A 54,653-nucleotide genomic window follows, 5' to 3' on the forward strand; every position below is an offset into this window, starting at 1 on the left:
GCCAGTCTGCACGAAGTCCTTCATTTGCTCTTCCGGCACCAATGCATTCTTTGAACATGGTGTTTAATTTCCCAGCCGATTTGTTGTAATCAACTTTTATAATTCGGTTTTGACCAATTAAGTGGACTGAACTAATTAAAACTACTGCTATTAAAAGTTTTTTCATCTGAAAATGGTTTGTTTTTTTGCCACAGATTAAAAGGATTTTTTCTTTTCTCTCGCAGATTTAGCAGATCATGCAGATTTAAATCTTTTTAACTGTGTATATATTTTTTACTCAGAAAAAATCTCTATGATCTGCTAAATCTGCGAGAGCATAAAAAAATCTTTTTAATCATTTTAATCTGTGGCTAAATATTTTATTCTCTATAGGATACCTACAATTTTTTGAATCTTACTGCACCACCTCCGGCACCGCCTAATTTCAATTGCAATTTATCTGAAGCTTTTACAATTTTCTTAGAAATCGCCACTGCTTCCGGATTGTGTTTTTGATCTGTTCCTTCGGCATCTACATAAATTTGTGCTTCGTAACTAAATTTTGGATCTAAGAATGATAGTGAAACTTCTACATTTCTTGGATTTTCATTTGTTAAAGTTCCCAAATACCAATCGGCGCTGTTTCTGTCTTTTCTTGCTGTTGTAATGTATTCTCCTATTTTTCCTTCTAAGATTTTAGTGTCTTCCCAATCTGTTGGAACATCTTTTAAGAATTGTAAAGCTGGTTTTCCTTCATAATTTTCCGGAAGATCTGCCATCATTTGGATTGGTGCATAAATCGTTACATATAAGGCCAACTGTTGTCCTACTGTTCCCTGAATTCTTTTTCCCGGATATCCTTGTTTTACCTCAACATCAAAAATTCCAGGTGTAAAATCCATTGGTCCGGAAAGTAATCTTGTAAACGGAATAATCGTTAAGTGATTTGGCGGATTTCCTTCGCTCCAAGCGTTATATTCTTGTCCGCGCGCTGCTTCTCTCGAAATCATATTTGGAAAAGTTCTTCTTTCTCCTGTATCTTTTATTGATTCGTGGTATAAAACGGCTAAATCATACTGTGCTGCTTTTTCTAAAATGTATCTGAAATAATTTACTCCAAATTGACCGAAGTGCATTTGTTTCATGTTTAATTTTGAACCTACGTGACCGATTTTTACGGTATGAATTCCTAACTTTTTGTATAAAGCAAATCCTTCATCAACTTCTTTTAAGTAATTGATTAAGTTCGAACCCGTTTCGTGATATCCTATTAATTCAACATTTTTACTTTTTCCGTAAGCAACTACTTTATCTAAATCAAAATTATCTGCGCTTTTTGTGAAGCTAAACATGTGCATACGATTTTCGTACCAGCCTGGTGTCCAGCCTTTGTTCCAGCCTTCAATTAATAAATGATGAAATCCTTCTTTAGCAGTAAAATCAATATATTCTTCCGCATGTTTGGTTGTTGCACCTTGTTTGTCGCTTTCCCAAAACGTATATTTCCCGATGTGCATTCCCCACCAGATTCCGAAGTATTTATAAGGTTTGAAATAATTCGCGGTGTTTTTTAATTGGTTTGGCTCATTCAAATTCAAAATCAAATATGAAGTAATTAATTCTCCCGGATTTTCGCCAATTTGAATGGTTCTCCAAGAAGAAGTAAAAGTATCTTTTACGCGAACTTTTACGCCATCCGCCCACGGCACCAAATCTGATTTTAATTGAGTTCCAGTTGTGTTCACCAAAGTCATACTGGCGAAATCATTCAAATTTGCTTCGTGAAAACTTAATGCTAATCCGTTTTTGCTTTCTATTGTTAATGGAGTTAAAACGGTATCAAGCGTACTTACGGGCGCATCTTTAAAAAGATATTCGTCGCGGTTTTCTCTGTTTGCCGGAATCCACCACGCTTTTCCGTCTTCTTTTAAGTTGAAAGTCGTTTTTTCATCCATAATAAAAATGCTGTCTTTTACATTTTGTTTTGGATAAACGTATCTAAAAGCAACTCCGTCATCAAAAGCTCTGAACTGAATTTGAAGTTTGCGTTTGTTTCCTGTTTTTTGCTGTAAATCGACTACCAACTGATTGTAGTGATTTCTGATATTTTTCTTTTCTCCCCAAACCTGTTCCCAAGCTTCATCAAAAGAAGTGTTTTTTACATTTTTGATTTCAAAATTGGTGCTTAAATCTTCATTTCCTTTTAATAAAAACCCCATATCCGATGGTGTAATCACTTCTGATTTTCCGTGTGATACTGCATACTTTGGAGCGTTTTTTACCAATTCGAATTTTATTTTATTCTGGCCGTTCGGCGAAGCCAGTTCGTATGTATTTTTCTGGCTGTATCCAATCGTAATTGAAAGTAATAAGGCAGGGAGAATTAGACTTTTTTTCATGATATTTTCTTTATTCATAATAATAAATCGGACGAGGCGTGAGCTTTCGCCCGATTTAAAAACTCAACAAAAACTTATTTTTTATCCTTTTTGGGATGTTTTTTTTGCCACTAATTGCACTAATTTTCACTAATTAAAATTCGTGTAATATTTTTTTAACACATAGAATCATAGTTCATTGGAATCTTTAAAAAAGGCATTTCATTTGTTTAAATTCACATAGCTATGTGTTAGAAACTAGTTTCTTTTTATTTCCTTTTATTCACAAACAAAAACCTATGTTTCTATGTGTTTATTTTTTTAGCCACGAATTACACTAATCTCCACTAATTAAATTCGTGCAATTAGTGTAATTCGTGGCAAACCTTTTTTTATTTAACCCACTCCGTTTTAAAAGTGGTTTTTCCATTTAATGGGTTTGCAGTTACTTCAAAATTGTTTCCTTTTTTGGTTACTGTAATGTCTTGAACTTTATCGCCATCTGGTAAATAGACTTTGGCTTTCGCCGAAGTTGTTGCATCGCTGGCATATACTTTTAAAGTTAATTTACTCCAATCCATATCTTTTGTAGATTGTGCTAAACCAATGTGAGGCAATGCAGTTCCGTCTTTTACTAAAACTACGATTGGCACATCGCCGGCTTTGATTTTATGCCATCCGGCTTGATATACTTTTTTAGTTTGATAATCAATCCAGGTTCCTTCCGGAAGGTAAACATCTCTTTCTGTAACTTCTTCAAAAAGCGGTGCAACCAAAATACTTGATCCGAATAAATATTCGTTGTCTACTAACCAAGCTCCCGGATCGTTTGGAAATTCTACAAATAAGGCACGCATCATTGGTAATCCTTTTTGAGAACTTTCTTTGGCTTGCGCGTAGATATATGGCATTAATTCGTAACGCATATTGTCTGCTTTTCTAAATCCTTCCAAGAAATCTTTGCTGTACAACCAAGGTTCGCGCGGAGGTTCGCCGTGGCTTCTTACGTGTGAAGTAAACATCCCGAATGGCGCCCATCTTCTGTATAAATTCTCTGGTGATTTTGTTGCAAAACCTCCAACATCATGACTCCAGAAACTGAAACCGCTTAATCCTAACGAAAGTCCGCCTCTTAATTCTGAAGACATAGCTCCGTTTGAAGTTTCGGCGTCACCGCCCCAATGTAATGGGTAACGCTGGCTTCCTGCCCACGTACTTCTTGCCCAGATTAAGGTGTATCCTTTTTCTTTTTGAGTAATTTCTGCAACGGCTTTGTTGTAACGAAGCGGGTATAAATTATGCTCATAGAAACCTGTACGTCCAGACTTATAAATTCCATCCGGTGGTGCAGCTTCTCCAAAATCTACTTTGAAAACCGAAACGCCCTGATCGAATAGCTTTTTCAATTTTCCTTGATACCACGTTACAGTTTCTGGGTTTGAAAAATCTAAAACGGCATCTTCGTAAGGAAGATTTCCTTTGCGGTCTTTTACAGCCAAATCTTTTTCCATAATTTCTGGAAATAACGTGTTCTTTGGTGTGAAATACGGCAATTGCCAAAGACAAATATGAAATCCATCTTCTTTTAGATCTGACATCATTTTTTGTGCGTCTGGGAAACGAGATTTTGCAAACTCGTAATTGTTTCTCCAATCTACATCAAACCACCCTGTATCGTAATGAATTACATCTGTTGGGATTTTATATTTACGAAGGTCTTTTGCTACTTCTCTTCCTTCTTTTTCTGTGAAATAGGTAATACGGCTCATCCAGAAACCGAATGACCAAAGTGGCGGCATTGCAGCTTTTCCGGTTAGATCTGTATAAGCGTCTAGAATTTCTTTTGGTTCTCCGATAAAGAAAAATAAATCGGCTTCGTCATCGCCAATGTACATTTCGTTGGCGCTTCCAAAGTATTTTCCGAAATCTACTGTAATTGGTGTTGAATGATGCATGAAAACGCCATATCCACGGCTGCTCATATAAAACGGAACGGGTTTGTACATCGTTTCATTCTGAATTCCATTGGCATCATCTGCCCATAAAACTACTTTTTGTCCGCGTTTGTTGAATTGTGTGAAGGATTCTCCACAACCAAATATTTTTTCGTCTGGTTCTAAACTAAACGCTGCGCCCATACTTCTCGAATAATCACTGTTTCTGCGAACATACGAAAACGGAAGTGTTGGCGTATAACTGTTTTTAAAATCGGTATCGTGAAGTGTGCTTGTTAGCAATTTTCCTTTTTCATCGTAGATTTTTACATGCCAAGGTTTTGTCAAAATTTCTACAGAACCGTGTGCACTTGTATATTTATGACCGCCTTCGATTTTAGAATATTTCCATAATTCAGGATGATTTGGCGCAACGCCGTCAATCAACATCAAAGACTCTTTTTGTGGATGAAATTGTGGTCCTGAAGTGGTTTTTATTCTGATGGTTCTGTCTGAAACAAATTGAATTTGAAACGGCAAAACCGGAGATTCTTCGTATTCTGTTGTTGGAAATTCGTTTGCTTTTTCAACATCTGGTTTCATCATCATGTTGTTGAAAGCCTGACGTGTTTTATAGTTGTATCGCAAATATTTTATGGTTCCTTTTCCTGTTGCCGCATCAAAAGATGCCAGTTCGTCTGCAAAATAAAATGTGTTCAGGTAATTCTGAAAATCTTTGCTGATATCTATAGGAGCGTTTAAAACGTCTGCATTTTGGATTTGTGCTGTCGCTTTTGGCGTTGCAAAAAATCCTAAAATAACAATCGAAAACAATGCTTTTAGCTGTGTGTTTTTCATTGGTTGTTTTATTTATTTTTTCCAACCTGCAAGGTTTCCAAAACCTTGTAGGTTTAATTTTTTTACTTATTCCAGACTTATTTATACCTACAAGGTTTTGGAAACCTTGCAGGAGTTGGAATCATTATTCTGCTGTAATTACAATTGCAGCTTCTTTTAATCCATTCGCTTTAGCGGTCAATTCTAATCTTCCTGTTTTATTACTGGATTGTATTATCACCAAACATTTTCCGTTTAATGCGGTGTGTTTTGTGCCTTTGTACGATTCGTGACTTACCGGATCACCGCTGCAAACGCCGACAATTTTTCCATTTCCTTTTAATGAAAATTGAATTTCGTTATTGGCATTTGGAGCTAAAGTTCCTTTATCGTCTAAAATATCAACGGTGACAAAAGACAAGTCGTTTGCATCTGCTTTTATCGTACTTCTGTCTGCTGTTAGTTTTAAGTTTGAAGGATTTCCAGCTGTTTTGATTTCGGTTTCTAAAACTGTTTTTCCGTTTTTACGAGAAACTGCTTTTAGTGTTCCGGGTTGAAAAGGAACTTTCCACATTACATGTAAATCATCTCCTTTTTTACTTCTAATTCCAACTGATTTTCCGTTTAAGAAAAGTTCAACCTCATCTGCATTATTATAATATGCCCAAACGTCAACGGTTTGTCCGGTTTTCCAGTTCCAATGTGGGAAAATGTGCAGCACGGTTTTGTCTGTCCATTCGCTTTGGTACATATAATACACATCTTTCGGAAAACCGGCTAAATCTACAATTCCGAAATAAGAACTTACAGACGGCCATTCGTACGGAGTTGGTTCACCGATATAATCAAAACCTGTCCAAATGTACATTCCAGAAAGGAAATCGTATTTTTTGATTACTTTCCAAGTTGCTTCGTGCGTAGAACCCCACGGTGCCTGAACCTGATCGTAAGCCGAAACAGTGTTTCCTGGATTTCCTTCTGTAAATTTAAGATCCCATCTTACCGGCCATTTTTTTATAGTATCTGAAACAGCGTCATAATAACCTCGTGTTTCTAAACCTGAAGTTGTTTCGGTTGCAATAAACGGAACTCCCGGGAAGTTTTTTTGATGATATTGATAAGTTTGATGTGCATAATTGTATCCGATAAGATCTAACGCACCTGATTTTGCAATGGGATTAAATTGAACATTTTTTTGCTCAAATTGTAAAGTTACCGCATCAATATTCATATTTACCGGCGGATTCATCGCTGCGGTAACTGGTCTAGTTTTATCGTATTGACGTGTTATTACAGCCAATTCTTTTGCAATTGTTACACCGCTTTCGTCCCATTGCTGCGGAATTTCATTTCCGATACTCCACATAAAAACACTTGGATGATTTCGGTCTCTCAATAATTGATCAACTAAATCTTTTTTGTGCCATTTGTCCCAATCGTTTCCGTAATCGTATTTGGTTTTGCTTTGTTTCCACATGTCAAAAGCTTCATCCATGACAATGAAACCCATTTTATCACAAAGTTCTAAAAGTTCAGGAGCGGGAGGATTGTGTGAAGTTCTGATTCCGTTTACGCCCATTCCTTTTAGGATTTCCAATTGACGTTCGATGGCTCGCGTGTTAATTGCAGAACCTAACGGTCCTAAATCATGATGCATGCAAACTCCTTTTATTTTGACTTGTTTTCCATTCAAAATAAAACCTTTGTTTACATCAAACTTAAAATCTCTGATTCCGAAATTAGTTTTGTATTGATCTATAATTTTATCGTCAAGCGAAATTTCTGTAACTGCTGTATACAATTCTGGTTTTTCAACTGACCATAAAACAGGATTTTCAACTTCGCTTAATTGCTTTATTGTCTGATTTGCATTTGCACCAATTATAATATTTTGGGTAACGGATGTTACTTTGGTATCTTCTTTAAAAATAGTGGTGGTAATTGTTGCTTTTTTTGATTCTGAATTTTGATTTTGAATTGTAGTTTCAAAATTTACCGAAGCTTTTTCAGCCGTAACTTTTGGAGTTGTAATGTAAGTTCCCCATTGCGCTACGTGCAGTTTATCGGTAGTTTCTATCCAGACATTTCTAAAAATTCCAGAACCAGAATACCAACGTGAATTGGGTTGTTTTGAGTTATCAACCTTCACAATTATTTCGTTGTTTTTGTCTCCGTAATTTAGGTATTTGGAAATTTCATATTGAAAACCAATGTAACCGTTTGGACGTTTTCCTAAATAATGTCCGTTGATCCAGACTTCGCTGTTTTTGTAAACGCCGTCAAAAGTTATTGAAGTTACTTTTGTGCTGTCTTCGGCATTTACTTTAAATGTTTTTTTGTACCAGCCTAAGCCTCCATTCAGCGATCCACCTCCGTAACCTGCCGGACTTTTTTCATCAAATTTTCCTTCGATGCTCCAATCGTGCGGTACATTTAGCGTACGCCATTTTGTTGTGGCACCAATGGTATCTTTATCTGCAATACTATCGTTTAGGTGAAAGCTCCAATCTGAATTAAAAGAAACTTTTCGATCGACAAAAACATCTTCTTTTTTGCTGCAAGAACTTAATAAAATACCCGCAGTTAACATTAACAATGATACTGTTTTACTTATTTTTTTTCTTTTATTCGTCATGTTGTTGGTGCTTTTTATTTTTAATATTATTATAAACATACCGATAAATGACTAAAAATCAATTATCGGCAGTTTAAAATTAATAATAACCTATTAACATTTCGTTGTTATTTCAGCTTATTGGTTATCGTTTTGGTTTGTAATGGAAAACGATTAAACAAACTCCTTCGCCGGTTCTACTTTGATTACGAATTACGGCTAAGCGTAATGAATTATCGGTAAGTTCAACCAATTTTACGCTGTTCCAAATAGCGCAGTCTCCATAGTAATCTCCTCCGTAAAGCATTTCTACACCTCCGTTAAAAACCAATTTATTGTTGGCGATATCAAGACCGTATGTTCCTGTTTTGTTTGTCTGAGCAGCGGTTGTAAGTGCCGTTTGTTTTACTGTAGTGTTGTAACCTCCATTTAAATCAAAATACATTTCGCCCCAATCTTTGCTTGGCATAATCCATGAATTACTTGCATAATCTGGAAACCAGTTCCAGTTGTCTCCAGTTTTTCCAGGATAATCTAAACCAGCCCAGCCAACCGGATCTATAAAATCTAAAACCCAGGTTTTTCCGGTTACACCGTTTGTTAGCATTTTCCATTTTGGGTCGCTGAAATACGTTTCGTCATTTTGTGCAATATCCAATGTTACCGGTGGTGCATCTACAGAACCTCCTCTTGTGTAAGCTGTAAAATAAATCGTGTACTTTCCTGCAAAGGGAAGCGTAACCTGATCGTCGCTTTTATTAGAATGCCCTAATTCATTTCCTCTTGCATCTACATATCTCCAATACGGCACTACGGCAGGATCTTCATTTTTTAGAATAACAATGTTTTTATTCGTGGTATTTTGTGTCACCGAAAACTTAACGGTTGAAGGTGTTAATGTTACTTCTGGCAGGCTCTCACGATCTTCTACTGCCTCGCATGAGAATAATAGCGAACTTATGGTTATTGCTGCTATTAAAATATATAATATACGTTTCATAATCATTTGTTTTTAGTTAATTACCAACCTGGATTTTGTGAAATAGTTCCGTTTGAAAGTACTATTTGAGATTGCGGTAATGGGAACCAGCCTTGTGTTTCTGTTCTAAAAGTTACATTAAACTGAGCATCGGCATTTGTATTGTCAATTGCAGCTTTAGTAACATCCATTCCTTGTCTGATTAAGTCAAAATAACGTAATCCCTCTAGTGCTAATTCTAACTGACGCTCTTTCATGATTGCCGGAACAGTAAAATTAGCCGTTGTTAATCTGTGGTTTGTATCTTTAAAAGCTCTGTCACGAACTCTGTTGATATCTGCTAATGCAAGTCCTGGATTTCCTTCAAAATTCAATTCAGCAGCCATTAACAATACATCAGAAAAACGAATAATTGCATAATCCTGATAGTTATCAATTTGAAAGTTTCCACCGTTTGCCTCTACGATACTTGTTCCTGCATCATTGTTTATCGGACAGTATTTTTTCCAAGAATATCCTGTGTACTGACGTTGTTCTCTTGCCACGGCATCAAAGTTTAAAGGATTTCCTTTGTAGGTCTCATTTTTATAATCAATAATTGTTGCATCTCTACGTGTATCTCCCGGCTCGTAAGCATTGTATAATTTTGGCGTTACGGTTGCTCCTCCCCATCCTGTTGCATAAGGTCCGATCGCGCCGCCACGAGGTGCAATATCTACCTGAAAACGGTTTCCTTCGTTTAAGTTCCAATCTCCTTTTCCTGAACCGTTAAAACGAACAGCCCAAACCATTTCTGTATTGTCTTCTCCAGCAAATTTATCGAAAGACGCTGCAAGCCAAAGATTAGCAAAATCCGAAACCAGATTGTGTCCGCTGTTGCTTACTGCATCATTGATATAAGTTACAGCTTGTGCTTTGGTTACAACTCCAGCCAAATCTACTTTTTTGTAATATCCTGTGTAGAACAAAAAGGTTCTTGCTAAATACGCTTCTGCAGCCCATTTTGTAATACGTCCGTAATTGGCATTTCCTGTTTGAGAATAATTGTCTGTGCTTAAATTATCTGCAGCAAATTTTAAATCGTTACCAATTAATGCATACGTTACTTCTGCAGATTGTCTTGGTAGTAAAAATTCGCTTGCTGCAATTGTATGATCTAAAGGCACGATATCGCCAAACATTTTTGCTGCCATAAAATGGAAATGCGCTCTTAAAAAACGAGCTTCTGCTTCGTATCTGGTTTTTAGTGCTGTATCTGTTCCCCAGTTTACTTTACTTAGATTTTCAAGTAAAATGTTGGCTCTGTAAATTCCTAAATAAGCATATTTCCAAACATCGGCATTCATTTCTTTATTCGAAACAAATAAAAATCGATCCCATTCTATATCAGACTGAGCATCGGCAATACCATATCCTCCAAAACAATCATCAGATGCCTGCTCGCTAATTAATAAAGGTCCTCCGTAAGCTTCACGCTGCAATACATCATAAATTGCAACTAATCCCTGATAAGCGTCTGCCGGTGTTTTATAAAAATTCTCTTCAACTTTGGTTGTAGAAGGTTCTGTGTCTAAAAAATCACCAGAACAAGCTCCTAAAACGAATAAGCTTGAGATAGCAAATAATTTTATATATGTTTTCATCGTTTTCAAAATTTAAAAGTTAACATTAAGACCCATCATGTATGTTCTTGGCTGTGGATAATATCCTACGTCGATTCCTTTTGCCCACGGTTGTGTTAAGTTACCGTTGCTGTCTCTGGCCGTGTTTCCAAAACCAATTTCAGGATCCATACCTTTGTATTTTGTAAAGGTGTAAAGGTTATTAGCCGCAACATACAATCTGAATTTGCTGAAGAAACTCAATTTGCTGGTCAGCTTTGTTAAGTCACAGCCCAAAGTTGCATTCTTGATTCTGAAGAAATCTGCATTTTGAACATACAAATCAGAAAACTTAGTGTAATTTCCATTAGAATCTGTTCCGTAAGTTACTCTTGGAACTCTGTTAGAACTTCCTTCTGTAGTCCATCTGTTTAAGATATCAGTAGTATAATTGGTGTAACCACGAGTTGGATCGTGAATTCCGAAAACATTTTGGCTTCCAGAAACGCCATACGTATTAATGCTAAAATCAAATGCTTTGTACGACAAGTCAAAATTTAAACCATAAGTAAAATCAGGATTTGGATCTCCAACTTTCGTTTTATCATTAGCATCGATTTTTCCATCTCCGTTTAAATCTACAAAACGAACGTCTCCCGGCTGTGCTGCAGGTTGTGCACTTGCTGCAACTTCGGCAGCATTTTGGAAAATTCCAGCTGTTTTTAATCCGTAGAAATAACCAATTGGCTGTCCAACCTCAACACGATTTAACTCATCTGTTCCCTGAAACAATAAGTTTGGATCTCCGTGAATGATTCCTTCACTGTTGGCAACTCTGATTACTTTGTTTTCATTATGAGAAATATTCGCATTTACAGCAAAATTCCAGTTTTCTCCAATTTTTGTGTGATATCCTAATGCAAGCTCAACACCTTTATTTTGAATATCTCCCCCGTTGATATAAGGAGCTGTTGCACCTGCATAAACCGGAATAGAAGCCAGAACTAGCCAGTCTTTTGTTTTCTTATCGTAATAATCAAACGTTAGATTAAAATTATGGAACAATGTTGCATCAAAACCAAAATCTAACTGCTCTGAAGTTTCCCATTTTAAGTCAGGATTTGAAAGCTGATCTGGGCTTGCTCCTGTTTGCAATGTTTCTGTTCCTGTACCAAAGTGGTAGTTTTTATTGTATGAACTAATGGTTGACATATAAGAAAAAGCAGGAATTTGGTCGTTACCATTTTGTCCCCAGCTTGCTCTTAGTTTTAAGGTGTTTAAAACTTTATTTTCTTTGAAGAAACTTTCTTTGTCAACATTCCAACCTGCAGAAACAGAAGGGAAATATCCGTATCGGTTTGAAGAAGCAAAGTTTGACGAACCGTCTCTTCTTAAAGTTGCGGTAAATAAATATTTGTTGTTGTAATCATACAATAAACGTCCGAAATAAGATTGAATTCCGTAATCTGCACGATTTCCTTTTACTGTATTTGATGTCTGATCTGTAGCATTGCTTAAATAGGCATGTGCAAAATCATCAAAAGTTAGGTTTTTACCTGTTCCTTCCATAAAATCAGAAGTATTTTTTTTGGCAGAAGTACCCAATAAAACATCAAAATTATGAACTCCGTTTAAAGTTGCTTTGTATTGTAAAGTGTTTTCAAAAATCCAACCTAAAGATTTAGTTGCATTTTGAGTTACGCTGGAAACGGTGTTATTATCGTTTGAAGAAAGAGAATAAACCGGCTTGAATGAACGGTAATTACTGTCTGACATATCTACACCAAAACTCGTTCTATAGGTAAAATTCTTTAAGAACTTTAATTCTGCAAAAATGTTCCCTACGTAACGGTTTGATTTTGTTTCATTAAAGTTATTGTAGTATAATGATCCTAAAGGATTACTGATGTCTGCTGAGATTGAAGAATGAGCAAAACCTCCATTGGCATCATAAGCCGCATCAATTGGCGCAGCGTTTAAAAAGCTTCTGATCGCATTACTGTAAATTCCCTGATCTGCTACACCAGAACTTTTGATATTAGCAAAAGAGAAGTTTTCTCCAATTTTTAAATGATCTTCAATTACTTCTGAAGTTGAATTTACACTAAAAGTAACACGGTCATATTGAGACTGATTTGTTGCAGCACCAATCATTCCTTCTTGTCCGTAATACGAAATTCCGGTTGCAATTGTAGATTTTTTATCGCCTCCGCTAATGGTAAGTGAGTGATTTTGTTTTAATGCACCATCTTTAAACAAATCGTCCTGCCAGTCATGATTTGGAAGTCCGGCAATTTGGGCTTGTGTGTATAATGGTGTAAGACCAGAATTTACACGAGCCTCATTCATAATGGTTGTGTACTCTTGTGTGTTTAATAAATCCAGTTTTTTAGCTACTTGCTGAAAACCGGTGTAACTATTAAATGCCACATTAATTTTTCCTTCTTTTCCTTTTTTAGTCGTTACCAAAATAACACCGTTTGCCGCTCTAGCTCCGTAGATAGAACCTGCAGAGGCGTCTTTAAGAACGTCGATTCTTTCTATAGAAGACGGATCAAGATACCCGATTCCGTTATCAACAACAACACCATCAACCACATAAAGTGGTGTGTTGTTTCCTGCTGTTCCTACTCCACGAATGTTTACTGCCATTCCTGCTCCCGGCTGTCCAGACGTTGAGGTAACATTTACACCTGCTGCCTGACCTTGTAAAGCATTTACAACATCCAGAGTTGCAACTTGCTGAATGTCTTTACCAGAAACTAAAGATGTTGCTGCAGTATTTACCTTTTTCTTTTGTGTACCGTAACCGATAACCACAATTTCTTTAAGCTCTGCTGTTTCTGTCTGTAGTACAACATTGATTACTTTTTGAGTTCCAACAGTAACTTTCTGTGTTTTGTAACCCATAAAACTGATTACTAATACGTCACCCGTTTTTGCTTCCAATTTATAAAGTCCGTCAAAATCGGTTGCAGTACTTGTTTTTGTTCCCTGTATGGCAACACTAGCTCCCGGTACTCCCATACCGTCATCTGCCGATGTTACATTTCCGCTTATAGCTCTAGACTGCTCCTGGGCAAAACTAGACTGCATCATAAATACGCTAAGCAACAGCGCCATACAAAATGGAAGCATTGTTGTTTTAATACAATATTTGCTTTTCATAATAAATAAGAGTTGGTTAAATTTAAGTTAGTTATTTTTCAATCGATTGAGTTGAGATATAAATACGTTATCTCAATCTTCCCGCCTGTAGTTGTAAATGAGAGTCACTATTTACAAGGCGTATTTTTGTGTAGTTTGTATTTTCTGATTGGTAATTTGTTGAGAGATTTTTTTCAGATTTTGATCTTGCAGTCTGCATTTCAAAATCAGTTAACATAACAGCATTTTTTGCAATTCTTTTTACAGAATTAAAAGCTGTTAATTCCATCCAAGAGCGTCCTAAATCAATTCCTAAAAAAAACATTTGCAGTATTTTAAGTTAGTCGTAATTTTGTCCTCTTTAAACTTATAGTCAAATTGAACTTATCTTATGGTTAATTTGACTACAAGTGTAAAACATTTTTTCTATATTAGCAAAATATTAAGGTAATTTTTTTTCTATTCTAATATTTGAACCTGCATTATTGTTAATACGATAAAGCATTTATTGAAATTGAAATAAAAAACTTAAAAAAAATAATGAATTAGCAGTTTGAAAATCAGTAGCTTAAGAAAGAGAATTCTTAAATTGAATTTTTAGACTAAAACACAAGCCATTGATTATCAAAAAATTGGTTTGTTAAAAAAATTATGCAGCGCTTATAAAGGCAACTATTGATTTTATTTATTTAATTTGTCAAAATTTATATCCGATATGGTCGAAAATCTACATGACGAGTCTGCTTCTAAAAGTGAACAAACTGCAATGAATGCAATCACGATTGACTGCGTAATTTTTGGTTTCGACAAAGGAAGTCTGGAAGTACTTTTGGTACAGCACGGCGAAGGTATCAGCAAAGGAAAATGGGGTCTTCCGGGAGGATGGATTTATAAAAAAGAAAGTACAGATGATGCTGCACATCGTTTGTTAAATGAACTTACGGGGCTTGATAATATTTATCTGGAACAGCTAAAAGCTTTTGGAGATCCGGATCGTTTCCCGCTTCGACGCGTTATTACGATTGGTTATTATGCGTTGGTTAAGCGTGAAGATTATAATATTAAAGCAGGTTTTACTGCATCTGACGCTCAGTGGTATAAAATAAACAGTATTCCGGATTTGATATACGATCATAATGAGATTTTGGCTTATAGTTTAAAACATCTTCAAAACAGAGTTCGTCAGGCGCCATTAGGATTTAATCTTTTGCCGGAAAAATTTACTCTATTGCAATTGATGCATTTGTATGAAGAAATTTTAGGTGTTGAAATGGATAAATCTAATTTTAGGCGAAAAATTCTGCACATGAAATTATTAGCTGCTTTAGATGAAAAACAACAGGATGTTTCGCACAGGGCAGCAAAGTTGTACAAGTTTGATCCAGAAATTTACCAGAAGCTAACAGAAAAAGGATTTAATTTTGAATTTTAAAAAACCACATAACATTTACATACTAGTAATACCTCTATAAAAATTGACATTAAAAACCACAGATATTGACAAACCAGCCATTGACGGAATTACTATTGACTGCGTTATTTTTAGTTTTAACAAAGAAAGTCTTGAAGTGCTTTTGGTACAACATGCACAAGGAGAAAGTGTCGGGCAATGGGGACTTCTTGGCGGATGGCTGAAAAAAGAAGAAAGTGCCGATGATGCCGCACAACGTATTTTGCATGAACTTACTGGCCTTGAAAATATTTATCTGGAACAGCTAAAAGCTTTTACAGACCCAAAACGTGTTATCGAAAGAAGAGTCGTAACGATTGGTTATTATACTTTGGTAAACCGGGAAGATTATAATATTGAAGCCAGTTTATCGGTAAGAGAAGCAAAATGGTATAAGATTAATGAAATCCCAAATTTAATTTTTGACCATAACGAAATCCTTGATTTTAGTTTATTGCAGCTTCGAAACAGGGTTCGTCAGGCGCCAATTGGTTTTAATTTACTGCCGGAAAAATTTACTTTATTGCAATTAATGCATCTTTATGAAGAAATTCTCGGAATTGAATTGGATAAATCTAATTTCCGAAGAAAGATTTTGCACATGAAACTGCTCGTAGCATTAGACGAAAAACAACAAGATGTTTCGCATAGAGCGGCAAAATTGTATAAGTTTGATGATGAAATCTACAAGAAACTGACTGAAAAAGGATTTAATTTTGAGTTTTAAAGAGTATTTTAAATTTCAAATCCCAACAATCGAACAACTACATTCCAGAATCCAAAACTTTGCGCTATCTTTGCCCCTTAATAACACGCTCTAAAGTATTTACAGCAGCGCAAATTCATACCCAAAAATTACTAAAAAACTCGTTTAGAGAATTGAATATATAAAATGAAGAAGATACGTAACTTTTGCATTATTGCACACATTGACCACGGTAAAAGTACATTGGCAGACCGTTTATTGGGCGCTACACAAACCGTTACAGCTCGTGAAGAAAAAGCACAATTGCTTGACAACATGGACCTGGAACGTGAGCGTGGAATTACCATTAAAAGTCATGCCATACAAATGGAATATACTTATAAAGGGGAAGAATATATTCTGAACCTTATTGACACTCCTGGTCACGTTGACTTTTCATACGAAGTTTCACGATCTATTGCGGCCTGCGAAGGCGCGCTTTTGATTGTAGATGCTGCGCAGAGTATTCAGGCACAAACGATCTCAAACTTATATTTGGCTTTAGAAAATGACCTGGAAATTATTCCGGTTTTGAACAAAGTTGATTTACCAAGCGCTAATCCAGAAGAAGTTAGCGATGATATTATTGATTTACTGGGTTGTAAATTAGAAGATATTATTCATGCTTCTGGTAAAACTGGTTTTGGTGTAGAAAATATTTTAGCTGCCATTATCGAAAAAATTCCTGCTCCAAAAGGAAATCCTGATGAACCATTACAGGCTTTGATCTTTGACTCGGTTTATAATCCGTTTCGTGGAATCGAAGTTATCTTTAGAGTTGTAAATGGTGAAATTAGAAAAGGGCAGAAAATTAAATTCATGGCTACTGGCAATGAATATTTTGCTGACGAGATTGGAACTTTAAAACTAAATCAGGTTCCTAAAAATGTAATTTCAAGTGGTGATGTTGGTTATTTAATTTCTGGAATTAAAGAAGCCAAAGAAGTAAAAGTTGGTGATACTCTAACAGATGCTAAAACGCCGACAACCAATATGATTACAGGTTTTGAGGATGTAAAACCAATGGTTTTCGCCGGAATTTATCCTGTTGATACTGAAGATTATGAAGATTTGCGTTCTTCTATGGAAAAACTGCAATTGAATGATGCTTCGCTTGTTTTTACACCTGAAAGTTCTGCAGCGTTAGGATTTGGTTTCCGTTGTGGTTTCTTAGGAATGCTTCACATGGAAATTATTCAGGAACGTTTAGAGCGTGAGTTTGATATGACTGTAATTACTACAGTTCCTAACGTTTCGTATCTGGCGTACACTAAAAAAGATCCAGAAACTGCATTTGTTGTAAACAATCCTTCTGACTTACCTGAACCTTCTCGTTTAGATAGAGTTGAAGAACCATATATTAAAGCTACGATTATTACAAAAGCTGATTTCGTTGGAAACGTTATGAGTTTATGTATTGAAAAACGTGGTCAAATTACTAATCAGACGTATTTAACAACTGAGCGTGTTGAATTAAATTTTGATATGCCATTGGCTGAAATTGTATTCGATTTTTATGATCGTCTAAAAACAGTTTCTAAAGGTTATGCTTCTTTTGATTACTCTCCAATCGGAATGAGAACTTCGAAATTGGTAAAACTGGATGTTCTTTTGAATGCACAAACTGTTGATGCCCTTTCTGCATTGATTCACGAAGACAACGCTTATAATATTGGTAAAAAAATGACCGAGAAATTACGCGAATTAATTCCAAGACAGCAATTTGACATTCCGATTCAGGCAGCAATTGGAGCAAAAATTATTGCTCGTGAAACGATTAAAGCACTTCGTAAAGACGTTACCGCAAAATGTTACGGTGGAGATATTTCGCGTAAGCGTAAACTTCTTGAGAAACAGAAAAAAGGTAAAAAACGTATGAGACAAGTAGGAAACGTTGAGATTCCTCAAGAAGCTTTTATGGCTGTTTTGAAATTGAATGATTAAGTTTTATTTTAGAATAAAGAAAATAGAGAATAGAATATAGAGAAAACCTGACAGCGAAAGTTGTCAGGTTTTTTTGTTTGTTTTATTTTGAGATACAATATGAATTTACGTTGCGTGAAGATGTACTTTTTTTCAAAAAAACTTAATCTCTGTTATAAACAAAAAAGCTGTTTCAAAAAATGAAACAGCTTTTTTGTTATGCTGTAGGCTGTGTAAAAGACCAGCCCGCAATAACGAGTTCCCGAACTACTTCATTGGTTTCTGCGCCATCATGTTGCGTATAAATATCTTGGTTCGCTATAAATGTATCTGTAAGTTTCTTTGCTCCAAAAACAGCTCCAAAAATAGTGGCAAAAAAACCGCCTATAGTTATTAAAGGATGAAAGTTTGTAAAGTTATAAATCAAAAAAACAATGGAAAGTATAGCACAACCTACAGCTATCCATATCCCTTTAGTAGAAGCTTTTTCATGAATATCTTTACAAGATGCGCATCTCGGAATCCCGATTAAAATTTTAGAATATTTTACAGATCTGTAAACCACAATATTGGTTCGGTCATTGGTTACAAAAAGAGGTACGAAATAACAATCATTCATACTTCTCATATGAGCTTCTCCGCAATAGGTACATTTATTATCGTGTGGTTCGAATCTCTTATACGTTTCGTTAAAAGTGTAATTGTCGATCATGTTTATTTTTGAATTTAGGGTTAGTCTTCGTCAGAATACAACATTCTTGATAAAACATATTTTATCAGGAAACCTGGGCCAAAAGAAATAAATATCGGGATTAGTAATTCGACATTTATGAAGCTTTCCCGACCTCTAAGATAATAAGCGCAGGCAAAAGGTAGTACTATAGCACCAAAAGCAAAACCTACCACGGCGGCAATTGGTTTATTTGGATATCCGTAATAACCGGCGCCACAAGCAACAGCTATAGAGATTAAAATTAGCAAACCGTTATTGCCTCCCAGCAAAGCAACCATTATTGAAGTCATAATTGTAACACCAAAAGCGATGCTCCCTCGATCTTCTAACTCCTTTTTTTCTTTGGTTTCATTATAAAGATCATCTTTATAACTCTTAATTACTTTTGCTAAAAGTTCTTTTGCTGTAATTGGATCAAAATCCAATCGGATTAATTGTATAAGCTCTAAATTAGCATCAAAAGTTCCGGCTCTTAACTTTTTTTTTAATTCTTCTGTTTGTTGATATGTTAATTCTGTAGGCATTTTTTAAAATTTTAGGATTTGCTAAAAGTAGTATTTTTTTCAAATTAACAATAAAAACACTGTCAAAAAACAATATATTTTTTATGTAAACCTATGATTAACCGATAGTAAAATTGTAGAATCGCACGGCAGTCATCTTACGCAATGTTTGCCCTTGATTTATTTTATGACTGTAAATTTAGATCTTTTGGAAACCCCAAAACGAGATTGTTTTTTGTTGGAATACATCAATCTGGACAAAATATATTTTACCAATAAACCAAAACCATAAGAAATCGCTAATTCAATTAAAAGCAAAATATTTGAATAGTGTTCTTCCTTTTTTATAGGATAGGAATTAAAAATCACCATCAAAAAAGTTCCTGTAACAAATCCTGCAATTGCTGGTATTCGTTTTTCAGGAAATCCAAAATAACCAGCCAGAATTGCTATTACTAAAGAAAGCAAAATACAAACAAGACCGTTGTTTCCAAGGTTAGTAATAAAAACACTCGATGCCAGAACAATGATCCATGTAAATTCTCTTCTGCCGTGCACTTTTTTTGCTTCTTCTATTTCTTCTGCAAGTTCGTCTTTAAATCCAAGTACTACATTTGTTATTAACATAGCTGCGATATCCGGATGATATCCCAATCTTATTAAAGTTTTTATTTCGTACTCTTTATCAAAAGTATCATTTCGCATTCTGTTTCTTAACTCTACGACTTGATTATAGCTTAACTTGCCTTCCATAGATCAATTTATTTTGGTGCGTTAAAAGTATAAAAAAAATTAAGTTCCCTAAAAGCTGTCCCAATTTGGAACAGCATTTTATTTCTATAAATAGCTAAGCTTTGTATCTTTGAATCTCTGTATCTTTAAACCTCAAAAGAAAAAAAATGCTCGACGAAACCCCAAAACGATTTGACCGAATTGTTGCCATCCTAATTCAATTACAATCCAAAAAAATTGTAAAAGCGCAGGAATTGGCAGATCGTTTTGATTGTAGTCTTCGAACTATTTACAGAGATATTCGAACTTTGGAAGCTTCGGGAGTTCCTATTTACAGCGAAGCCGGAGTTGGTTATGCTTTAATGGACGGTTACAGATTACCACCGGTTATGTTTACCCGCGAAGAAGTAAGTAGCTTTATTGCGGCAGAAAAACTGATGCAGAAATTTACAGATCCGGTTCTTGGAAATCATTATGCAGCCGCGATGTACAAATTAAAATCGGTTTTGAGAAGTACCGATAAAGACTGGCTCTCTAATATTGAATCCCGAATTGTAATGCAGACCGCCGAACCCATGTTTCATGATAATTCGCCCAATACGCTGGCGATTCTTTTTGAAAGTATTGCGGAGAAAAAACAGATTCTCCTTCATTATAAAACCTACGAAAGAGACGAAGCAACGCAAAGAAATCTAGAACCTGTTGGCGTTTTTCATGATCACAATAATTGGTATTTTTTATGTTATTGCCATTTAAGAAAAGATTACAGGCAATTTAGAACCGACCGAATTCAAAGCATCAAAAAAACGGATCTTGATTTTACTATTGAACATGATGCGCTCGAAACTTATTTAAACAAAAATGAAACGATCCCTACAACAAAAGTTCGGATCTTGATTGAAAAGAAAATTGCACGATATCTGGAAACAGAACGAAAATATCATGGTTTTGTTTCTGAAAAAGAAATCGACGGGCAAATAGAAATGACTTTTATGTGCCGTGATATTGATAGTGGTTTTCCACGCTGGTTTTTAATGTTTGGTGATTATGCCAAAATTCTGGAACCAGAGAAACTTAAAACCAGAGCTTTAGAATTACTTGAAATCAACCGGGCAAGACTTTTATAAAAAAACTCCTCAATTGAATTATCAATGAGGAGTTTTTTAATTTTTATTGGTTTTTTACCACATTATAAAAATTATAATCTGTATTTGAGGCATCTGTAATTCCGATATTTCGGCCAATTGTTACAATTTGTCCTCTGTGATACGTACCGTGATTGACAACCTGCAATAAATATTCACTTAAAGGAAGTTCGCACTGAAACCACGGATTTTCGATTTTAATTTCTTTAAATAATTGTTCTTCTGATAATGACTTAATACGTTCAGCCAATTTTGTTGAACTTTGTAATAACCCTTCAAATATTTCTTTCGTACTCAAATTAACATTTTCATTTCTTTCAAAAGTCGTTTCTGCAATTACCGAATACCAATATTCTTCGGTTTCCCAGATATGTAACAACGTTTTAGCAATGCTGGAATAACTTGAAGGCACTTCCTGATTTAGCAATTCATCAGATTTTGCAGAAAGCCAGTTTACAAATTGCTGGTTTACCCAAACATTATAATTGGCATAATTGGTCATTAATTTTTGTAAGCTCATAATGTTGATTTTAATTTTGAATGAAATATTTTAAAGAATTAAAAACAGCTTTTTATCTTTCTCTTTCCCAGAAAAATGGCGGCTCAATATTTAAGGCTCTTAAATATACATAACCTTGTCCGCGGTGATGAACTTCATTATCAATAAAATATAAAATATTCTGAATAACCGGAAACTCGTATTGTCCAAATAAATTAAAGGTTTCGTTAAAATCTTCAATGGATAGTTTTTCCCAATATGTATTGATTTCAGCTGTTGCTTCGTCCCATTTTTCAAGATACTGTGCTTTAAAAATCAACTTTTCAGCTCCTTCTGTGTAAGGCTGAGCATCTCTATTTACAATTCCTTTAAGCGCAGGAACAGCAATTGCCAAAAGTTCGTCTGCTAATTTTGCGAAAGGTCTCATTCCGCCAATATAAAATTCGAAAAAATCTTTTTCAGGAAAAAGCTCAATTACACGTCTTGTAAGGGCGCGGTGACCTTGCCAGTGTTTCAATAAATCTTCGGGAGTAATTACTTGTGCAGCTAATGTTTTCATGATTTTAAGGTTTTAAATTTTTAATACTTCAAAAGTAAAATGGGCTGGTGACAACAGTTTGTCAGCAGGAAAAAATATATTCAATTTATTTTTTTATGTAAGTACCAAAAGTTTTAAAATCATGAAGTTATCCTTGTTGCTTCTAAAATTAAAATTGTGGTAAATTTTGTAACCTTCAATTCTTACAGCGTTAAAAAAACATAATAAAATTCTGATTATCACTAATTTAAGAAAAATCCTTCGTATCTTTAATATCCCCATTAATAAAATTCAGGATTATGAGAGCGACTCTATTTCTATTTTTATTATTTTATTCTACTATATCTTTATCGCAGGGAATCATAGTGGACACTACAACTTTGAGCATACCTCAGCTGGTTCGGGAAGAGTTAATGCAAAATGCCTGTGCTAATGAAAGTAACTTTAGGTTCTCATCACATCTAGGTATTGGCAAATTCACGAATACAAATCCAAATTTTCCGATTACAGAAGGTATCATTATTAGAAATGGAATTGCCAAATATACGGAAGGGGCATATTCAGCAATTAATGAAAGCAGCGAACTTAACAACAATAATGACAGCGATTTACAGGAAATCAGCGATAGCAATGGACAGATGGTTGCAATTACAGATGTCAGCTATCTTCAGTTTGACTTTACTCCTCTTTCTTCTAATTTTAGTTTTGATTTTCTTTTTGCGTCAAATGAATATGGCGAATTTCAATGCGGTTTTAGTGATGTTTTTGCTTTTATATTAACAGATTTAACTACAGGATTATCCACAAATCTTGCAGTCGTTCCGGGTACATCGATGCCCGTTTCGATCAAGAATATTAGAGACCAACAGTACAATTCTTCGTGTTTATCTGCGAATGCGAATTTATTTGATCATTATAACGTGACCAATCCGACACAGTCTGCCCTAAATATGAGGGGTGAAACGAAAGTGCTAACGGCTTCTTCAACTGTAATTCCAAACAGGACTTACAGTATAAAGCTGGCAATTGGCGATTACAACGACAGCAGTTATGATTCGGCCGTTTTCATAAAAGGAGGAAGTTTTATGACGGCAATGGATTTAGGGCCCGACAGAATGATTTGTCAAGACGAAAAAATTATTCTTAGGTCTGGGTTAGTTGGAAATTACGCGTATGTCTGGACTTTGGATGGAACTGTAATTGACGGACAAACAAGCAATTCATTAACTGTAGATAGAGCGGGAACATACGGCGTTACTGCTACTCTTTCTGGCTGTATTATAAAAGATGAAGTAAAAATTACTGATTTGGTTGTAAAACCTGCCAAGAATATAATTGCCTGTTACAACACAAATGGTATTTATAATTATGATTTAACTCAAAATAACCTGAATACTTTAGGTCTTAACCCAGCAGAATATTCTTTGTTGTATTTTAGTTCTTTGGCAGAAGCCAATGCAAACGGGCCATCGATACCACAAAATCAATTAAATTCCTTTACAAGTGTCGGTAATCAAACCATATATATAAAAGCGGTTCCTATAAATAACGCTGGTACTATTTGCAATAATTTGATTTCATTTGATTTGCTGGTAACTGCTCCAATTACTATTATAAAACCTGCGGATTTAAGTTTTTGCGATTCTAATTCTGGAACTGTTAAGGTTGATTTAACGGTTCAGGAAAGCACCATTCTAAATGGTTTGAATCCTTCTGGGTACCATGTAAGTTATCACACAAGTCAGACAGCCGCAGATACAGATACAAATCCCATTTCAGATCCCACGGTTTTTAGTACTTCTTTACCACAATCACCTCAAACAATCTGGGTAAGGGTCGAAAGTGTTCAGAATTCTTTTTGCTACAATGTTGTAGATTTTAATATTAATATTTATGCACTGCCGCCAGTAAATGATATTCCAGATGTTGTTGCCTGTAACAGCTATACATTGCCTCCTATAACTTCTGGCAATTATTACACTGGGTCAAATGGCACAGGAACAAAGCTAAATGCAGGAGACGTTATTACTAAAACCGGAACCTATTATATTTACAATGGCCCAACCCCAAACAATTGTACCAATGAAAATACTTTTCACTTAACCTTTGTTTATGAAATTGGATTTGCCAAAGAAGCCTGCGGTCAGTACATAGTTCCCAATGTACCTGTCGGTGGATTTTTTACAGAATCAGGAGGAAAAGGAGATTCTATTCCGATAGGAACAGCTTTTACAACCAGTCAAACCATATATTATTACGCCATTGTTGATGGAACGGTCTGCAGGGATATTGCCGTACCTTTTATTGTTAATCCTTTACCACTAGTAGATAAACCTGCTAATGTGGTAACCTGCGATTCTTATACATTACCACCTTTAATTAACGGAAATTATTTCTCAAAATCGGCAGGTTCGGGCACGCCTTTACATGCGGGCGATAAAATAACAGCGAGTCAAACCCTTTATGTTTTTGCTAATGATGGAAAATGTACCAATGAGAACTCCTTCAAAATAGATATTATTAATTCGATGCGTTTTATTCCGATAACACAATGTGGCAGTTACACACTGCCAACAATTGCCATCGGAGGTTATTACGACAGTCCTGGTGGTCAAGGCACAAATATTCCTGCCGGAACCGTGATTACAAATTCTCAGACCGTATATTATTATGCCGTTACTACTACTTCTCCCAATTGTACTGAGAATCTAAAATACCAGATTACTATAAAACCTTTACCTTTAGTAGATACACCAGCCAATAGACTCGAATGCGAAAGTTATGTATTGCCTCCATTGACCAATGGTAATTATTTTACCGCTGCGAATGGCGGCGGAACTCCATTAGCAGCCGGAACTCGTATTACTGCTACACAAACAATTTATACTTTTTCTAAAGGAGCAGAATGTAATAATGAACATCGTTTTGTTATTACAATCAAGCCGTTGCCACTTGTTGATAGTTTTACGGATGTTGTGACTTGCAGCGATTTTAAACTTCCGAAATTAAAAAACGGACAATATTATACCGAAACCGGAGGTCCTTATGGTTCTGGAAATCGCATTAATGAAGGAACCGTAATAAATACCACCCAAACCATTTATATCTACAACGAATGGCCCGATCTTGCAAGGTGCAGTAACGAAACTTTCTTTAAAATTAATATCAATGGTATCGATGTTGGCAATTTTGATACTATAAATAGTTGCGACAGCTACACATTACCTCCATTAAAATTAGGTAATTATTATTCAGTATCCGGAGGAAAAGGCAATGTAATTCCGGCGGGAACGGTATTAACAGCCTCTCAAACTATTTATGTTTATGCCATTACTGGAAACAGGCTCACTTGTACAAGCGAAAAAAATTTTAAGGTCAATATTTCTTCAACGCCTACATTAGTCAGCATGCCAGATGTTACTATTTGCAAGAGTTATACATTGCCTGCTTTGTCTGTCGGATCGTATTACAGCGGACCAAATGCAACCGGAACTCATTATAATGCGGGAGAGCAGATAACCAAAAGTCAACAAATGTATATTTATGCTGCTGCCCCGGGAAATTCAAATTGTGTATCTCAAGATGATTTTAATATTACCGTTTATCCATTAAAAGATTTTACAATAAAAAATGGCGTTATCTGTGTTGATTACCAAACTGGAACATTGCTTTTTCCTGCCCAACTGAATTCTGGACTCAATGCAAGCGAGTACATCATTGACTGGTTTTTGAACGGCAATAAAATAAGTACGGGCTCCTCTTATACTGCTGTTCAGGAAGGAGTCTATACTGTTGTCCCCACAAAAATTTCTCCTGGAACTGGTGCCGATTGTGGTTACAATTCTACCACCGTTACGGTAGAAAAGTCCAGTCCTGCAATTGCAACTTTAACAATCACAGATGCTTTTGAAGATGATATTGACATTATCGCAAATGTAATTAATGGATTTGGAATATATGAATATCAGTTAGACGATGGCAGTTTTCAAACCAACAATGTTTTTTCTGATGTTGATTCAGGCGAACACGCGATCACTATAAAGGACATAAAAGGAAATTGCGGAAATCTAATTTTATTTGCTAATGTGCTTAAATATCCCAAATTTTTCACTCCAAACAATGATGGTTTCAACGACACTTGGAACATTAAAGATCTTGCCGAACAGCCCAATGCTGTTATCAAAATTTTTGATCGTTATGGTAAATTTCTAACACAGATTCGTCCTTCGGGCGCAGGCTGGGACGGTAATTATAATGGAGCTTCCCTTCCTTCCTCCGATTATTGGTTTCAGGTTTTTTATACACAAGATCAGCTCGATCAAGTGTTCAAAGCCCATTTTACTTTAAAAAGATAAAGAATTGGCAATGCCACAATAAAAAACGCTAGGCTTAAAACACCCGTTATGCAATAATAAAACATCAAAATCTGCTTTATCCGTTTTATTATAGCTATTCAACTATCAACTTTGTACCTTTGCACCTCATAAACTTTGCACCTTAAAAAAAATGATCGAAGATAAAAATCCGCAACGTACCAGTATAGCTCAATTAGGCGAATTTGGCTTAATTGAACACTTAACCAAAAATTTTGATGTTAAACAAGAATCTACTTTAAAAAGTATTGGTGATGATGCCGCAGTTTTAGATTTCAAAGATAAAAAAGTAGTAGTTTCTACTGATTTATTAATTGAAGGCGTGCATTTTGATTTGGCTTATATGCCGTTGAAGCATTTAGGATATAAATCTGTTGTTGTAAATGTATCAGACATTTGCGCAATGAATGCGAAACCAACACAAATTACAGTTTCTGTAGCGGTTTCTAATCGTTTTCCTCTGGAAGCTTTAGAAGAGTTGTTTGAAGGAATTACTCATGCTGCTCAAGAATACAAAGTGGATGTTATTGGCGGAGATACAACCTCATCTCAAAAAGGATTAATTATTAGCATTACTGCAATTGGTGAAGCTAATGAAGAGGAAATCGTATATAGAAATGGTGCAAAACAAACCGATTTACTTGTTGTAACCGGAGATATTGGCGCTGCTTATATGGGATTACAAGTCTTAGAAAGAGAGAAACAAGTTTTTCAGGTTAACCCAAACAATCAGCCGGATCTTGATGCTTATACGTATTTAATCGAACGTCAGTTGAAACCCGAAGCACGAAAAGATGTACGTACTTTATTGCATGCTCTTGAAATAAAACCAACTTCTATGATTGATATTTCAGACGGACTTTCTTCTGAGATTATTCATTTATGTAAGCAATCTAAAGTGGGTTGTAATTTATACGAAGATAAACTGCCTCTAGATCCTCAGTTTATTTCTACTTGCGAAGAATTTAATATTGATAGTACAACAGTTGCCATAAACGGCGGTGAAGATTACGAACTTTTATTTACAATTGATATTAATGATTTTGACAAAATAAAAGGAAATCCAAATTTCTCTATTATAGGCCATATGGCAGAAGAAAATGAAGGAATTCATCTGGTAACACGTGCGAACACAAAAATTGCTTTAAAAGCACGCGGATGGGATTCTCTTAGTGAGTAAACTTTAGAAATTCCAAAATAAAAAATTCCAAATTCCAATGGCACACAGACTATTTGGAATTTGGAATTTTTTATTTTGGAATTTCACCTTTAAAAAAGCCCTTTGCTTTTGGCTTCTTTTACTAACTCTTCATCAGAACCGGACTTTATTTTAAGCAATTCTTTTAAGTTGATTTTACGTTTCTCAATTGCAGTTAAAGATATCGGAATATATTGAGGCATAGCAAAAACTTCAATTCCTTTTGACAAATGAAATAATATTTGTTTGTCAAACTGATCTATTTCTATGGAGTTATGAGGCGTTTGATTAAGCATTTTCTGAACAGACTGACTGTAATATTTTTCGCTTCTCATTACTTTATCAAACGCAAAAAGCAATTCATCAAACGTAAGATCGTTTTTAATAACCAATCCATTAGGATTTATGGTTCTGATAATTGTTTTAATTTTAAGAAGTTCTGTATACATAGTCAGCAATATAATTTTGCAATTGGGCATTTTTTGCAGAATTAATTTGGCTATATCTTCTCCAGAAAAAAGATTTTTTTCTTCGTAAGCCGGCATACTGATATCCAAAAAAGCAATATCAAACTGCGGGGTCTTTTCATCTACGATTAAATCGTAAGCAGATTTGCAATCATGAGCCTGAGCGATCACAAAATCGTATTCTTTAGGATTATAACGAGTAATAGCATTCTTATATCCTTCTATGATAAAAGGATGATCATCAACTATTAAAATATTTCGCTTGATTAATTGCGAAATGGGGGGTGTTACGTCAATTGTCATTGTTTTGTAGGTTTATTTTTTGATCTATGGGGATTTTAATTACAAGAAGAGTTCCCTCTCCTTTGGCAGATTTTATCGTAACCGTGCCCTTACATTCTAATGCTCTGTATTCGATATTATGTAAACCGATACCGTTTTTTGTTCTCTTGGTATTAAAACCAACTCCATCATCAGAAATAGACAAAACCAAATGATCTATTTCGCTTTTAAACTCAACTCTAATTATATCAGCTTCAGCATATTTATTACAATTTTGAAGCGCTTCCTGCACAATTCTGTACAAATTAATCTTGACAATATTGCTTACCAGTTCCCATTTTATATGAGAATCAAATGCTGTAATTAATTTTGAACTATACGTATTTATCTGATTTTCAAACAACTTATTTAGAATCGCTACAAAATTATTAATTAATTCTGACTTTTCTCTATTTAAATCATGAGAAATTTCTCGTATATCCTCTTCTATGTTTTTAAGTTCATCTAAATATTTTTTCCTTTTTGGTGCCGCCAGATTTTCTTCTATTTTATCTAAACTGTCCAAACTTATTCTTATGCCAAACATTCTGCCCAAAACGCCGTCATGCAATTCCTGAGCAACCTTTCTTTTTTCTTTTATGCGAGTAAGTTCGATTTCGTTTTGCTGTGAAATCATTAAATTGTAAATGTCTTCGTTTGCAATCTGTTGTTGCTGCTTAAAAAGTAACTCTCTATTTTTAGCTTGCTGTGTTTTATAGACATAGAAAAACAAACCAATCAAAGTACAAATACTAAAAACGTATATTAGGGTCTTATTTTTTTCCTGAAGATTTGAATATTCATCTTTAATTTCACTGGTTTCATATTCAATTCTGGAGAATTTCTCTCCCATTTTACGTTCTGCTTTTAGCATCTTATCATTTAGAAAAATATATTCTTTAGAATATTTGGATGCGTTTTGTGGATCAACAACAGCAATTTGCTTAAGAGCATCTAAGGTATTTATTAATTGATCAGATGTACGGGATAAAGCAAGGGCTTGTTTACCATATTGAATACCGCGTAAAGTGTCTTTTTTTGAAGCAAAATATTCAGACAAATGGATTTTACTCAAAACAACAGCAGATTTCAGACCTAAACTATCTCTTATTTTTAGAGATTGATAAAACAATTTTGGCAACTGATCAGATTCCTTTAATTTAAATTTAGAATATCCTAAATTATCGAGTAGAATAGCGTACAATATTGTTTTCTCCTGAAATAGATTTTTTTCGTTTAATCCTTTTTGAAAATAATACTTAGCCTGATTATAGTTACGCATGTTCAAATAAACATAGCCAATATTATTTAATGAGGTTGCTTTTAATTGAAGTTCAGGTGAGATCGATTTATCCTCTAAAACGGCTAGCGCCTTATTTTGAAATTCTAAAGCTTTAGAATATTCCTCTCTTTCATTATATAATATACCGAGAAGGTTATAACATTCGTAAAGCAGATCACTAACATTTTTTTGTTTCTTTAGAATATTTAAAGCTTTAAATACAGCAATTTCACTTTCAAAATAGTCACCTCCATTATATTGCAGACTTGCTTTATTTATATAAGTTTTAGCAATATTATATTCGTCATTGATCTGTAAATAAATCTTTTGAGCTTTAAAATAACTTCTAAATGCACTATCAGCAATTGCCTGAGAATTGTAATAGTCACCAAGATACATGTAAGCTTTAGCAATACTTAGTGAATCTTTACTGTTTAAAGATTTTTCTAAGACTAATTTAGATATTTTATGATACGATTTTAAGTCGTTCATATTATAATATCGATTTGCTACTTTAAATAAATTAACTCTAAAAGTGGAATCATTATCCTGATTCAATATAATTTCTAGAGCTTTACTATTATATTTTTGTTTAAAATCATAGCCTAAATTAATATCATTTGCTAATGAAAGATATGTAGGAAGGCTATCTAGAGAAGATACCGTTAATTTTTCGGGTAGTTTCTTTTTAGTACAACTAAAAAAAACCAGAAATAAATAAAGTAATATATAACAAGTTCTTTTCAATTTGTATTTTTGAGTTTCACCAAAAATACTAAAACTTTTCATAAAAAAAAGCTGTCAAAAAATTGACAGCTTTTTTTTATATTTAGTAAAATTTATTGTTTAATCTAACTTTTTACCTAAACCTTCCGATTGACTAACTTTATTAAATGTTTCTGATTGAGATGCACTTGCATTTCCTTGAAAGTCAAGTTTTCTACCTCCGTTATTCCCAACTGAAGCTGAACCATCACCATAAAGAGAATTAATTGTTATATCGCTATTTGTTGTTGCAGGATTTGCAAATGATGTTGCTACCATTACTAAAGAAAATAATCCGAATGTTAAAGCTGCTTTTTTCATGATTTGAGGTATTAATTGATTATATGTTTTTGGGAGATTATGATTGCTTTATTGCGAATCATGGTGTAAAACTAATACCGTAATCGAGAAAAATTTATACGAAAAATTAGGTTTATGGTAGAACATGCCCAATTGATAGTCAATGAACGTCAAATTAATGTAATTGTCTAATTTTTAGACTTCTAGATAATTACCAATGGAAAAATCAGTAATAATTAGCTCAATATTTGATTTGTAGGTTTTGGAAAAAGGGATCTTTTTTGAGGAGTTTTTTATGTAACAAACTGAGTTCCCGCTATGAATTCTCGAAATATAATTTCGATTGATGATATAACTGTTGTGAATTCTAAAAAAAGGATACGATAAAAGGCTCTCAAAATGCTTTAATGTTTTGAAAGCGGTTATCATTTCTCCAGAATTTATATAAATGTCTGTCGAATTATTATCGGCTTGAAAATAGCAGATATCTGCGGCATTTATATAACGATAATCTCCATACGATTTTATGCAGATAATAAGCGGTTCTTCTGAACTGTGCTTGACATTGGTATGCGAAATTATCGAAGTAAGATTTTCTTCTTTAAAATCAACTATTTCTACTCCTATTTCTATCTGCGCTTTATTTAGTTTTAAAACCATCTTTAGAAAATCAAAATGCAATAAAGGTTTTAGCAAATAATCAAAAACACCAAATTGTATGGCTTCAAATGCCAAATCTTTTTTTAATGTTGTAATGATAACTTTAGGCAAAACAGTTAAAAGCCTGTATAATTCGCTTATAAAATTGAGCGATAAGCTGCTTGATAAATTCTTAGGGGCAATTTCCAGAAAAATTACAGAAGGACGATATTCTAAAACCAAATACAAACCATCCTGAAAATTCGATGCCGATGCTATAAAAGTTAATTCCGAAAAACCATCTGCAATCTTTTGGGTTTTCAAAATACTTTCTGCATCATCATCGATAATAATATACGAATGTTTTTTCAATGTTTGATTTCCTGATTTATCGTTTCAACAATTATTTTTCTACATAATCTTCACACAAATTGCTAGTGGTACTATAAATTCTTGTAAAAAATTTGTTTTATGAATTAATCCGCAATTAAATTTACGAATTTTGATTTTTTAATCATTTCATTGTTAATACATTATATATAAATGTTAATATATACCGATGAACTGCAAAAATCTCCGATAAAGTACATAATATAAAATTAAAAATCCCAAACTCCAGTAAGGAATTTGGGACTTTTTATAAGTATAATATTTTAGAAAATTACATTTTCATTAACCAGTTTTTCATCGAAACTTCGTTTTCAATAATATCTCTTAATTCAGAGATTTTAACGCGGTCTTGTTTCATTGTATCCCTATGACGAATTGTTACTGTTTCGTCTTCAAGAGTCTGATGATCTACTGTAATACAGAACGGAGTTCCAAGAGCATCTTGTCTTCTGTAACGGCGTCCAACTGCATCTTTTTCATCATAAGCTACATTGAAATCCCATTTCAAATCTTCAATGATTTTTTGAGAAAGTTCTGGAAGACCATCTCTTTTAATTAATGGTAAAACAGCTGCTTTTGTTGGCGCTAAAACTGCAGGCAGTTTTAATACTGTTCTTGTAGAACCGTCTTCTAAAGTTTCTTCTTGTAATGAAGTTGCGAAAACAGCTAAGAACATACGATCTAAACCTACAGAAGTTTCTACTACATAAGGCACATAATTTTCATTCAATTCCGGATCAAAATATTGTAGTTTTCTTCCTGAATGTTTTTCATGTGCTTTTAAGTCAAAATCTGTACGAGAGTGAATTCCTTCTAGTTCTTTGAAACCGAATGGAAAATTAAACTCAATATCTGCTGCAGCATTTGCGTAATGCGCTAATTTTTCGTGATCGTGAAAACGGTAATTCTCTTTTCCTAATCCTAAGGACAAGTGCCAGTTTAAACGTGCTTCTTTCCAGTAGTGATACCATTGCATTTCTTCTCCCGGACGTACAAAAAACTGCATTTCCATTTGTTCAAATTCACGCATACGGAAAATGAATTGTCTTGCAACAATTTCGTTTCTGAACGCTTTACCCGTTTGAGCAATTCCAAAAGGAACTTTCATACGACCCGATTTCTGAACGTTTAAAAAGTTTACGAAAATACCCTGCGCTGTTTCCGGACGTAAATATAAATCCATAGCAGATTCTGCAGAAGCTCCCAGTTTTGTTCCGAACATTAGGTTGAATTGCTTAACGTCTGTCCAGTTTTTAGAACCAGTTTCAGGATCAGCAATTCCTAATTCTTCGATTAAAGCTTTTACATCCTGAAGATCTTCACTCATACCTTTTGCAAGTCTTTCACGAATTTCTCTTTCTTTTGCAAGATATTCTACAACACGAGTATTAGTTGTAATAAATTCCTGTTCATTAAAAGCATCTCCGAAACGAGCTCTAGCTTTTTCGATTTCTTTTTTAGCTTTCTTATTAATGGTTTCAGCATAATCTTCAACCAAAACGTCAGCTCTATATCTTTTTTTCGAATCTTTATTGTCAATTAATGGATCATTGAAAGCATCAACGTGGCCTGAAGCTTTCCAAGTTGTTGGATGCATCAATATTGCAGCATCAAGGCCGACAATATTCTCATTCATCTGAACCATTGATTTCCACCAATATTCACGGATATTCTTTTTTAATTCGACACCATTTTGTGCATAATCATAGACAGCACTTAATCCGTCGTAAACTTCGCTTGACGGAAAAATAAATCCGTACTCTTTTGCGTGCGAAACCACATTCTTAAATAAATCTTCTTGTTTTGCCATAGTGATGCAAAAATATAAAAAGTACGTTTAAAAAAAAGGAAATCAGATAAGATTGAAGTCCTTTTTTGGTGATTTTTATTAATAAATATCTTTTTTGATGATTCTAAATGAAATCATTCCATTTTTTTCTTAAATATCCTATGTCGCCAAACTTATTTACAATCTAAAACAATTATTTTTTTATCAGTTTAAAACTATACACTTTTTCTTTTCCAGAAATGGTAAGAATATAAAAACCCGAAAAAAGTCTGGAAACATCAATAGTTTTATTGGATGAAATTCCTTGAAGCATCATTTTGGATTCTACAGTAAAAACTTCAAATTTAAAATCTTCATTAGGAAAATTAAAAACCTCAACAGCATTTTCAGCTGGATTTGGCGCAATATAAGGCAGGTCTTTAAATGCTGTTTCTATTCCTTTTTTATTGCTTGATGATGTACCACAAGCATTGTTTATATAGCTTTCTAATTCTTTATTAAAATATTTTTTTTCATAACCTAATGTTCTTGATTTCTGAAAATATTCGCACGCTTTTTCCTTTTCATTCAAATCATAATAGATAATTCCTAAATATTTATGTGCAACAGAATTTTTAGGATTAATTTTTATAGCTTCTTTTAAATCAGCAATTCCCAAATCCGTTTTCCCTAATTTATGATACGCAAGTCCTCTTATTGTTCTTAAATCACTTTCTTCGTTTCCATATCCGTTTTCATAAAGATTAGCTTCGTTTTCAAAAGCTATATTTATATTTTCTGCTGCTTTCTCATATTGATCGAGTTCCAGATAACTATATCCTAAAACCCAATGTGCAAAATTATGGCTGGGAATCTTTTTTACCACTTCGTTTAAATAATAAATTCCTAACCGATAGTCGTGAACTTCTGTAGCCAGATAAGCACCTAAGTTAAAATAATGTCTCGTTTCTGTCGGGTCGGTTTGAATCGCCATTAATTTGTAATTAATGCTCGCATTATCATTCTCGAATCTGGAATAAATAGTAGAAAGCCTGCTGTAAATCTCTGCTAAATCTTTGTTTAAAGAAGGAAACTTTTTTGCTTCGCTTGGATTTGATTTGATGTTTTCTAACTGACTTTTAAATCCTAAAAAATCAAATTCTGCCAATACATTATCTTCAAGATATAATCTTGCAGCTGCTCTTCCATAGAGTAATCCAAAATTATTGGGATCTAACTTTAGTAATTCATTGTTGTTTATAATTGTATTGTAGTTCTCTTCGACTTTGGCTTTATTCTTTAGATTGTCCTCTTTGAAGTAATCTGTTCTTTTGATCAAAACATTCTTTTTATACAACCAGATCGTTTTTAATTTTCCGTCACTTGAGAACTTTTGGCAAAGACCATCTATCCAATTATTTTCATCAAAATAAAATCTTTCGTCTAATCCGCCAACAATATGATAGGTTTTAAGACTATCCAACATTTTATCTGCTCCAAAATAAAACTCTTTTGCTACTAGTCCGTTTTTAAAAAAAGATCTGTTTACAGTTCCTTTTTTCTGAGCTAATGTTTGAGTTTGAAAAATTGAAAAAATAATTACTGCCAAAATTATGCAGTTGCTTTGGTAGATTTTCTTCATGTAAAGACTGATTTTAAATTGATTCATAAAAACAATTTTCTTAGCTAAGTTTCAAATCTTAAATCAAAAAAGTCGTTTCTTGTAAAAATATTTTTATTAAAATTAATATTTCAATTATATTTAATCAAAAGTCAATAGTATTTTATCTTTTATAATCAAGCCTAATTTATTTTTAATGCTGTTTAATTATCTTATCAACTTGTTTTTCCCGAAAGTCTGCGCCGGATGTAGAACCATTTTAATGACTAACGAAACTGTTTTTTGTACCAATTGTCGTCACGAAATGCCTCTTACCCAATATTATTTAGATAAAGACAATCAGGCTGTAAAAAAGTTTTATGGAAGAATTGAGATGCAGCATGCTTCTGCATTTTTATATTTTAACAAAAAAGGAATGGTTCAGGAAATCATTCATAATTTAAAATATAAAGGTCATGAAGAAATCGGAACTGTTTTAGGAAATTGGCATGCCGAAGATTTGAAAGAATTAAAACTGGAAAATCCTTTTGATATCATAATTCCTGTTCCTCTACATAAAAAGAAGTTTAAAGAAAGAGGTTATAATCAGGTTACTACTTTTGCAGAAGCATTGTCTGAAAATTTAAATATTCCATACGATACTAATGTTTTGTATCGAAAGAAGTATTCTAAAACCCAGTCCAAGAAAAATCTTTTGGGAAGATCTGAAAACATTGAAAGTCTTTTTGATGTTCACTTTACAGAAGAAAATCATCAAAAACATTTTCTAATTGTTGATGATGTGCTTACAACAGGCGCTACAATAGAAGCCTGCGCAAGGGCATTACTAAAAATTCCCGGTGCAAAAATCAGTGTTATCTGTATGGCGATTGCCAATTAAGTTTTTTTAATTGACAATAATTTTCTTTACTGTTCTTCTGTTTCCATCAATCACAGTTACCAGATAAAGTCCCGGAGAAACATTTGGTAATTGAATATTTTGGTTAAAATCGCCTGTGGTTTCAAACGTATTATCATACACTTTTTTGCCCAAAATATCGTGTACCAGAATTTTTACCCCATCTGGAGATTCACTTTGAAATTGAACCATAAAACTTCCTTTGTTTGGATTTGGATAGAGTGCAAAATTCAAACTTTCGACATCGTTTGTTCCTAAGGTATATGTACTATTACAAATATTTATAGAGGCAGAATTTATGTTTCCAAACATACCGTTAACATTATCACGAACTCTAAGAGTCCAGGTTCCTACCGAATTTTGACCATTAAAAGCACTTAACAAATCAACTGGTACAACAATTTGATCTGTTGTTTTACTACAGTCGATCCCAGTTCCAGAATCATCAAATTGAATTGACAAAGTCGAATTATTGCTACAACCTCGATTATACAAACGCACCATCGTTCCTTGCGGGTTCGTAATTTGAATTTCGACATCTGACAATCTTGTGTGATTAAAATTTACAGAAACATTTACATCAGATATTGTTCCTGCGGATGCTGGCACTAAAACACTTCTTGTTGTAAAAGTTGAAGTATTTGTATATGGAATAGGAAAAGCCCCAAAACTATACGAAGAGCAAGTTGTTGCAACTGTATAACCTATAGAAAATGGCTTGCTGTTTAGAGCATAATAAATATTGCCCGTTGGCTCTATTAAAACTCTGCAATTTGTAGACGATGCAACACCGTAAGGAATTGTAACAGTTTCTGAACCGTCATTTGGTGTATTAGAAGCTAAAATTGTTGGAAATGTCAAACCTCCATCGGTTGATAATTTAATATTCACGCTTGAAGATCCTTGCAATGTATTTGTATTGTTTACGCCCCAGGTTATGTTTTGAGTTGATCCTTGCTGCCAGCTTACATTATCACCATTTTGAGAAGTTACTACAAATGGTCCAGCAGACGCAGTTACAGTTACAACCATAGCATCTGTAAAGGTTTGAGCCGTTCCTAAAGTTGCATTATCTCTTCCCGTTAAGGTAAAATTCATCGTTTTTGCTATTGAAGAAACAGATTCCCAACTTGTCGTTAATTGATTTTGAATCACAAAATTTAAACTTGGCATATATCGAACTGGAGAAAGTGAAGGCGCTATAGACCTAAACATTGGCCCGTTTGGTTTTGTTGCATAAGCCAAACTGTTTGAATCAAAAGTTGATGTTGCATTATCCAACTGCTCCCAAGTATAGGTTATCGTGTCACCTTCAGGATCTGAACCTGTTCCCGTTAAAACAAATGGAGTACTTATAGGAATTGTATAATCCAAGCCTGCATCTATGGCCGGCGGATTGTTGAATATTGGTATATTAATCGGGCATGATTTTCCGGCGAGATTATTCTGAATCTGCATAATACTTGCGTATGCAAAATAATCATCTGAAAAATTCTGAATATCATATCCTTTACTAACACCAGCATAGGCCATAATTGTAGAACCGCTTCCCGGTTCATAAGCACTTCCGTTTCCTTCGCTTTTAAAGGAGAACGTATGATATCCTCCTAATTGATGTCCCATTTCGTGAGCAACAAAATCAATATCAAAAGAATCTCCTTGCGGTGAACCACTTGGTGATGTGTATGCACTTCCTTTTCCAATAACATCTGAAGGTGTAGGACTAACACAAACACAGCCAATACAACCGGCATTCCCGCCTCCGCCAGAAGCTCCAAACAAATGACCAATATCATAATTTGCTTCTCCTATTGTGGCTGTTAAATTGCTTTGAAGTTCTTTGCTCCAATAATCATTACCATCGCTTGTATCAGTAGTTGGTCCTTTTGTATCATCAGAATAAGGATCTGTTACGGCATTGGTATAAATAAGAACATCATTATTTGCAATCAAAATAAGTTTCACAGAAAGGTCTTTGTCAAAAACTCCATTTACTCTGGTTAATGAAGCGTTCATTCCTGCGAGCGCACCTGCTTTGGTTCCTCCAAAATAAGTCGTATATTCGCTTGTACAGGATAATGCCAGACGAAGTGTTTTTAAAGTTTTGGCGTTTGATGCTGGTTTCGCAGTCTTTGCCGTACTGCTATTATTCAAAACCAAATCGTTTGTTTTACAGTCCAAACGCATTTTTGAAGTAATGGAATCTTTACCAGAAAACAATACATATTCTGATTTATCTTCTGGGTTTTGTTCGATAAATTCTGATGGTTTCTCTGGACGAAATACCATAGTCTGCATTCCGATTGGTGCTACACTAAAATAAATTTTGGCGGCTTTATCATCTAAACCTCTTCCTTGATAGGATCTGATTTCGGGATATTTAGCTTGTAATTCGGGATCAAAATTAGAAGATTCCCAAACGGAAAATCGCTCTAAAATGCCATCTGCATTCGGAATTGTAATTTCTACAGCAGTGCTTTTTGCTGTGCTACTCTTAGTTACAGCAAGCTTTGATGTAAGAAAATCAGAGTTTAATTTATAATATTTTTTTTCTGAATCTGTAGCATTTGTACTTTTTCTAAGAGCAGAAACTGCGCTTACTTTTTGCCATAAATCATCGCTTTGAGCATGAATGTTAGCACAATAAAAAATCAGTAAAGCGAAAAGTAATAGTTTTTTCATACTCTTGGGGATTAAACATCAAAATTAAAATAATTAAATGAATTTCTTACATTATATACGACGATTAGTGGTTTTTTATCGACCAGTACGTCAATTTTGACAAAAAGAGACGGAATACCAACAAAAATCAATTAGGTTACGCATTAAATATAATACAGAATAGTATAAATTTGCAGCATCTTAAATTATTTGTTTTGAAGCTCTTTCATTCTATAAACGATTTTCAGTCAACCAAGAAAACAATTTTAACTCTTGGTACTTTTGACGGTGTACATATTGGTCATAAAAAAATTCTGGAACGAATTACTCAAAATACTGAAAACGGAAAATATGAAAGTTTAGTACTTACTTTTTTTCCGCATCCGCGAATGGTGCTTCAGGAAAAATCAGAAATTAAACTCTTAAATACGATTTCTGAAAAAACAAAACTTCTGGAAGAAACCGGCATCGAAAACCTTGTTGTTCATCCGTTTAGCGAAAGTTTTTCCAGATTGACTGCCGAAGAATTTGTACATTCTATTTTAGTGGATCAATTTCATATTCAAAAAATAATTATTGGTCATGATCACCGTTTTGGAAGAAACAGAACAGCAGATATTAATGACTTAATTGCTTTTGGAGCAGAATATGGTTTTGAAGTAGAACAAATTTCTGCTCAGGAAATTCAGGATGTTTCTGTAAGTTCAACCAAAATCAGAAAGGCTTTGCAAGAAGGCAATATGACTTTGGCAAATGAATATTTAGGCTACAATTTCTTTTTAACGGGCGAGGTTGTAAAAGGAAAACAATTAGGTAGAACAATTGGTTTTCCGACAGCAAACATTCAAATTGAAGAAGACTACAAGTTAATTCCGAAAAATGGTGTTTATGCGGTCAAAACAATTATCGATCAAAAAGAGGTTTTTGGTATGATGAATATTGGTTTTAACCCAACTGTAAACGGAGAAAAACAAACTATAGAAGTGCATCTTTTTGATTTTGATGCTGACATTTACGGTCAAAAAATTGAGGTTTCATTATTACATTATCTTCGCGAAGAGCAAAAATTTGGCTCGGTTGATTTGCTCAAAGCGCAGTTAAATCAGGACAAGATAAATGCTTCTAATTTGCTAGGCCAACTTTAGTATTATTACCACAATTCTTTTTGGTATTTTTTAAATCATCGTAGTTATTTTTTTAGTAAATTTGATACAGGACTCTGTTTTTCAAATATTTACTATTAACTTCTTTAAAAATAACCACTATGAAATTACCTAAAGAAATTACCAACGGTTTTTTGATTTTCCTCGGAATTGGCATTTATTTTTTATTGATGAATGTATTAGGTCTTGCAGACTTGTTTTATTTACGTACCCTAAATGTTTTCTTTATTTTTTATGGTGTAAACAAAACAATGCGAATGAACCTTCACGAAGGTGAAACCAATTTTGTATCAAACGCTGTTTCTGCTATGGCTACTTCGGTAGTTGGTGTAGCGATGAGTGTTTTCGGATTATTAGTTTATAGTTATATACGAGGCGGAGATGCGTACGTAAGAACTCTTTCTGAAACTTTTATGTTTGGCGGAAATCCTTCGGTACCAACTTACTGTATCTGTTTATTATTTGAAGGACTTGCTTCGTCGGTAATTGTTACCCTTATGATGATGCTGTACTGGAATAACAAATATGTCGCCGATTAATATTTCAAAATAAAACAATCATTTTTGCACTCTAAAATCATAAAAAACTATAATTCTATGATTTTAGAGTGTTTCTTTTTTAAAAATAACCAACAAATATTCATTTACAGCAATCAGCATTGTTGATTAGAACAATTTAATTACTTTTGAAGCTTCAAAAACAATGTATCAATGAGCATTACAAAACACAACTGGACAAAAGACGAAATAATCGCAATATATAATAAACCTATGATGGATCTGCTTTTTGAAGCAGCAACAATTCATAGACAAAATCACGACCCGAACGTAGTTCAGGTTTCTACATTATTATCCATAAAAACAGGAGGTTGTCCTGAAGATTGTGGTTACTGCCCGCAAGCTGCACGTTATAACACAGGAGTTGAAGGAAATGATCTAATGAGTGTTTCTCAGGTAAAAGCTCAGGCTTTGCGTGCTAAATCAAGCGGATCTTCTCGTGTTTGTATGGGAGCTGCATGGAGAAACGTAAAAGATGGTGAAGAATTTGATCAGGTTTTAGAAATGGTTCGTACCATTAATAAACTAGACATGGAAGTTTGCTGTACTTTGGGTATGATTACCGAAAATCAGGCGCAGCGTTTGGCAGAAGCAGGTTTATATGCTTACAATCACAATTTAGATACTTCTGAAGATTATTATAAAGATGTAATTTCTACCCGTGCTTTTGAAGACCGTCTAGAAACTATCGAAAATGTTCGTAAAACGAATGTTACAGTTTGCAGCGGTGGAATTATCGGAATGGGAGAAAGTATTGAGGACAGAGCCGGAATGCTTGTTGCTCTTTCTACATTAAACCCACAGCCAGAATCGGTGCCAATTAATGCTTTAGTTGCTGTAGAAGGAACTCCGATGGAAGATGAAAAACCAGTTGAAATCTGGGAAATGATTCGTATGGTTGCTACTACAAGAATCGTTATGCCAGACACACAAGTGCGTTTGTCTGCAGGAAGAACAAATATGAGCCGCGAAGGACAAGCAATGTGCTTCTTTGCTGGTGCAAACTCTATTTTTGCCGGAGACAAGTTACTTACAACTCCAAATCCGGATGTTCACGAAGACATGAAGATGTTTGAGTTATTAGGATTAAATCCACAAAAACCGTTTACTAAAGTTTCGCAGCCAAAAACTGTTGAAGCAGAAGATTCTCAATTTGCTCCATTAGGTGAAAAACCAAAATGGTCAAGACCAGGACATACTATTGAAAGAAATCTTGAAGCTTCGATCAAAGCAAAAATTTAATCGAAAGAGTTCATAAATTTCGTCTAAAATCATTAAATTGCTTGTAACTATCTGGTTATAAGCAATTTTTTTATTATTAAAGATGAAATTAAAACAAATCGAAAGGGTAAAAAAAATCTCTAAAGCTGATTTTATTACTCAATATGTCAAAAATCAAATTCCGGTTGTCATCGAACAACTGACTGAAGATTGGCCTGCATACAGCAAATGGAAGTTATCGTACATGAAAGAAATCGCAGGTGACGCGATTGTGCCGCTTTATGATAATAGACCTGTAAATCATGAAGATGGTTTTAATGAAGCGCATACTAAAATGAAAATGAGCGACTACATTAATCTATTAGAAGAAAAACCGACCAATTACCGCATCTTTCTTTATAATTTGATGAAAGAGGTGCCTACGCTGAAAAACGACTTCTTATGGCCAGATATTGGCCTAAAATTAGTTAAGCAATTACCTATGCTGTTTTTTGGAGGACAAAACTCCAGAGTTTTTATGCATTATGATATTGATTACTCTAATATTCTGCATTTTCATTTTCATGGAGAAAAACAATGCATGCTTTTTGCGCCGGATCAATCGAAGTTTATGTACAAAGTGCCACATGCTTTAATTTCGAGGGAAGACATTGATTTTGATGATCCTGATTATGAAAAATTTCCTGCGTTAAAAAATGCCGAGGGATTTATTACCAATCTTAAGCATGGCGAAATGCTGTATATGCCAGAAGGTTATTGGCATTATATGAAATATCTAACACCCGGATTTTCGATGAGCCTGAGGTCTTTTCCTAAAAACATTACCAATTTATCAAAAGCAGCCTATAATGTTCTTATCATGCGTTATTTTGATATTATGATGCGAAAATTTAAAGGTCAGAAATGGATTGATTATAAAAACGAGAGGGCGATTCTAAATACAAATCATAATTTGCAAAAGACTTTTGGAAACTAAAACAAAAAAGCAGCTGTAAAAAATTTTACAGCTGCTTTTTTATTGTTCGAATATTTTTAGAACATGATTTTTGTGGTGGAGGTGTAATCGTTTTCTAATGTTGCTTTTACTAATAAAATCTGATTTGCTGATTGAATGTTTGAGATTTCTAATTGGTTTGATCCTATTTCTTTTTCATTATAAAGTACTTTTCCAGTAATATCATAAATGACAACTTCATTAAGACTTTCGGTATCAGGAATTGATGCAAGCCTGATAATTTTATCTTTTACAGAAACGATAACATTGTTTTTGATATTTTCAAAATCATGAGTTCCTAAAGATTTACCGTAGCTTAATACAAAGCGATCGTCAAAAGTTCCTTTTGTAGTGCTAAATGTCAAATCACCAGCTTTTAGATCTTGCACAATACCCGTTTTTGTATCTGCTAATAAAATAGGATGATTGTCCAAATCTCCATCTGTATGGTCTATTGCGATGGTCAGTTCTCCAACAATTTCCGATTTATATCCTAAGGGAACAACATCCGAATCAGTAAATGGCACCGCACGACCCTGAATGATGAGTTTTTTACCGTCGTTAATACTATAAAAATTAATGTATTTATTTGCGTCGGGAGCTAATCCATCATAGTTATTATCCCAGCCATTTGTTGCGCCTGTTATATAACCAATCAGCAATTGCTTAAAAGCACCTTGTGTGTTGCTTAGATTAAGCCATACACGATGTTTTTCAATAGTCGCTTTTGTATTGGCTGTTTTATGATTCTCACTGTCCGCAGTAACACCTATTGCATAACTCTCTGTCGCTCCGGTAAAATTTGAAGTATTGGTTGGTGTAAGTGGCTGCTGAGCGAATAAAGAAGAACAAATAAAAAGCAGGCAGTATCTAAAAAAATGTAGAAAAACCTGCAATGAAAGTAAAGTTTTTTTCATTTTGCATTAATTAAGTTGATTAAAAAAATTTAGATTAAACTCAAATTAGAAGCTGAAAACCTAAATATCTTTAAAATAGGAAGTCGAAAAAGCAACCCACATTTCATAAAGAAACATGGAAAGAGATTTGTACTTCTTACTTGTTTAAGAGATTTAAATTTTACAAATAAATATTGGCGTATAAATAAGGAGCGAATATTTGATTTAGCTTACTGAAAAACAACTTCAGGAAGCAACTTACATAAAATGGCTTTTAAATGTTTTTATCGGTTTTTTGTGCACTTAGTCGATAACATTACTAACTAAGGTACAAAAATTTTTACAATACATCATTTAATTTTAACCTAACTTCAAAGACTTTAACACAAAAAACGTAAAAGACACACTTACAAAAAAAGGATGTTAAAACAGTGCTATACTAATCTATTCTAAATCAGCAATTAACACTAACCTTCAAAATCTTAATTTTTAATAGAAAATAATTTTTTTACTGATTGCTTCTCCGTTTTCTAAAATCACTTTTACTACTAAAACTTGATTACTTGATTTAAGGTCTGTTATTTCTAATTTGTTAGTTCCTATTTTCTTTTTATTATAAACCTCTTTCCCTGAAATATCAAAAATTATAACTTCACTAAGATTTTCTGTGTTTGAATTTGATTCAACTTTTATGACTTTATTTTTAACAGAAATAAGGATATTATTTTGATCATTTTCAAAATCGTCTGTTCCTAATGTTTTACCGTAACGCAATACAAAACGATCATCAAAAGTGCCAATTGCTGTTGTGAACTTATAATTACCGGTTTGCAAATCTTGTACCAGGCCAGTCTTTTTATCTTCTAAATAAATGGCACGATTACTTAAATCTCCATCGGTGTGATCAATAGCTATGGTAAAATCTCCTGCAATTGCCGATCTATATCCTAATGGAATATTATCTGAATCATCAAAAGGTACTAAACGGCCTTGTATCGCGAGTTTCTTTTCTTCATTAATACTATAAAAATCAACGTATTTGTTTCCGTCTAAAGTTTCACCATCATAATTATTATCCCAAGTATTTGTTGCGCCTGTAACATACCCTATTAATATTTGTTTGAAAGCTCCCTGTGTATTCGTAAAATTGACCCAGACGCGATGTTTTTCAATATTAGCATCAACATTCGCATTTTTGTAAAACTGACTGTTATTACCTGATATTCGCATAGAATTGGTAAAAATTGCATTTGAAGCTGTTTTGGATTTTACAAAAAATGCCTGACCTGCTGCAATATAACCGAGTGGCGGACTTTGATTGCCTGGTGATGTTGCTCCTGTTCCTACTAATCCTGTAAGCGCTATTGTTCCGGTTAAGTTATAAATAGCAAAATCTTCAGCATCATTATAATTGATTGTGCTGTTTCCAGGGTAAGAGGCACTAGGCATTGAATTATGTGTCCAGAAATACAAAGTACCATACAAATTGGCTTGATTATCTACTATAAACTGATTGGCATAAACTGCTGATGGGTAAGGATTTCCGAGTAATTGCCACTTATCTAGTCCTCCTAAAGGAATAGAAACTGGTCCATTATTAGGAACTCCAATAAACAAACCATAAAAAGGTGCCGGAGTATTTATGTCATATGTTTGAGGAGCCCTGATATTATATCCATATCCTTTTACCATTTCTTCAGATCCATTATACACTATTATCCAGTCCACTATTGGATCATATTTATAATATTTATCTCCTAAAGTACCCGGCGATAAATCACGCAGTTTAAATATAGGATTACGTGTAACTGGTGAAGACCAATAAGTAAGGTCATAGCGTCGAAGAGAAGGAGCTGTTCTTTTATAAAAAATATTTCCTGTATTAACGGCATTAGAAGTTTGAACTAAGCTTGCATCGTTTTCAAAAATTAATGTACCTCCATTATTACTTACAGAATTTGAAATTGTCAATGTATGGTTTGGATTTACTGTAACTGTTACGCCAGAATTTACCACGCAGGAACAACCAACTAAACTTCCTGTTGTGGTATAATTTCCGGCAAATACAATAGCATCAGAATTTGTTGGCGGACTACCTGTTGACCAAGTAGAGCCATTCCAAGTATTAGTAGATGGGGGACTAATAACAACTCCGGAAGTTGGCAATGAAGGACAATTTGTACCGTCGCGTACTGTAAAAGTATAGGTTCCTGTTGCTAAATTCTGTACGAGATAACTAGTTCCTGTTCCTGTATAGGTATTAGAAAATGTTCCGCTTTGAGTAATGGTCCATGTTATTGAAGGAATTAAACCGGTTAACATAACACTTCCAGTTGCAGAAACACAGTTTGTTTGTGTTGTGGCTCCGGGAACTGGTGTTGCCGGCAAAGGATTAACAACGACATTAAAATTTGAAGAACTTGACGATATACATCCATTAGCATTGCTAACGGTTAGTGTACCAATATAAGTTCCTACCGCACTTCCTGCTGGCACATCAATAATTATTGGACTGGAGGATAATGCGGCATTTGTAACCGTAACAAAACTATTTGCTGGAACTGAATTCCATACAATACTATAAGTTGTTGGTGCATTTGTTGCTGCAGTATAATTTAATTGTGCAGTTTGAGCGCTGGCACTTGCACAAACTGGTGCAATCGTACCAAGTGTAATGCTTGGAAGAGGATTAACTATTACATTAAAATTGGCATCACTGGATATGCAGCCATTTGCATTATTTACAGTTAATGTTCCTGTATACGTGCCTGCTGGAGTTCCTGCCGGTACATTAATCGTTATTGGACTAGAAGACAAACCAGCATTTGTAACCGTAACAAAACTATTTGCTGGAACCGAATTCCATACAATACTATAAGTTGTTGGTGACGCAATTGGCGCAGTATAATTTAATTGTGTAGTTTGGGCATTAGCACTGCTGCAAACTGGAGCAATTGCTCCAAGTGTAATACTGGCCTGAGGATTAACTACTAGATTAAAATTGGCATCACTAGATACACATCCATTTGCATTACTTACAGTTAATGTTCCTGTATAAGTTCCTGCGTCTGTTCCTGCCGGTATATTAATGGTTATTGGGCTAGTGGATAATCCTGCATTGATAACCGGAGCAAAACTATTTGCTGGAGACGCATTCCATACAATACTATAAGTTGTTGGTGACGCAGTTGCCGCAGTATAATTTAATTGTGCCGTTTGAGCACTGACATTTGCACAAACTGGTGCAATCGTACCAAGTGTAATGCTCGGCAGAGGATTAACTACTACATTAAAATTTGAAGCACTAGATGCGCAGCCATTTCCATTACTTACAGTTAATGTTCCGGTATAGGTTCCCGCTGCTGTTCCTGCCGGTACATCTATTGGTATTGGACTTGACGGTAATCCAGCATTGGTAACCGGAGCAAAACTATTTGCTGGAGACGCATTCCATGTAATACTATAAGTTGTTGGAGAATTTGTTGCTGCCGTATAATTTAATTGTGTAGTTTGAGCGCTGACATTTGTACAAATTGGTGCAAGTGTACCAAGTGTAATACTCGACACAGGATTAACTACTACATTAAAATTTGAAGGAGTGGATGCGCAGCCATTCGCATTATTTACAGTTAATGTTCCTGTATATGTGCCTGCTGGAGTTCCTGCCGGTATGGCTATTGCTATAGGACTAGACGATAATCCGGCATTGGTAACCGGAGCAAAACTATTTGTTGGAGACGCATTCCATGTAATACTATAAGTTGTTGGAGAATTTGTTGCTGCTGTATAATTTAATTGTGTTGTTTGGGCACTGACATTTGTACAAACTGGCACAATCGTACCAAGTGTAATACTCGGCAGAGGATTAACTACTACATTAAAATTTGAAGCACTCGATACGCAGCCATTTCCATTACTTACAGTTAATGTTCCGGCATAGGTTCCTGCTGCTGTTCCTGCCGGTACATTAATGGTTATTGGGCTAGCGGATAATCCTGCATTGGTAACCGCTGCAAAACTATTTGCTGGAGACGCATTCCATGTAATACTATAAGTCGTTGGAGAATTTGTTGCTGCTGTATAATTTAATTGTGTTGTTTGGGCACTGACATTTGTACAAACTGGCACAATCGTACCAAGTGTAATACTCGGCAGAGGATTAACTACTACATTAAAATTCGTTGAACTAGATACACAGCCATTTGCATTTCTTACAGTTAATGCCCCGGTATAAGTTCCTGATGCTGTTCCTGCCGGCACATTAATGGTTATTGGACTAGCGGATAATCCAGCATTTGTAACTGCGACAAAACTATTTGTTGGCGACGCATTCCATGCAATACTATAAGTTGTTGGAGAATTTGTTGCTGCCGTATAATTCAATTGTGTAGTTTGAGCATTGGCATTGGTGCAGACTGACGCAATTGTTCCAAGTGTAATGCTCGGCAGAGGATTAACTACTACATTAAAATTGACAGGGCTTGATATACATCCAGTTGCATTTTTTACTCTTAATGTCCCGGTATATGTTCCTGATGCTGTTCCGGCAGGAACAGCAATTGTTATCTGACTTGGAAGTGACGTATCCGGTACAGCAACAAAACTATTAGTCGGAGATGAAGCCCAAGTAATATTATAAAGTGTTGGTGATGCAACAGCATTTGAATATGTTAATACAGGAGATTGAGCACTCGCACTTACACATAGAGGATTAATTGTGCCAAGCGTAATACTGGGTTGCGTATTTACAGTGACAGTCGTTGCAATTGAATTAAGGACAGAGCAAGTACCGCTTTGAACTACTGCTCTAAATTGTGTAGTAGCTGCCAGTGCACCTGATGTATAAGTTGTTGTAGTATTTGGAATAGTCACCCATGTGGAAGATGGAGCTGTTAATGATTCCCATCTTAATATAGAGCCAACATGTCCACTTAATGTCAAAACAGCACTTGTTGATCCTCCACAAATTGTTGTGCCTCCACTTACTGTTCCTCCTACTGTTACAGGAGCTATTGTCACATCAACAGAATTGTTTGCTGTTATTGGTGAATTACAAACACCTGATTTTAAAGCTGTAATTTTTACATTAATAGTACCTGCTGGCGTTAAGCCTGATACTGTAAATTTTCCTGTACCTGCAGTTGTAACAGTCATCGAAGCTGTTAAGCCAGTTGTTGCTCCTCTAGTGTAAGTAACCGTATAATTTCCCTTAGGTAATCCTCCTGTAGAGGATGTTAAAGTTATTTCAGAAGTTCCGGGTGACAAACAAGCAATTGCTGCTGTAGTAGCTGTAAGGCTATAAGTTGGACATGTATAATCTATAATAACTTGTCCATGAGCTCCATTACCACCAACTTGTGGAGGACCTGTAAAAATCAAAACAGAAGAATTAATTCCTCCACTTCCTCCACCTCCTAGTGTTGCTCCTGGATTACCCGCTTGATTTAATAGTAATAAACTAGTAACACTTGCACCTCCAGCACCGCCACCAGGGCCACCACCTGCTCCACCTGCACCTGTAGAAATACCTAAGCTTAATAATCCAGAAGTACCGTTTCCACCAGATATTCCTGCCGCTTTTGTAGTTCCCACTGAACCCGAAAGTGAACCTCCAGCTCCTCCAAGTGGTATTGTTCCAGTAGAATTTGCTTCTCCTCCTTGCCCACCAAGAGCCAAAATTGAGCTTTCAAAACCTGTAATTGTAGAATTTCCTCCTGCCACACCATTATTTACCGTTCCAGTAGTAGCAAGTCCAACAACAACGCTTAGAGTCGTTCCTGCTACAACCGTAATTTTGCTCGTTGCATAAGCGCCTCCGCCACCTCCAGCTCCAGTTCTTCCGTCTAATATTGGAGCATTACTTGCCCCACCACCAGCCCCGCCAGCTCCCCATGCTTTAACATCCATTTCGATAACTCCGGCTGGAACTTCTACGGTATTTCCAGCAGTAGTAAAGGTATGCTGCTGTGCTGTTAGAGAAGTATAAACAAAAAATAATATTATAAAAATATGAAATTGACCAAACGAAATAGGCTTAAAATTCTGTTTTAGCAGAAAATTGTGTATTAAAGTTGGCGTAGAAATAGGCAGTGAAATTAGATTTTTTTTCATTTTTACAGGCTTTAATAATTGAAAAAATCGGATTCGAACTCAAGTCATAAATTTTTAATTTTTTGAAAAATTGTAAATCTCATGTCATTAAAATGAGCGTACAAAAAGTTGCTCTGACCCTCAGAAAAGAGATTCAGAAAAAAATAAAAATGCTTGTTGCTTATTTAAATTGGGGTTTAAATTTTACAATTGATCTTTGGCATGTAAAAAAAAATAAAGCGAATATTTTAATTAAGGACGTACTAGAACATCCCGAAAAATGGCTTTTAAAATTTGTTTTGTCGACTAAAGGGGGAGTATGTCGATCCAAAACAATAACAAGGTACGATTTTATTTACAATAAAATCAAAGTTTAACATTTAGAAGTGAAATTTAATTATTTCAACAATAATGAGTTCTTTATAAAATAAAAAAACCATCTGCATTATAAACAAATGGCTTTAAGCATTTTATGAAAGAGTAGCTTAAAAAAAATAATTTTCTTATTTACAAATCGCCCATCTTCTAAATGTTACTTTTACCAATAACACCTGATTAGATGATTGTAAATTTGACATCAGTAAATTAGGTGTTTCTCTTTATTTTGTTGCAAATTTTTTTCTACAAAATTCAATACAAATCGATCGTCAAAAATGTCTATCGATGTATTAAAAATATAATTACTTCCTTTTAAATTATAAATATACGGCCGAGTTTATCTTCTAAATAATTTCTTAGAAAATGATCTTTTTATTTTCAACTTTTCCATTCTCCAATATTACTTTTAGTAATAAAATCTGATTTTTAAAAAATCTATTTTCTATAAAAAAACTAGCAGCTTCTATTTTATCTTTTTGATAAATCTGTTTTCCTGAAATATCATAAACTGCAACTTCTTTGAGATTTTCATTATCCGAAGTTATTTTGATGATTTTATCCTTCACAGAAACAAAAACTCCATTATTATGATTTTCTAAATCTGGTATTCCTAATGTTCTTTCTGTAAAGCTGATTTTAAAGCGATCATCAAATGTTCCTATCGCTGTGGAAAAAGTATAATTGCCCGCTGTTAGATCACATATTGTATTATTTGTTTTGTCTTCTAAATACACATGGCTCAAACTCAAATCGCCATCGGCATGATCTATACTAATAATGCATTCGCTTGCAATTGCTGATTTATATCCTAACAATACTACATCTGAATTATTAAAAGGAAGTTCACGTCCTTGAATGACAAGTTTCTTTCCTTCATTGATGCTGTAAAAATCTGCATTCTTGTTTCCATCGATAGATAATCCATCGTAATTATCATCCCAGCTGTTTGTTGCTCCGGCGACATAACCAATCAATATTTGTTTGAAAGTTTCTTTAGCATTAAAATTAAGCCATAACCTATGTTTCTCAATATCCATTTTATGTGTTTGAGCAGTTTTAAAAAACTGGCTGTTTTGACCAGAAACGCGCATAGAATTTGTGAAATTGGCCGTGAGTGCTGTCTTTGATTTAGCAAAAAAGGACTGCGCAGACGCTATATAACCTGACGGTGCATTTTGATTTTCCGAAGTAGGTGCGCTAGTACCTACTAATTCACCAATGTTTACGCTACCCGTTAAATTATAAGACGCAAAATCATCATTGTTGTAATTATATTTTGCATCGCCGGGATAAATAGAGCTTGGCACAGAATTATGTGTCCAAAAATATAGTGTACCGTATATATTGTCCTTATTATCTACTATAAATTGATCTGCATATATAGCAGATGGATATGGATTTCCTAATAATACCCATTTATTCATGCCTCCTAAGGAAATCGAAACGGGGCCATTATTTGGAACTCCGGAAAAAATGCCGTTAAATATACAAGGCGTGTTAATATCAAAAGTTTGAGGTGCTCTGATATTATATCCTATTCCTTTTATCATTTCTTCAGTTCCATTGTAAATTATTATCCATTTATCCTGTATTGGGTCGTATTTATAATATTTATCTCCTAATGTATCTGGCGATAAATCATGCAATGTAAATTTTGGTGTACGTGTAACCGGAGAAGACCAATAGGTAAGGTCATAACGTTTTACTGGTGATGAATTTCTATTATAAATTATATTCCCCGTATTTATGATATCATCATCTGATTGATATAAACTTGATGCATTTTCTAACATCAAAGTTCCTGCACCAGTTAATGCAAATTCGATTCCTAAAATACTACCGCTTAAAAGCGCTACTTTTTTTCCTTCATCAATATCACAACTGCATACATTTGTGGTATTTAAGTCTGCAAAATTATCATTAAAAAAGACTTCCTTACCACCTGATGGATCGCCATTAGACCATGAAGATCCGTTCCAAGATGTAGATTCTAAACATAATTTTAAACGTGCAATTCTATGTTTAGAAATTCCAGAAACCGAATTAAAATTGCCACCTATTATTAATCTATAATTGGATGTAAAGCTCATTGCAAAAAGTTTATTGTTGAGCGGGGCTTTAAAATAAGGATCAAAACTTCCTGTTCTTAACAATCGTATTAATCGTAGTGAGGGTGTGGTTTTATACGTACCTGAAAAAGAGCCTCCAACCAAAATTCGATCGTCTGGCTGTACTAATAAACTTCTCACATCTCCATTGCTGAAACCTATGCCGGAATCAAAATTCGTGTCTAAACTTCCGTTAGTATTTAAACGAAGAATTCTCTTTTGAGAAACTTTATTATATAAGGTAAAAGAGCCTCCTGCAATTATCTTTTGATCTGATTGTAAGGCAAGAGTGTACACATTTTTATCAAAGCCTTCTCCTATTCTAAATCCTGAATCGATACTTCCATCCGAATTTAATCGCACTAATCTAGGAAATGCAATTCCGTTAAAAGTATTAAATCTTCCTCCAATTAAAATTTTACCATCTGGCTGTATTAAAATTGTTTCTATAATGGCATCTGCACCAGTTCCGACATTAAAACTTGGATCTTTTGATCCATCTTGAAGTAATCGCAGTATTCTAACAGTTGACATACCGTTATAAGTACTAAAATCACCAACAGCGATTAACTTCCCATCTGGTTGTATTGCTATTGCATAAACCTGCTTATTGAATCCATTACCAATATTAAAACTATTATCCAAAGATCCATCTGATAAAATTCTGGCAATGCGATTACAATTGACATTATTATAAGTTGTAAAATTTCCAACAAAGACAACCTTTTTGTCTGATTGTAATACCGCTGATTTTATGACATTATTTGCTCCTGTTTTTCCAAAATTGAAAGTATTATCAAGAGTTCCATCTTTTAAAAGCTGTACAATTTTTGGAGCAGGATTTCCATTGAACTTTTTGAAATTACCAAAAACCATTGTCTTTTCATCTTCCAATGACAAAACGCTTAAAACAGAATTATCAAAACCAATTCCGGCTGCCAAATATTCAATATCATGTTCTCCATTTAAATCAACTTTTGCCAAGCGCCCTTGATTTAATCCATCAAAAACAGAAAATGATCCGCCGATGTACCAAGAGCCTTCTACATCATTGGCTAAAGCATAAACAGAAGCAGAGGCTGGTCCAGATCCTAGGTCAAAATCTGGGTTTAATATTCCATTTTGGTTTAAAAAAATTACGCGATTTATATCTGTACCGTTATATTTTCCCGCAGAAGATCCGCCAACCATTATATTACCAGAATTATCAACTTTGATAATATATACTGTACCGGAATTTATAGCTGTTCCTGATAAAAAAGTAAGATCACGAGTACCGTCTTCATTAAGGCGAATTATTCTATTTGCCGTTATTTCGTTAAAAGTTGTAAAACTTCCTCCAAGTATAATTTTGCCGTCTGATTGTACTGCAATTGCATTTACATTATCGTTGCATCCAGTTCCAATATTAAAACTTAAATCGATACTTCCATCAGAATTTAATCTTGCTATCTTGTTAATATCTGTTACTCCAAATTTTGTAAAATTTCCAGCAATTAAAATTTGGCCATTAGGTAAAGCTGCAACACTTGTAATAAGTGCCGTTGTGCCATTGCCGGTACGAAATGAATTGTCTAAAGAACCATCTGGAAGAAGACGTGCAATTCGGTTTACGGTTACATTATTAAATTTTGTAAAACTTCCCACAATTATTATTTTACCATCAGCCTGCATCGAAATGTTTTCTACAATACCGGTAGCTATTCCTATTGAAGTATTGAATGATGAATCATAGGAGCCGTCGGCATTCAATCGAATTAATCCTCCAGCATTTATGCCGTTGTAAGATGTAAAACTGCCACCAACAAGAATTTTTCCGTCAGTCTGTAAATATGTTGCATATACTTTACCATTTAATCCGGTTCCTTTTGTGAAACTTTCGTCAATATTCCCATCGGGGTCCAGTCGTGTGAAATAAGAAGTCGGGATGCCATTAAGACTCAGATAATCGCCTCCAACAATTAAGTTTTCATCTTGCAAAAGTAAAGTTCTAACGGGAGCACTAAAGCCATCACCATTTGATCCGTCATCTAAAGTATTAAAAGTAATATCGATTTTTCCCTGCTGGGCAATAAGTTTGGTTTTAAAAGGCAAAACGATTAGAAGTATAAAGAAAAGAAGTTTTTTAATCAAAATAATAAGTTGTTATAATCTATAAGAATTAACTCAAAATTATTACTATTAATTAAAGCTTGCAATACCCACTTTCGGTGATATTTCAAAAAAAATCCCATTTGTCTTATTTCGACAAATGGGATTTAAAATTATTTTGATATGAACCGAAGTCTCTATTATTTATTTAAAAATGACTTTTTTAGTTGTAGTAAAATCATTTTCAAGCGTAACTTTTACTAATAAAACCTGATTGCTTGACTGCAAATTTGAAATCAGTAATTCAGTGTTTCCAACTTTATTTTTCTCATAAAGGAGTTTTCCAGAAATATCATAAATGGCAACATCTTTTAAAGTTTCTTTTGAAGTTGTTACTTTAATCACTTTCTCTTTTACTGATACTAAAACGAAATTTTCAAGATTTTCAAAATCTCCCGTTCCTAGATTTTTAGAACTATAATGTAAAACAAAACGTTCTGCAAAAGTTCCAATCGCAGTAGCAAAAGTATAATTTCCAGCTGCTAAATCCTGGACTTTGCCTGTTGTTTTATCTTCCAGATAAACAGCATGATCAGCAAATAAACCATCGGCATGATCAATTGCAATTGTAAAATCACCTGCAATAGTAGATTTGTATCCTAACGGAATAGTTTCTGTATCATCAAAGGAAACTGCACGTCCTTGAATGGTTAATTTTCTGGAATCGTTTATCGA

Annotated in this window: 36 protein-coding genes (1 of these 36 only partly in view); 12 read left to right on the forward strand and 24 right to left on the reverse strand. The window is 34.4% G+C overall.

Features of this window, described 5'->3' with window-relative positions:
* From EV144_RS22550 to EV144_RS22585, 8 genes are all read right to left on the reverse strand, one after another.
* Positions 1-166, reverse strand: partial view of a GH39 family glycosyl hydrolase gene (locus tag EV144_RS22550; protein WP_134151394.1) — the 5' end (the start) only. It extends 1,391 nt beyond the left edge of the window; the window shows 166 of its 1,557 coding nt (coding positions 1-166); its start codon is at positions 164-166; its stop codon lies off the left edge, out of view.
* A gap of 211 nt (positions 167-377) precedes the next feature.
* Positions 378-2,378, reverse strand: a complete 2,001-nt coding sequence (locus EV144_RS22555) for a glycoside hydrolase family 97 protein (RefSeq protein WP_134151395.1) — start codon at positions 2,376-2,378, stop codon at positions 378-380.
* A gap of 371 nt (positions 2,379-2,749) precedes the next feature.
* Positions 2,750-5,149: an alpha-xylosidase gene (locus EV144_RS22560; protein WP_134151396.1), complete on the reverse strand. Its 2,400-nt coding sequence runs from the start codon at positions 5,147-5,149 to the stop codon at positions 2,750-2,752.
* A gap of 124 nt (positions 5,150-5,273) precedes the next feature.
* Entirely contained in the window at positions 5,274-7,763 is a 2,490-nt protein-coding gene (locus EV144_RS22565) for a glycoside hydrolase family 2 TIM barrel-domain containing protein (protein WP_134151397.1), read from the reverse strand.
* A 124-nt stretch (positions 7,764-7,887) separates the two neighbouring features.
* Positions 7,888-8,742 carry a hypothetical protein gene (locus EV144_RS22570; protein WP_134151398.1) on the reverse strand — a complete coding sequence of 285 codons (855 nt, stop codon included), beginning with the start codon at positions 8,740-8,742 and terminating at the stop codon, positions 7,888-7,890.
* Between the two features lie 20 nt (positions 8,743-8,762).
* The gene (locus EV144_RS22575) at positions 8,763-10,364 is read right to left on the reverse strand and encodes a RagB/SusD family nutrient uptake outer membrane protein (RefSeq protein WP_134151399.1); all 1,602 of its coding nucleotides are present in this window, start codon (positions 10,362-10,364) and stop codon (positions 8,763-8,765) included.
* Between the two features lie 12 nt (positions 10,365-10,376).
* Positions 10,377-13,490, reverse strand: coding sequence for a SusC/RagA family TonB-linked outer membrane protein (locus EV144_RS22580; protein ID WP_134151400.1), 3,114 nt, complete (start codon positions 13,488-13,490; stop codon positions 10,377-10,379).
* A gap of 67 nt (positions 13,491-13,557) precedes the next feature.
* Complete coding sequence (locus EV144_RS22585; RefSeq protein ID WP_134151401.1) at positions 13,558-13,794, reverse strand: hypothetical protein; 237 nt, start codon at positions 13,792-13,794, stop codon at positions 13,558-13,560.
* Positions 13,795-14,184: 390 nt separating this feature from the next.
* Between EV144_RS22585 and EV144_RS22590 the strand changes: the two genes are divergently transcribed.
* From EV144_RS22590 to lepA, 3 genes are all read left to right on the forward strand, one after another.
* Complete coding sequence (locus EV144_RS22590) at positions 14,185-14,901, forward strand: NUDIX hydrolase (RefSeq protein WP_134151402.1); 717 nt, start codon at positions 14,185-14,187, stop codon at positions 14,899-14,901.
* Between the two features lie 43 nt (positions 14,902-14,944).
* Positions 14,945-15,646: an NUDIX hydrolase gene (locus EV144_RS22595; RefSeq protein WP_134151403.1), complete on the forward strand. Its 702-nt coding sequence runs from the start codon at positions 14,945-14,947 to the stop codon at positions 15,644-15,646.
* A gap of 165 nt (positions 15,647-15,811) precedes the next feature.
* On the forward strand, positions 15,812-17,608 hold the full coding sequence (gene lepA, locus EV144_RS22600; protein ID WP_089057147.1) for a translation elongation factor 4: 1,797 nt from the start codon (positions 15,812-15,814) through the stop codon (positions 17,606-17,608).
* Positions 17,609-17,804: 196 nt separating this feature from the next.
* Here lepA and EV144_RS22605 read toward each other — a convergent pair whose 3' ends face one another.
* The 3 genes from EV144_RS22605 to EV144_RS22615 all read right to left on the reverse strand — a co-directional run bounded on the left by EV144_RS22605 (position 17,805) and on the right by EV144_RS22615 (position 19,576).
* The gene (locus tag EV144_RS22605; protein ID WP_134151404.1) at positions 17,805-18,299 is read right to left on the reverse strand and encodes a hypothetical protein; all 495 of its coding nucleotides are present in this window, start codon (positions 18,297-18,299) and stop codon (positions 17,805-17,807) included.
* A gap of 20 nt (positions 18,300-18,319) precedes the next feature.
* On the reverse strand, positions 18,320-18,844 hold the full coding sequence (locus EV144_RS22610) for a hypothetical protein (RefSeq protein WP_134151405.1): 525 nt from the start codon (positions 18,842-18,844) through the stop codon (positions 18,320-18,322).
* A gap of 159 nt (positions 18,845-19,003) precedes the next feature.
* Positions 19,004-19,576, reverse strand: coding sequence for a hypothetical protein (locus tag EV144_RS22615; protein WP_134151406.1), 573 nt, complete (start codon positions 19,574-19,576; stop codon positions 19,004-19,006).
* A 146-nt stretch (positions 19,577-19,722) separates the two neighbouring features.
* Between EV144_RS22615 and EV144_RS22620 the strand changes: the two genes are divergently transcribed.
* Positions 19,723-20,682 carry a helix-turn-helix transcriptional regulator gene (locus EV144_RS22620; protein ID WP_134151407.1) on the forward strand — a complete coding sequence of 320 codons (960 nt, stop codon included), beginning with the start codon at positions 19,723-19,725 and terminating at the stop codon, positions 20,680-20,682.
* 43 nt (positions 20,683-20,725) lie between these two features.
* Here the strand turns inward: EV144_RS22620 and EV144_RS22625 are convergent, their stop codons facing one another.
* Together EV144_RS22625 and EV144_RS22630 are read right to left on the reverse strand one after the other, a co-directional pair.
* Positions 20,726-21,220, reverse strand: coding sequence for a DinB family protein (locus tag EV144_RS22625; RefSeq protein WP_134151408.1), 495 nt, complete (start codon positions 21,218-21,220; stop codon positions 20,726-20,728).
* A gap of 52 nt (positions 21,221-21,272) precedes the next feature.
* Positions 21,273-21,758, reverse strand: coding sequence for a DinB family protein (locus EV144_RS22630; RefSeq protein WP_134151409.1), 486 nt, complete (start codon positions 21,756-21,758; stop codon positions 21,273-21,275).
* 278 nt (positions 21,759-22,036) lie between these two features.
* Between EV144_RS22630 and EV144_RS22635 the strand changes: the two genes are divergently transcribed.
* Together EV144_RS22635 and thiL are read left to right on the forward strand one after the other, a co-directional pair.
* Positions 22,037-26,092: a T9SS type B sorting domain-containing protein gene (locus EV144_RS22635; protein WP_134151410.1), complete on the forward strand. Its 4,056-nt coding sequence runs from the start codon at positions 22,037-22,039 to the stop codon at positions 26,090-26,092.
* Between the two features lie 151 nt (positions 26,093-26,243).
* Entirely contained in the window at positions 26,244-27,290 is a 1,047-nt protein-coding gene (gene thiL / locus EV144_RS22640; protein WP_134151411.1) for a thiamine-phosphate kinase, read from the forward strand.
* Positions 27,291-27,379: 89 nt separating this feature from the next.
* Here the strand turns inward: thiL and EV144_RS22645 are convergent, their stop codons facing one another.
* The 6 genes from EV144_RS22645 to EV144_RS22670 form a co-directional block, all read right to left on the reverse strand.
* Positions 27,380-28,078, reverse strand: coding sequence for a response regulator transcription factor (locus EV144_RS22645; RefSeq protein ID WP_134151412.1), 699 nt, complete (start codon positions 28,076-28,078; stop codon positions 27,380-27,382).
* A complete protein-coding gene (locus tag EV144_RS22650; RefSeq protein ID WP_134151413.1) occupies positions 28,068-30,167 on the reverse strand; it encodes a tetratricopeptide repeat-containing sensor histidine kinase in 2,100 nt (699 codons plus the stop codon). Before EV144_RS22650 ends, EV144_RS22645 begins: the two co-directional genes overlap by 11 nt.
* 57 nt (positions 30,168-30,224) lie before the next feature.
* Complete coding sequence (locus EV144_RS22655) at positions 30,225-30,464, reverse strand: hypothetical protein (RefSeq protein ID WP_134151414.1); 240 nt, start codon at positions 30,462-30,464, stop codon at positions 30,225-30,227.
* A 174-nt stretch (positions 30,465-30,638) separates the two neighbouring features.
* Positions 30,639-31,454 carry a LytR/AlgR family response regulator transcription factor gene (locus tag EV144_RS22660; protein ID WP_134151415.1) on the reverse strand — a complete coding sequence of 272 codons (816 nt, stop codon included), beginning with the start codon at positions 31,452-31,454 and terminating at the stop codon, positions 30,639-30,641.
* A gap of 289 nt (positions 31,455-31,743) precedes the next feature.
* The gene (locus EV144_RS22665) at positions 31,744-33,282 is read right to left on the reverse strand and encodes a glycine--tRNA ligase (RefSeq protein WP_134151416.1); all 1,539 of its coding nucleotides are present in this window, start codon (positions 33,280-33,282) and stop codon (positions 31,744-31,746) included.
* 172 nt (positions 33,283-33,454) lie between these two features.
* A complete protein-coding gene (locus EV144_RS22670) occupies positions 33,455-34,882 on the reverse strand; it encodes a T9SS type A sorting domain-containing protein (protein ID WP_166670623.1) in 1,428 nt (475 codons plus the stop codon).
* A gap of 178 nt (positions 34,883-35,060) precedes the next feature.
* Between EV144_RS22670 and EV144_RS22675 the strand changes: the two genes are divergently transcribed.
* Positions 35,061-35,741 (forward strand): ComF family protein, encoded by a 681-nt coding sequence (locus EV144_RS22675; RefSeq protein WP_243854732.1) that lies wholly within the window; start codon positions 35,061-35,063, stop codon positions 35,739-35,741.
* A 6-nt stretch (positions 35,742-35,747) separates the two neighbouring features.
* Here the strand turns inward: EV144_RS22675 and EV144_RS22680 are convergent, their stop codons facing one another.
* The gene (locus EV144_RS22680) at positions 35,748-38,441 is read right to left on the reverse strand and encodes a reprolysin-like metallopeptidase (RefSeq protein WP_134151418.1); all 2,694 of its coding nucleotides are present in this window, start codon (positions 38,439-38,441) and stop codon (positions 35,748-35,750) included.
* Positions 38,442-38,635: 194 nt separating this feature from the next.
* Between EV144_RS22680 and EV144_RS22685 the strand changes: the two genes are divergently transcribed.
* The 4 genes from EV144_RS22685 (at position 38,636) to EV144_RS22700 (ending at position 42,337) form a co-directional block, all read left to right on the forward strand.
* Entirely contained in the window at positions 38,636-39,565 is a 930-nt protein-coding gene (locus tag EV144_RS22685; protein ID WP_134151419.1) for a bifunctional riboflavin kinase/FAD synthetase, read from the forward strand.
* Positions 39,566-39,684: 119 nt separating this feature from the next.
* On the forward strand, positions 39,685-40,122 hold the full coding sequence (locus EV144_RS22690) for a hypothetical protein (protein WP_134151420.1): 438 nt from the start codon (positions 39,685-39,687) through the stop codon (positions 40,120-40,122).
* Positions 40,123-40,293: 171 nt separating this feature from the next.
* Positions 40,294-41,382: a biotin synthase BioB gene (gene bioB / locus EV144_RS22695; protein WP_134151421.1), complete on the forward strand. Its 1,089-nt coding sequence runs from the start codon at positions 40,294-40,296 to the stop codon at positions 41,380-41,382.
* An 82-nt stretch (positions 41,383-41,464) separates the two neighbouring features.
* Positions 41,465-42,337 (forward strand): cupin-like domain-containing protein, encoded by an 873-nt coding sequence (locus EV144_RS22700; RefSeq protein ID WP_134151422.1) that lies wholly within the window; start codon positions 41,465-41,467, stop codon positions 42,335-42,337.
* Between the two features lie 56 nt (positions 42,338-42,393).
* Here EV144_RS22700 and EV144_RS22705 read toward each other — a convergent pair whose 3' ends face one another.
* A complete protein-coding gene (locus EV144_RS22705) occupies positions 42,394-43,272 on the reverse strand; it encodes a T9SS sorting signal type C domain-containing protein (protein WP_134151423.1) in 879 nt (292 codons plus the stop codon).
* A 468-nt stretch (positions 43,273-43,740) separates the two neighbouring features.
* Positions 43,741-49,362, reverse strand: coding sequence for a T9SS sorting signal type C domain-containing protein (locus tag EV144_RS22710; protein WP_134151424.1), 5,622 nt, complete (start codon positions 49,360-49,362; stop codon positions 43,741-43,743).
* 92 nt (positions 49,363-49,454) lie between these two features.
* Between EV144_RS22710 and EV144_RS22715 the strand changes: the two genes are divergently transcribed.
* On the forward strand, positions 49,455-49,718 hold the full coding sequence (locus EV144_RS22715; RefSeq protein WP_134151425.1) for a hypothetical protein: 264 nt from the start codon (positions 49,455-49,457) through the stop codon (positions 49,716-49,718).
* A 357-nt stretch (positions 49,719-50,075) separates the two neighbouring features.
* Here EV144_RS22715 and EV144_RS22720 read toward each other — a convergent pair whose 3' ends face one another.
* Together EV144_RS22720 and EV144_RS22725 are read right to left on the reverse strand one after the other, a co-directional pair.
* On the reverse strand, positions 50,076-53,960 hold the full coding sequence (locus EV144_RS22720; protein ID WP_134151426.1) for a T9SS sorting signal type C domain-containing protein: 3,885 nt from the start codon (positions 53,958-53,960) through the stop codon (positions 50,076-50,078).
* 162 nt (positions 53,961-54,122) lie between these two features.
* A partial coding sequence (locus EV144_RS22725; RefSeq protein WP_134151427.1) for a T9SS sorting signal type C domain-containing protein occupies positions 54,123-54,653 on the reverse strand: 531 nt, incomplete at its 5' end.

The organism is Flavobacterium sp. 270 (assembly GCF_004368785.1).
Taxonomy (GTDB): Bacteria; Bacteroidota; Bacteroidia; order Flavobacteriales; family Flavobacteriaceae; genus Flavobacterium.

Coding starts and splice junctions, on each gene's coding strand:
- EV144_RS22555 (WP_134151395.1), bottom strand. CDS start 2,378: ATGAAAAAAAGTCTAATTCTCCCTGCCTTATTACTTTCAATTACGATT.
- EV144_RS22560 (WP_134151396.1), bottom strand. CDS start 5,149: ATGAAAAACACACAGCTAAAAGCATTGTTTTCGATTGTTATTTTAGGA.
- EV144_RS22565 (WP_134151397.1), bottom strand. CDS start 7,763: ATGACGAATAAAAGAAAAAAAATAAGTAAAACAGTATCATTGTTAATG.
- EV144_RS22570 (WP_134151398.1), bottom strand. CDS start 8,742: ATGAAACGTATATTATATATTTTAATAGCAGCAATAACCATAAGTTCG.
- EV144_RS22575 (WP_134151399.1), bottom strand. CDS start 10,364: ATGAAAACATATATAAAATTATTTGCTATCTCAAGCTTATTCGTTTTA.
- EV144_RS22580 (WP_134151400.1), bottom strand. CDS start 13,490: ATGAAAAGCAAATATTGTATTAAAACAACAATGCTTCCATTTTGTATG.
- EV144_RS22585 (WP_134151401.1), bottom strand. CDS start 13,794: ATGTTTTTTTTAGGAATTGATTTAGGACGCTCTTGGATGGAATTAACA.
- EV144_RS22590 (WP_134151402.1), top strand. CDS start 14,185: ATGGTCGAAAATCTACATGACGAGTCTGCTTCTAAAAGTGAACAAACT.
- lepA (WP_089057147.1), top strand. CDS start 15,812: ATGAAGAAGATACGTAACTTTTGCATTATTGCACACATTGACCACGGT.
- EV144_RS22605 (WP_134151404.1), bottom strand. CDS start 18,299: ATGATCGACAATTACACTTTTAACGAAACGTATAAGAGATTCGAACCA.
- EV144_RS22610 (WP_134151405.1), bottom strand. CDS start 18,844: ATGCCTACAGAATTAACATATCAACAAACAGAAGAATTAAAAAAAAAG.
- EV144_RS22615 (WP_134151406.1), bottom strand. CDS start 19,576: ATGGAAGGCAAGTTAAGCTATAATCAAGTCGTAGAGTTAAGAAACAGA.
- EV144_RS22620 (WP_134151407.1), top strand. CDS start 19,723: ATGCTCGACGAAACCCCAAAACGATTTGACCGAATTGTTGCCATCCTA.
- EV144_RS22625 (WP_134151408.1), bottom strand. CDS start 21,220: ATGAGCTTACAAAAATTAATGACCAATTATGCCAATTATAATGTTTGG.
- EV144_RS22630 (WP_134151409.1), bottom strand. CDS start 21,758: ATGAAAACATTAGCTGCACAAGTAATTACTCCCGAAGATTTATTGAAA.
- EV144_RS22635 (WP_134151410.1), top strand. CDS start 22,037: ATGAGAGCGACTCTATTTCTATTTTTATTATTTTATTCTACTATATCT.
- thiL (WP_134151411.1), top strand. CDS start 26,244: ATGATCGAAGATAAAAATCCGCAACGTACCAGTATAGCTCAATTAGGC.
- EV144_RS22645 (WP_134151412.1), bottom strand. CDS start 28,078: ATGACAATTGACGTAACACCCCCCATTTCGCAATTAATCAAGCGAAAT.
- EV144_RS22650 (WP_134151413.1), bottom strand. CDS start 30,167: ATGAAAAGTTTTAGTATTTTTGGTGAAACTCAAAAATACAAATTGAAA.
- EV144_RS22655 (WP_134151414.1), bottom strand. CDS start 30,464: ATGAAAAAAGCAGCTTTAACATTCGGATTATTTTCTTTAGTAATGGTA.
- EV144_RS22665 (WP_134151416.1), bottom strand. CDS start 33,282: ATGGCAAAACAAGAAGATTTATTTAAGAATGTGGTTTCGCACGCAAAA.
- EV144_RS22670 (WP_166670623.1), bottom strand. CDS start 34,882: ATGAAGAAAATCTACCAAAGCAACTGCATAATTTTGGCAGTAATTATT.
- EV144_RS22680 (WP_134151418.1), bottom strand. CDS start 38,441: ATGAAAAAACTATTACTTTTCGCTTTACTGATTTTTTATTGTGCTAAC.
- EV144_RS22690 (WP_134151420.1), top strand. CDS start 39,685: ATGAAATTACCTAAAGAAATTACCAACGGTTTTTTGATTTTCCTCGGA.
- bioB (WP_134151421.1), top strand. CDS start 40,294: ATGAGCATTACAAAACACAACTGGACAAAAGACGAAATAATCGCAATA.
- EV144_RS22700 (WP_134151422.1), top strand. CDS start 41,465: ATGAAATTAAAACAAATCGAAAGGGTAAAAAAAATCTCTAAAGCTGAT.
- EV144_RS22705 (WP_134151423.1), bottom strand. CDS start 43,272: ATGAAAAAAACTTTACTTTCATTGCAGGTTTTTCTACATTTTTTTAGA.
- EV144_RS22710 (WP_134151424.1), bottom strand. CDS start 49,362: ATGAAAAAAAATCTAATTTCACTGCCTATTTCTACGCCAACTTTAATA.
- EV144_RS22715 (WP_134151425.1), top strand. CDS start 49,455: ATGAGCGTACAAAAAGTTGCTCTGACCCTCAGAAAAGAGATTCAGAAA.